This window comes from uncultured Shewanella sp., from assembly GCF_947501665.1.
Classification (GTDB): Bacteria; Pseudomonadota; Gammaproteobacteria; order Enterobacterales; family Shewanellaceae; genus Shewanella.
The window spans coordinates 115344-160441 of record NZ_CANMWS010000011.1 but is presented as its reverse complement, the minus strand read 5'-3'; the positions used below and the strand labels follow the sequence as shown (position 1 = coordinate 160441).

47 protein-coding genes and 2 pseudogenes are annotated in these 45098 nt (G+C 38.6%); 31 read left to right on the top strand and 18 right to left on the bottom strand.

The window, feature by feature from the left end; translation table 11 throughout:
• The 4 genes from Q0976_RS10545 to Q0976_RS10530 form a co-directional block, all read left to right on the top strand.
• The coding region (locus tag Q0976_RS10545; protein WP_299493733.1) for a hypothetical protein at positions 1-527 on the top strand (527 nt) is incomplete at its 5' end.
• Between the two features lie 459 nt (positions 528-986).
• Entirely contained in the window at positions 987-1142 is a 156-nt protein-coding gene (locus Q0976_RS10540; RefSeq protein WP_299493731.1) for a hypothetical protein, read from the top strand.
• A 173-nt stretch (positions 1143-1315) separates the two neighbouring features.
• The gene (locus tag Q0976_RS10535) at positions 1316-1891 is read left to right on the top strand and encodes a GrpB family protein (RefSeq protein WP_299493729.1); all 576 of its coding nucleotides are present in this window, start codon (positions 1316-1318) and stop codon (positions 1889-1891) included.
• 82 nt (positions 1892-1973) lie between these two features.
• Complete coding sequence (locus Q0976_RS10530; RefSeq protein WP_299493727.1) at positions 1974-2873, top strand: LysR family transcriptional regulator; 900 nt, start codon at positions 1974-1976, stop codon at positions 2871-2873.
• Between the two features lie 24 nt (positions 2874-2897).
• Here Q0976_RS10530 and Q0976_RS10525 read toward each other — a convergent pair whose 3' ends face one another.
• Entirely contained in the window at positions 2898-4517 is a 1620-nt protein-coding gene (locus tag Q0976_RS10525; protein ID WP_299493725.1) for an amidohydrolase, read from the bottom strand.
• A 325-nt stretch (positions 4518-4842) separates the two neighbouring features.
• Between Q0976_RS10525 and Q0976_RS10520 the strand changes: the two genes are divergently transcribed.
• The 3 genes from Q0976_RS10520 to Q0976_RS10510 all read left to right on the top strand — a co-directional run bounded on the left by Q0976_RS10520 (position 4843) and on the right by Q0976_RS10510 (position 7175).
• Positions 4843-5340, top strand: a complete 498-nt coding sequence (locus tag Q0976_RS10520) for a GNAT family N-acetyltransferase (RefSeq protein ID WP_299493723.1) — start codon at positions 4843-4845, stop codon at positions 5338-5340.
• Between the two features lie 384 nt (positions 5341-5724).
• Positions 5725-5886: a hypothetical protein gene (locus tag Q0976_RS10515; protein ID WP_299493721.1), complete on the top strand. Its 162-nt coding sequence runs from the start codon at positions 5725-5727 to the stop codon at positions 5884-5886.
• Positions 5880-7175, top strand: coding sequence for a hypothetical protein (locus Q0976_RS10510; protein WP_299493719.1), 1296 nt, complete (start codon positions 5880-5882; stop codon positions 7173-7175). The genes Q0976_RS10515 and Q0976_RS10510 overlap by 7 nt, the downstream gene beginning before the upstream one ends.
• 134 nt (positions 7176-7309) lie before the next feature.
• Here the strand turns inward: Q0976_RS10510 and Q0976_RS10505 are convergent, their stop codons facing one another.
• Positions 7310-7885, bottom strand: coding sequence for a DUF1415 domain-containing protein (locus tag Q0976_RS10505; RefSeq protein ID WP_299493717.1), 576 nt, complete (start codon positions 7883-7885; stop codon positions 7310-7312).
• A 365-nt stretch (positions 7886-8250) separates the two neighbouring features.
• On the opposite strand from Q0976_RS10505, the gene Q0976_RS10500 reads away from it, so the two are divergent.
• The 23 genes and pseudogenes from Q0976_RS10500 to Q0976_RS10390 all read left to right on the top strand — a co-directional run bounded on the left by Q0976_RS10500 (position 8251) and on the right by Q0976_RS10390 (position 28287).
• Positions 8251-8946 (top strand): AraC family transcriptional regulator, encoded by a 696-nt coding sequence (locus tag Q0976_RS10500; RefSeq protein ID WP_299493715.1) that lies wholly within the window; start codon positions 8251-8253, stop codon positions 8944-8946.
• A gap of 14 nt (positions 8947-8960) precedes the next feature.
• Complete coding sequence (gene sctF / locus Q0976_RS10495) at positions 8961-9176, top strand: type III secretion system needle filament subunit SctF (protein WP_299493713.1); 216 nt, start codon at positions 8961-8963, stop codon at positions 9174-9176.
• Complete coding sequence (locus Q0976_RS10490; RefSeq protein WP_299493711.1) at positions 9173-9493, top strand: EscG/YscG/SsaH family type III secretion system needle protein co-chaperone; 321 nt, start codon at positions 9173-9175, stop codon at positions 9491-9493. Before sctF ends, Q0976_RS10490 begins: the two co-directional genes overlap by 4 nt.
• Positions 9471-9803 (top strand): type III secretion system inner rod subunit SctI, encoded by a 333-nt coding sequence (gene sctI / locus Q0976_RS10485; protein WP_299493709.1) that lies wholly within the window; start codon positions 9471-9473, stop codon positions 9801-9803. Before Q0976_RS10490 ends, sctI begins: the two co-directional genes overlap by 23 nt.
• Entirely contained in the window at positions 9800-10519 is a 720-nt protein-coding gene (sctJ, locus tag Q0976_RS10480) for a type III secretion system inner membrane ring lipoprotein SctJ (protein ID WP_299493707.1), read from the top strand. The genes sctI and sctJ overlap by 4 nt, the downstream gene beginning before the upstream one ends.
• An 11-nt stretch (positions 10520-10530) precedes the next feature.
• A complete protein-coding gene (locus Q0976_RS10475) occupies positions 10531-11115 on the top strand; it encodes a type III secretion system domain-containing protein (RefSeq protein ID WP_299493705.1) in 585 nt (194 codons plus the stop codon).
• Entirely contained in the window at positions 11112-11918 is an 807-nt protein-coding gene (locus Q0976_RS10470) for a hypothetical protein (RefSeq protein ID WP_299493703.1), read from the top strand. The genes Q0976_RS10475 and Q0976_RS10470 overlap by 4 nt, the downstream gene beginning before the upstream one ends.
• 32 nt (positions 11919-11950) lie before the next feature.
• Complete coding sequence (locus Q0976_RS10465; protein ID WP_299493701.1) at positions 11951-12982, top strand: HrpJ domain-containing protein; 1032 nt, start codon at positions 11951-11953, stop codon at positions 12980-12982.
• A 67-nt stretch (positions 12983-13049) separates the two neighbouring features.
• Positions 13050-13600 (top strand): annotated as a pseudogene (locus tag Q0976_RS10460) (transposase); the annotation flags it as partial.
• Between the two features lie 232 nt (positions 13601-13832).
• Positions 13833-14120, top strand: a pseudogene (locus Q0976_RS10455) (transposase); the annotation flags it as partial.
• Positions 14121-14673: 553 nt separating this feature from the next.
• Positions 14674-15105: a chaperone SicP gene (sicP, locus tag Q0976_RS10450; RefSeq protein WP_299493700.1), complete on the top strand. Its 432-nt coding sequence runs from the start codon at positions 14674-14676 to the stop codon at positions 15103-15105.
• 9 nt (positions 15106-15114) lie between these two features.
• Complete coding sequence (locus Q0976_RS10445) at positions 15115-19101, top strand: hypothetical protein (RefSeq protein WP_299493698.1); 3987 nt, start codon at positions 15115-15117, stop codon at positions 19099-19101.
• 161 nt (positions 19102-19262) lie between these two features.
• Positions 19263-19625 (top strand): type III secretion apparatus, encoded by a 363-nt coding sequence (locus tag Q0976_RS10440; protein ID WP_299493696.1) that lies wholly within the window; start codon positions 19263-19265, stop codon positions 19623-19625.
• Entirely contained in the window at positions 19622-21676 is a 2055-nt protein-coding gene (locus Q0976_RS10435) for an EscV/YscV/HrcV family type III secretion system export apparatus protein (protein WP_299493694.1), read from the top strand. Before Q0976_RS10440 ends, Q0976_RS10435 begins: the two co-directional genes overlap by 4 nt.
• Positions 21663-22982, top strand: coding sequence for an EscN/YscN/HrcN family type III secretion system ATPase (locus Q0976_RS10430; RefSeq protein ID WP_299493692.1), 1320 nt, complete (start codon positions 21663-21665; stop codon positions 22980-22982). The genes Q0976_RS10435 and Q0976_RS10430 overlap by 14 nt, the downstream gene beginning before the upstream one ends.
• 16 nt (positions 22983-22998) lie before the next feature.
• A complete protein-coding gene (locus tag Q0976_RS10425; RefSeq protein WP_299493690.1) occupies positions 22999-23403 on the top strand; it encodes a hypothetical protein in 405 nt (134 codons plus the stop codon).
• Complete coding sequence (locus tag Q0976_RS10420) at positions 23393-23827, top strand: hypothetical protein (protein WP_299493688.1); 435 nt, start codon at positions 23393-23395, stop codon at positions 23825-23827. Before Q0976_RS10425 ends, Q0976_RS10420 begins: the two co-directional genes overlap by 11 nt.
• Positions 23814-24665 carry a hypothetical protein gene (locus Q0976_RS10415; RefSeq protein ID WP_299493686.1) on the top strand — a complete coding sequence of 284 codons (852 nt, stop codon included), beginning with the start codon at positions 23814-23816 and terminating at the stop codon, positions 24663-24665. The genes Q0976_RS10420 and Q0976_RS10415 overlap by 14 nt, the downstream gene beginning before the upstream one ends.
• A gap of 97 nt (positions 24666-24762) precedes the next feature.
• Positions 24763-25413, top strand: coding sequence for a type III secretion system export apparatus subunit SctR (gene sctR / locus Q0976_RS10410; RefSeq protein WP_299493684.1), 651 nt, complete (start codon positions 24763-24765; stop codon positions 25411-25413).
• Between the two features lie 80 nt (positions 25414-25493).
• The gene (sctS, locus tag Q0976_RS10405; protein WP_298774073.1) at positions 25494-25766 is read left to right on the top strand and encodes a type III secretion system export apparatus subunit SctS; all 273 of its coding nucleotides are present in this window, start codon (positions 25494-25496) and stop codon (positions 25764-25766) included.
• A gap of 65 nt (positions 25767-25831) precedes the next feature.
• Positions 25832-26620, top strand: coding sequence for a type III secretion system export apparatus subunit SctT (sctT, locus tag Q0976_RS10400; RefSeq protein WP_299493682.1), 789 nt, complete (start codon positions 25832-25834; stop codon positions 26618-26620).
• 9 nt (positions 26621-26629) lie between these two features.
• On the top strand, positions 26630-27679 hold the full coding sequence (locus Q0976_RS10395; RefSeq protein WP_299493681.1) for an EscU/YscU/HrcU family type III secretion system export apparatus switch protein: 1050 nt from the start codon (positions 26630-26632) through the stop codon (positions 27677-27679).
• 302 nt (positions 27680-27981) lie between these two features.
• A complete protein-coding gene (locus Q0976_RS10390) occupies positions 27982-28287 on the top strand; it encodes a hypothetical protein (protein ID WP_299493679.1) in 306 nt (101 codons plus the stop codon).
• 124 nt (positions 28288-28411) lie between these two features.
• Here Q0976_RS10390 and Q0976_RS10385 read toward each other — a convergent pair whose 3' ends face one another.
• The 14 genes from Q0976_RS10385 to Q0976_RS10320 form a co-directional block, all read right to left on the bottom strand.
• Positions 28412-30103 carry an inositol phosphate phosphatase SopB gene (locus tag Q0976_RS10385; RefSeq protein WP_299493677.1) on the bottom strand — a complete coding sequence of 564 codons (1692 nt, stop codon included), beginning with the start codon at positions 30101-30103 and terminating at the stop codon, positions 28412-28414.
• 3 nt (positions 30104-30106) lie between these two features.
• The gene (locus Q0976_RS10380; protein WP_299493675.1) at positions 30107-30538 is read right to left on the bottom strand and encodes a hypothetical protein; all 432 of its coding nucleotides are present in this window, start codon (positions 30536-30538) and stop codon (positions 30107-30109) included.
• 124 nt (positions 30539-30662) lie between these two features.
• On the bottom strand, positions 30663-31046 hold the full coding sequence (locus tag Q0976_RS10375) for a secretion protein (protein WP_299493673.1): 384 nt from the start codon (positions 31044-31046) through the stop codon (positions 30663-30665).
• 61 nt (positions 31047-31107) lie between these two features.
• Positions 31108-31722: a hypothetical protein gene (locus tag Q0976_RS10370; protein WP_299493671.1), complete on the bottom strand. Its 615-nt coding sequence runs from the start codon at positions 31720-31722 to the stop codon at positions 31108-31110.
• A 47-nt stretch (positions 31723-31769) separates the two neighbouring features.
• Positions 31770-33335, bottom strand: a complete 1566-nt coding sequence (gene sctE / locus Q0976_RS10365; RefSeq protein ID WP_299493669.1) for a type III secretion system translocon subunit SctE — start codon at positions 33333-33335, stop codon at positions 31770-31772.
• Positions 33332-33793 (bottom strand): SycD/LcrH family type III secretion system chaperone, encoded by a 462-nt coding sequence (locus Q0976_RS10360; RefSeq protein WP_299493667.1) that lies wholly within the window; start codon positions 33791-33793, stop codon positions 33332-33334. Before Q0976_RS10360 ends, sctE begins: the two co-directional genes overlap by 4 nt.
• A 37-nt stretch (positions 33794-33830) precedes the next feature.
• Entirely contained in the window at positions 33831-34409 is a 579-nt protein-coding gene (locus tag Q0976_RS10355) for a secretion protein EspA (RefSeq protein WP_299493665.1), read from the bottom strand.
• Between the two features lie 31 nt (positions 34410-34440).
• Positions 34441-35034 (bottom strand): secretion protein EspA, encoded by a 594-nt coding sequence (locus tag Q0976_RS10350; RefSeq protein WP_299493663.1) that lies wholly within the window; start codon positions 35032-35034, stop codon positions 34441-34443.
• Positions 35035-35070: 36 nt separating this feature from the next.
• Positions 35071-35757 (bottom strand): secretion protein EspA, encoded by a 687-nt coding sequence (locus Q0976_RS10345; RefSeq protein ID WP_299493661.1) that lies wholly within the window; start codon positions 35755-35757, stop codon positions 35071-35073.
• Positions 35758-35818: 61 nt separating this feature from the next.
• On the bottom strand, positions 35819-36223 hold the full coding sequence (locus tag Q0976_RS10340) for a hypothetical protein (RefSeq protein WP_299493659.1): 405 nt from the start codon (positions 36221-36223) through the stop codon (positions 35819-35821).
• Between the two features lie 82 nt (positions 36224-36305).
• Positions 36306-36518, bottom strand: coding sequence for a hypothetical protein (locus Q0976_RS10335; RefSeq protein ID WP_299493657.1), 213 nt, complete (start codon positions 36516-36518; stop codon positions 36306-36308).
• A gap of 13 nt (positions 36519-36531) precedes the next feature.
• Positions 36532-37779 carry a type III secretion system inner membrane ring subunit SctD gene (gene sctD, locus Q0976_RS10330; RefSeq protein ID WP_299493655.1) on the bottom strand — a complete coding sequence of 416 codons (1248 nt, stop codon included), beginning with the start codon at positions 37777-37779 and terminating at the stop codon, positions 36532-36534.
• 4 nt (positions 37780-37783) lie between these two features.
• The gene (locus tag Q0976_RS10325) at positions 37784-39256 is read right to left on the bottom strand and encodes an EscC/YscC/HrcC family type III secretion system outer membrane ring protein (RefSeq protein WP_299493653.1); all 1473 of its coding nucleotides are present in this window, start codon (positions 39254-39256) and stop codon (positions 37784-37786) included.
• 28 nt (positions 39257-39284) lie between these two features.
• Positions 39285-39635: a hypothetical protein gene (locus Q0976_RS10320; protein WP_299493651.1), complete on the bottom strand. Its 351-nt coding sequence runs from the start codon at positions 39633-39635 to the stop codon at positions 39285-39287.
• 435 nt (positions 39636-40070) lie between these two features.
• Here Q0976_RS10320 and Q0976_RS10315 point away from each other — a divergent pair, with 435 nt between their 5' ends.
• On the top strand, positions 40071-42860 hold the full coding sequence (locus Q0976_RS10315) for a two component system sensor kinase (RefSeq protein ID WP_299493649.1): 2790 nt from the start codon (positions 40071-40073) through the stop codon (positions 42858-42860).
• Between the two features lie 65 nt (positions 42861-42925).
• Here Q0976_RS10315 and Q0976_RS10310 read toward each other — a convergent pair whose 3' ends face one another.
• Positions 42926-43585: a two component system response regulator gene (locus tag Q0976_RS10310; RefSeq protein WP_299493647.1), complete on the bottom strand. Its 660-nt coding sequence runs from the start codon at positions 43583-43585 to the stop codon at positions 42926-42928.
• A 574-nt stretch (positions 43586-44159) separates the two neighbouring features.
• On the bottom strand, positions 44160-45095 hold the full coding sequence (locus Q0976_RS10305; RefSeq protein ID WP_299493645.1) for a lipase secretion chaperone: 936 nt from the start codon (positions 45093-45095) through the stop codon (positions 44160-44162).
• Positions 45096-45098 lie beyond the last annotated feature (3 nt).

Below are 45098 nucleotides of genomic sequence, written 5' to 3'. Positions count from 1 at the left end.
CGAATATGGAAGATAACTGTACGGGTCACTTTTGGGAAGGACGTTTTAAAAGCCAAGCTTTACTTGATGAAGAGGCATTACTTGCTTGTATGGCCTATGTTGAATTGAATCCCATTCGTGCAAAGATGGCGAGTAAACCAGAGCAATCAGATCACACTAGCCTGAAATTACGTATTGAAGCCGCATTAACGGGTAAGCAGCCTAAACAGCTTCTCCCTTTTGTCGGTAATGAACGTCAACATCAACCCAAAGGTGTTGCTTTTGCATTGAAAGATTATCTTGAGTTAGTTGATGAAACAGGCAGAGTTATCCGTAATGACAAGCGGGGAGCGATATCTGCGAATGCAGAGCTGATATTGAATAGAATTAATATATCCGCTGAAAATTGGTTAAAAATTGTCGCAGAGTTTGGCGCGTTGTTTCATGGCCCTGTCGGTACCTTGCAAGAACTCAGTCGCTATTGTGAGCATTTAGATAAACGACGACGGCATTTCTCAAAGTGTTGTCAATATATGCCTATAGGCTAGCACGCAGCTTATTTCAATATGCTAAGCGTTAAGGCCAAGAAACTCAGCCTCATATTATAAAAGGTCAACTGAGTAGGTACTTTACACTTCAAAACTCACTCATTTCGCTAATATTGCTTATTTTTCCAGCTCAACCGCAGACATGTAGGTTAAAAATAGTCAGGTCATGATTTAATAAATGCTGAACGTTGAATTTGGGTGAAAGTCTTATTATGTTACTGATTAATAATGGCTGGCTCTAACCTCGTAGTAACCTCGTTTAATATCAATAGTATGTCTTTATGTTTTGTTATTTGTTGAGTATAACCATGAGTGAGATTTTTATGCTTTAATAGGTTTAATTCTTGGTTTTGGGTTAGGGGCTGTATATGCCTTTGGGGAGGCATTTAAAGTGCATGGTCGTTTTGATGAAACCTCAATTCAGTTTCATACACCATGGTCTGGTTCAAAGGATGAGAAGTGGGTCAATTTAAAAAAGTTAAATTTCATGCTGCACCCAATTGGTATACATTAACGTTTGAAAGTGGAGCTAAAATTAGGCTTTCTACTTTATTAGGTGGGCATGGTTTAGTTATTGATCACATTAAATCATTAGGTCATGATGTAAAACGATAAACACTGCTTTTAGAAAGCTGAATACTCCCTTGACTAACACCGCTTGTTGAATGCAGCTTGAAAAAACCTTGAAAAATAACGTTATGAGATGTGCTGCATATTCATGTAGGTGATTCTCGTTACGTAAGGTATTTGCTATCATTGAGAGAAAAGGTAGCTTAGGGCGGTTTGAAATGAATGTGAAAGTTGTTGAGTATTCTCTAAATTGGAAAATGTGGTTTCACACCATTGAAAATAGACTCACTGATGCAATCAAGGGAATCGATTACAATATAGAGCATATTGGTAGCACCTCAGTTGAAGGTCTCGATGCCAAAGCAATCATTGACATTGATATTATTTTAACGGATTTTTGTGATTTTGAGTTTGCTAAAAGCGCGTTAAAAAGTATGGGCTATGTCTATAGAGGAAACCTAGGCCTAGAAGGTCGAGAGATGTTCTCACTGACAAACCCTGAGTACCCGCATCATTTGTATGTTTGCGATCCGAATTGTTTGGCTGTAAAAAATCATATTGCCTTTAGGGATCATCTTAGGTTGAATAAGCAAACCGCAAGTGAATATGCTGCACTTAAAAAAGCATTAGCAAAAAAATTTCCAACAGATATCGATTTGTATTGTGAAGCAAAAAGTGAATTTATCGCGAATGTTTTAGCACAATGTCACTTCGACGTCAGTGAGCTTAATGCCATAAAAAATGCAAATACAATGGATAATGATAAAGCTAATAATCCATATATGACAAAGTAAACAGGAACTGCCATTATTAATGATTTTGTTAAGCTGAGAATGTATAGTACTGATAGAAAATACTTTTTATTGAGTTGAGCTTATGAATTCATTGCACCTAAAAGCATTGTTACTTGCGACTGAAGGATCGATATCTTCTGCTGCCCGCCAATTAGGTAAGAAACAGCCTCAAGTGAGCCAGTGGATCTCAGATTTAGAGATTGAACTTGGGGTTGAATTCTTTGAGCGGACAGGGAATCAAACCCGCTTAAGTCAAGCTGGGAGACAATTACTGCCTCACCTCACTCATACATTGAGTCAATTTGACCAATTTGTAAAAAGTGCTGAAATGCTTGCGAAACAAGAGCCCACAGTGCTGAGAATTGGCATAGAGAATTATATTCCAGATTTAGCCTTTACTCAGCCATTGGCTGTGACATTGGATTTAGCGCAAATAAGCGTTGAAGTTTACCGAGCTAATCTTTCACAGTTGCATCAAGATTTAAGCCTTGGCTCAGTGGATATTATTATTACTCATGAATCTGATATTATACATCATACTGATTTTCAATATTGTCGTTTAGGTTATTATCAAGAAGTCTTAGTATGCAGTCCAGTTCATCCTCTGGCTCAATTACCTATTGTTAGTTCTGCTGTTCTTGGAGAATATCGAGAATTGGTGTGGGGGGAAGCACAACAAAATGTACCGCCTTTACAGGATAATATGACTGGGTTTAGCGCTAGCTATAGTTTGTTTTCTGATATTCAACCTTTAATCGCTATGCTTAAACATGGTAAAGGTTTTGCTTTTTTACCTGCTGAATTAGTCGCTGCAGAGATTAATAATGAAAAGCTACTGGTTTTACAGTGTGATTTTGAAACTGAGGCTATCGATCGCCGTATTGAACTGTGCTGGAGAAATGGATTAGCCCTTTCGCAATACGGCAGCCAAGTTATCGATGCTTTTAAGGTTAACCATCAATTGATTAATAAAACGCTATGATTGATGGTTAACCTGAGTATTGTGTTAAAAAAATGAATCATCAATGTCGTAGACAATATTTCCTTGTAATATGGTCATAAGGATGGGAGTGTTGGCTATGTCATCGATAGCAAGACGGGTAATATCGTTTTCTAATATGACGAGGTCTGCTGATTTACCAACTGTCAGTGAGCCTGTGATATCACTTATTCCCAAACTTTTAGCGGCATTAATAGTGTATGCATCAATGGCTGAATGGATGTCAGGTAGCCCCCTTGAGCCCATTTTTAAACTATTGGCGATACCGACAAGTGGGTTAATAGGATTAACATCCCAATCACTGCTTAGTGTCATATTCGCCCCAGTATTAAAGATAGCTTGAGGATCCATCAGTGCATGTGCCCGCTTTCTTCCGAGATAAGGGATAGCCCATTGATGATCATTTTGAGCAATGTAATGGGATCCTACTTGAAAATCTGCGGTGACATTGAGGTGATTAAAACGAGGAATGTCGAGATGATTGACTAACTCAAGATGTGTTAAAGTATAAGGCTTTTTAGATCCTTGTTGTCGAATATGTTCAATCGCGTTGAGTGATTCACGTACTGCTTTATCACCTATAGCGTGAATGTGAGCACTGTATCCTATTTTATCTAATTCAGTTAACCAAGTGCGCATTTTGTGTGGGGGAATATAATTGATGCCATTGGGGTTCTCTGGAATATAGGTTTGTTTGTAGGGCTCGATTATTTTTGCCGTCCCGTTGCTGATCAAACCATCGCTATAGAGTTTTACTTGGTTGGTTAACAATAACCCCGATGTATCATTTGATTGTATTTGCTTTAAAAAATTAAGTTGTGTTGCCATTGGAACGGTTGGATAAATCCATGGCCGCAATGATACACGTGCAGTTAACTTATTGTCTTTTTCTACTTGCTGCCAAACGTCAAACCAGCCACGTTTCCAGTAAAGTCGCCCATCTCCTATAGTGGTGATACCATTCATTGAGGCCTCTTTTAAGCCATTAATGAGGCCGTCGTAACTTTGATTAAATGGATTATCTAAGTGATTCCATGCCATTTCCATAACAATATCACCTGCATTATCAAGCAATATGCCGTTAAGTTTACCGGTTAGTGGGTCTTTAAGAATTTTCCCACCTTGAGGATCTGGAGAGGCGTTAGTGATATTGGCTATTTCTAATGCCGCAGAGTTAACCCACATTGAGTGTGATGTCTGTTCCATGATAACAATAGGTTGGTCAGGAAAAATACGGTCAATGACTTCAAGGGGAGTATAGTGGTTATTTGGCGTTAAAATCGCATCTAAAGCAAAGCCATAACTTATGATCCAACCTGTTGAAGGAGATTGATTGCGACACCTTTTTAGAGTGGGAATATGTGCTTCGAGTGGAAAGTTTATATTTAACTCACAGTTTCCTCCAGCTTCAGACGCTGCTTCAAAGACATGGTTATGATTATCAATAAACCCCGGCATAATATATGACTGCTCGAGATCGATAATTTCGCTGTTGTATGAGTAGTAAGGTGCGGCGTCTTTGCCAATATAGACTATTTTACCATTATTAATCACAATAGCATTAGCCTGAGGGTGGCCATAAATCATAGCATTACTTAAAATTAAATTATTAGATTTGATAGCCATTGCATCTGTGCTTATTGTAAATGTGCAAATGATGATTGCTAGAGAGAAAATGAAGTGCATATAGGTCCTTTGATGTTTAATATCAAAATGTTAAGTTTGATTATTATGCTAATAAGCTTACGATAGAATAAAGCGGAAATAAAAATAGTGAGTATAAGAATACTGGGATACCTATAAGACGAAGCGGTGATTGTGGCCAGTTGGCGGCATTACATCTTTGAGGAAAAAGCGATAATCAATCTATTCCAATAGCCATTTTTTAGTTAACTCATTTCAAAATTAATAATATGAAATGAAGGAATAATAACCGTAAAAGGAAGATAAGATGTTAGAGACTGAACGCTTGGTGTTGAGGGAGTTTACGCTTGAAGATGCGGCTTTTATGTATGCCTTGATGAGGTCTCCACTTTATTTAAAAAATATTGGTGATAGGAATATACGATCGATTAAAGATGCCGAGGCATTTTTAGTGAATAAGATCATGAAAAGTTACCAAGATAATGGTTATGGTTTATATGCGGTGGTATTGAAACAGGCAAACCAAGTCGTGGGAATGTCCGGTTTGGTTCGCCGTGAGGGGTTAGCCCACGTGGATATTGGCTTTGGTTTTTTGCCTGCTTTTATGGGTAAAGGCTATGCCTATGAAGCCTCTAAAGCAGTAATGCATTATGCCCAGAATGTACTTGAGCTTGATCCTATTTTAGCCATTACTGTCAAAGATAATGTCCGTTCAATTAGTTTATTAAGTAAGCTGGGATTGGGTTATGGCCGTTTGATTGATTGGGAGGGAGAAGAGATTTTACTTTTGAGTACTGCGCCATAAATAGTATGCTCTTACTCGTGAGTATTGAGTTTATCATTGAATCATCTTATAGACGTTATATTAGTTTGATTGATCAAAAAATTGATAGGGAATTTTTAGAAAATAAGCAAGCAACGGGCGAGATTGCTTTGTCGATTGGGATTGATAAGGCATTTTATGCTTAATCTGGTCTTGGTAGCCTTCTTGCTAAGAGTATATTGAGTAGTAGAAATCGATATCATTGAGTGTTTTTGTGTTTCGTTTAGGGAGTAAATAATCATTGAAGAGTGAGTAAAAAAACAACTGGCTTGACCACTTAGTTCAATCATCAAGCATTAATTGACAGCATTATTGGAGGAATTCAGTGAAAATAAATATTAACTTTAACTAATATTATAGTGTGTTATGACAATAAATGCGATGGAAACGGGTAACTTTTATAAGGTATTAGGCACTCCAGGGGTTGAGAATAAAGGGTTACAGTCTCAACTTGATGTGTTGTTGAATAGTCAATTTGAAAATTCATTAAAAGTTAAAAAAATGTTGGTGAACTCTTTAACGTGTTAACTACATTGGCTAAAAATAATGATCCAAACAGTGTTGACTTGCTCATGCAAATTGCATGTAAGCCAGATATTGATGTGGGGGTTTCTGATTATACCGCTTGTGAAGCAAGAAATAGATTAGCGGATATTTTTAAAAACTCGGAGCCGGATAGTCATCGAGCAGGATTAATAGAGCAAGCTGCAATTGCTATGTATGATCAAAGCTATAAGCAGGAAAAATTACCTCATGATGTTTTGACTTTTGCATTACATGCCAGTTTGAGGGGGAATGATAGTGATAATGTAGAGAGGATTATTGACTTATTAATCCCTTTAGATCCACTTTCTGTTAATGAGGAAATTAAGGTCGAGCCACTTTCTGTTGTTGAGCAAATTACTGCGGGGAACCCAATTGATTCGATAGATTTAAATGAGGATGAAGATGACCTTATTGAGGAGTTTAATGCTCCTAAAATGGGTTCTAAACCTATTGTTTCTCGACAAGAACCCTCTCTAGTTTCACCTATGGTTGGTCAGTTACATCCTAGAGGGGGGATTTCATCTGGAGTTGATGAATCTTTAGTCGATATTTCAAAGTTGACTCAAGTGAACTTGGGATCGGAAAAGCATTTAGATACAACACAAAGTGATAGCCGTTCAGTATTATCTATGGGCGTAGAGCCTTTGAGTGGTGGGATTGGAGGAGGAGAATTAGCCAGCGTATCAGAACTTGCACAGGTTTCGGGGCTTGAGCAGGTATCAGAGCGATCTTTAGTATATGTTCCAAGCTTGAAGGCTGAAGAAAGTCACCAACAAGCCAGATTAGTGTATGTTGATGTTGTAACCTCATTGCTTAAAACTAATCAACAGTCAGAAGATTGGTTTGCTAAGGTGATGGCCAGATGGGATAGAAAAAATCCAGTTATTAATTTTGAGTCTGTTCAAAATCAGCCTAAAAAAGTGATGAAAAGTATTACGTTACCCGGTTTTGGCTCTGAGTCCTTACAAGCAAAATTAGCCCCGCAATCTGTTGTTAATCCAAGTCTTCCATTATCAGTGAAAAACAGTGGTGTTGAACTTGGTAATCATTTAAATAATGTCGTAGACGGGACGTCATTAAAGAAGATAGAGACTAACAATATTCAAGGAGACCAAGCAGTCGAGGATCCAAATGAAACAAAGGATACAAAGGATACAAATATGACGATCCCTAATGGTAGCCTGTTACCAGGCACTGTTTTACGCCAGATTCTTCCGGAATTTATTGTGTCGACTTATGATTGGCTCACTGGAAATCAAAAAGTCTCTTAATATGATATTTGACAGCTTTTATTTATTGAGAAGAGCTCGCTCATCATTCATATATTAGCTGTCAGTTGTTGAGTATCGGCTGATTTCCTTCATTTCTTGTCGTGTATTTTGTCTGTATAGTGTTTCTTAGGCATTTACTTGCTGCTTGCTTGATGGCACTGAGCCAATAGTCTTTCAAAAAAATCACTGCCTTTTTTACGGGCGAAAGCGATATTTCGTTCAGGGATAGATTCTGGATCGTTATATTCTGATAAGGCTCTTTCCATACTCGCTTCTCGAATAATGTGAAGCGTTGGGTAGGGGGAGCGGTTGGTGTAATTGGCTGCATCGCTTTGAGCTTCATCTTCAAAACAGTAATCGGGATGAAAGCTAGCTAGTTGGTATTGCCCTTCATAGCCCTTACCAAATAATGCGTCATTAGCGCGATCGACTAAATCTAAATAATCGTAAAATCCTTCAAATCCACGAGGAAAAATTAATAAACTGGTTTCTATTGTGTTTTGCTTATCTAAAAGTTGGCACTCATCGATGAGATTTTTGATGATCATTTTTATTTTTGTTTGCTCAATCACGGCATAACGTATGCTGTCATTTTCCACTTCTTTACGGGCAAAAGGGCAGATATTGTATTTCATGATGACATCTTTCACCCATTTTTGCGTGTGATGAATAAAGCGTTGGTGTTCGGGAGAAAGAGGATTTGTTTGCATGGAGGAGTTGATTTCTATCATTGAATAATTAAGATGAGATTATACTCAAGTCTTTATCAATTGAATACGCTCTATTAGGGGAATGCGCTGAGTTTTTAATGCTCAGAGTGGTTGATGCTTGCCCCTTTGGTTATTTTGATTACTCAAAGGAGGTAAAAGTGGGTGAGAGTATATTGTGCACCTTTTTGTTTTAAACTTCAGTATTCTATTGTCATTAAATTGGTTATTTTTCGGTTACCCTTCTCTGTGAACCTGTACATTCATCGCTCTATTCAACTCAACACCTTATCTCAGGTCAACACCTGATGACATTACTTTGAGAAAAGGATGAGAATAGTCCACAGTCTGAGTGAGTGGAGCTTCGCATGAGTGTAGTACAAATCATATTGTTTAAAGAAGCAGGTAAACTTCATCATAATGGTGTTGTGACATCAATTGCGGCTAACCAACTTGTCGTGACAAGTGAACAAGCAACTGCAGTCGGTGGGTATAAAAAACTGAATATGTTTTGTTACCCAGGTGAAATTCATGAAGTGTATTATGAAGTCATGGATTTACTAACTGAAGATCCCAATAATACGCCTTTTTTCATGGCATCATCTAAATCTTTACCTGTTTTTGGCGATCTTATTAATGTGATTGAACAATTACACGATGTGAGTCGTAAGCTTCTCATTAAGTTTATATTTACTTATTGCTTAGGTTTAGATAATAGCTATTTTTCTAAGTTATTGAATCATTATTCAACACATAATGATAGTTTGTTGAATTATATTGAAGAAAACTATACTCAGCCTTGGTCTGTTGCTCAGTTTGCTGATGATTTAGGCATAGAAGTGCGTAAATTAAACTTGTTGTTTTATAAAAACTACGGTATCTCGGCGAAGAAGTGGTTATTAGAGCGTCGACTCGTTTATGCACGCCAACAACTTGTTTCAACAAAGAAAAAAGTTGCTGACATTGCCTATGAAGCAGGCTTTAGTAGTCACTCTCACTTCTCCGGTTCATTTAAAAAACGTTTTCAGTGTAGTCCTACCCAACTTAATGCTGATATTACTTAATAGAGGAATTTATTATGGATTTAAGTGCCATTGTTAGTCAATTATCTCAGCAGTCTGCGAGTGCTGCAGCGGATTTAGAATCGGTTATGGCCACAACGGATGCAAATGATCCTGATGCCATGTTGCAAATGCAGTTTTCAATGCAGCAATATTCAAATTTAGTGGGATATGAAAGTGCCATTATTAAAACCATTAAAGATATGATCCAAGGAATTATTGCCAAAATATGAATAGTGAGGATAAAAGGCTACTAGTCGAAGCGGCCATTGCGGCATCCAATCATGGTCTGCGAAAGGAAGCACATTCACTGTTGGCGCTTTTTCCTGAACTGATTGAAGATGAAGAAGATCGCAGTATTTGTGCCAGTTTGATTTATTTTGCTTTGAATGAGCAAAGTGAAGCCTTAGAAGCCTTAAGACATTGCCACAGTGACAGGGCTCAGGCATTAGCATTTTTGTATTCTCAAAGTGAATTTGAGAGTCAAGATACGCATAAATTTACTCAGCTGTTAGAAGGAGATAATCATGGATATAGAAGCGGTATCTAGGGCCACACAATTAGCGACAAAACAACTCTATGAACCTGTAGAACAAGCTGTTGATGTAAGACTTCAAGATCAATTCTCACAGCTATTGAATGTAGGAAACAATGATTTAGAAGGCGCAATGAAGGCGACTGAAATTAACGCACCAAAAAAAGATTTTGATGTTGTGACTAATACATTAGAGATGATTACGCCAGAAGCATTACATGAAGGACAAAAACTCATTGCCAAAGCCATGATTGAGGTTGATTTGGTTGCGAAAGTGGCAGGCTCTCTTTCACAAGGTATCAATAAATTGGTGACTATGGGATGAAGTACATTAAGCTTTCTTTTTTATTAGTTTTATTGTTTATTTCCGGCTGTAAAATGGATCTATATCGAGGCCTGCCTCAAGATGAAGCTAATCAAATGTTAGCGCTATTAATGTTAAATGATATGGATGGTGAGGCTGAGTTAGATCAAAAAACGGGCACCATTACTCTGCTTATTAATAAAGAAGAGTTTATTAACGCAGTGGAGTTACTCAGGCAAAATGGGTACCCTAAGGCGCATTATACTGGAATTGAAGAATTGTTTCCTTCAGGGCAATTAGTGACCTCTCCTGCTCAAGAAAAAGCAAAAATGAATTATTTTAAAGAGCAGCAGTTAGAGCGAACCTTATCAAGCATGAAAGGCGTGATTAATGCTCGAGTTTCCATTGCTGATACAGTGGTTGAAAATAATAATATGGAGCCCATTATAAAATCTGCTTCGGCTTATATTAAATATTCTCCTGAAGCCAATTTAAATAATATTGAGAGTCAAATAAAAAGTTTAATTAAAAACTCTATTCCTCAATTGGAATATGCCAATATCAGTTTGTTAATGCAGGCTGCTGATTATCAATATAAGCCTAAAAAAGTGGTTGAAGAAGAACCAAGCACATCACCTCAAGAGTGGCTTTTTGAATATAAGTATTTCATTTTAGGGTTATTAGGCTTCTTGTTATTATTGGTGTTTGGTCGTATATGGCAAGTTAGTCGAGCATAAATGGAGGCATTATGGCGCCTGAAGATAAATTATTGAATGAATTTATGTGGCAGCCCTGTGCCAATATGCATGTTTCATGGTGGCAGGCATTACAACTTGGCAAGTGGCAAGATATTTATTATCGCAGTCGATTACTCAATAAGAGAGTGAATAAACTGGCGGTGTCTTTATTGCCAGCGTTTGATCGTTCTATGACGTTAAGTTTAACGACTCAAGATAAGTTGCTTCTTAATTTAGGGGACAAGTTGTTGGTATTATTGACTGGTGTCGGATTGATTTTATTAAACAGCCCTGATTACATTACTATGAGGCAATATCGTGAAGCTTTGTTAAGTGTGTTTACATATGAGCAAATTCAGCAAATGTTATCTTTATGGCCTGAAGGGGGAGATATCGGGCATTGTAGTGCTGAAACGTTAATTAAAACAGCACAACATATAGCGATCAAACAATTTAATAATCAATGGAAAGATTCTCAAGTTTGGCAAGCATTAAGACCAACTTTACCTTTTATTGATGAAGAGGACTTAGTGTCCATTGATACTTCTATTCATGATGCACAGCGTTGGTTATTCCGATTGGAGCGTTTTATATGAATGAATTTGCAGTAAAAATTAAAACTTGTGATCTCATTTATGATGAACAAAGTGTGGTGACTCAATCCGATATTAATCGCGTCATTATTGCCAATAATTTTGAGCAAAGTGCAAAAGATAGAGTGGCAAAGCTCATTGTTAGAGCGAAATCTCAAATAGAAGATGCCCATTTAACAGCAGCTAATATTATTGAAGAGGCAAGGTTAGAGGCTGAAGGTTTAATGGTGCAATGGGAAGTTGAAGCTAAACAAAATGTCGTTAATGAAGCTTTGAACTGGCATTGTGAGCAACATGAATTAGAGTCTGAGATTGTTGGGCAATTAAAGGGGCGGATCCGCCAGCAGATGAGCGCGGTAATTGGGCAATGGGGTACAGAGCAACCTCCTTCAGAATTGCTTATTCATCGGTTATCGGCTTTGGTTGCTAAAGAAGTGGATAAATCAGTATTAACATTAACGGTTTCATCCAGTGAATTTCAGATGATTGAAGATGCTTTTTTTGAGCAGCTCACAATTGAAATAGATGATGAGATGCAGCCATGGGAAGCTCAATTGAGTTCAAGTTGTTTATCTATACGCCTTAATTTAAAAGAGCATTTAAATTTATTGTTAGCTACTTTTCAGCCTGTGATGAAATCTAAGGTGTGTGATCAAGAAACTGAAAATAAACAAGAAATAGACCATGATGAAGAAATGGACTACGAGGAAGAGCTGGACTATGAGGAAGAAATGGACTTAGAGCAAGAAATAGAAGATGAGACGTGTAATGGTGATGCAGTGTTTTTAATGCAGGAACCGGCTTAACATTGATGTTTTTAGAGTAAAAGGTGCCCGTTATGATTAGAGTTGATGTTGCGACCCAAGCTGATCTGCAGCCCACTCAGGAAAGTACGTCGAACCGCAGTGTCCAGTTTATGCCAGCTTCTAGCTCAAGTGCGATGGCTGCGGCAGAATTGGCGCAAACGCGTTCTGAAGCGATTGAAGAAACCATGGAAGGTATGAGTTTAAAATTAGGTGCGGAAGTTAAAAAATTATTGGGTGGTAAAGAGAGTAAGAGCCCGCTTTTAGATGGTTTAGAAAGGTTATTACAACAACTGAGCGATAAGCAATCGACTTCAGTGAATAAACTCGTGGATACATTCGCTAAAATTGGTGATGCCGATAAAATAATTAGTCAACTTAGAACATCTGGTATGTCAAGTGGCGACATTATGCTGCTGTTAATGGCCTTGCAAGTATCTGGGCGTTTGGGCAGTGCACAAATACAAAAATTACGTAAAGCATTGGAAGAAATGTTGTCAGCTGAAGGCGCTGAGCTTGCCATTTTAGCAGCGATAGAAGGTCTAGGACTTGATGAAGCTGGCCTTGCAGGTATGCGAAAGCTGTATCAACATGCATCTAGAGGTGAAGGGGGGCTGGCGAAATGGTTTGATTTATTACAGCAATGCCCTGATCGCCGCAAACGCATTAAGGTGTTATTACGAGCATTATCTGAACCATTAAATGAGAGAAGTAGCCATAGAAACATGGTTAAAGTGGTTGCTGCCGTTGATGACTTGAGGCGACTGGCGGTTTTTATGAGTCTTGAAGATCATTGCAATATGTTAGGCAGAGCGACGCGGATAAGTGGTGACGCGGTAATGAAAGTTTCTTTGCTACTCATTGAACAATCTTGGGTTTATCCTGAATGGATAGAAGAACAAATACGGGAGCTTCCCCTTTTACCTGCAAAACGATTAGGTTTTTTACGTCGTTGGCGAGAGTTGGTTGTGATGATGCCCATGGCTTGTTTTAGAGATGATGATCAAAAAGAATTAATAGAAGAGTCTATGATGACACTACTTGATGACTGGGGGGATTTAGAATAGCGAGTTTTTCGGTAGTGTTCGTAATTTTGTGTCATTTCCGTACAATAGTTAAAAATAGGAATGACACATAACCCAATCTTTTGATTTTGAATAAGCTTAAAAGCGTTACAAGAAGGGAACATTTAACGGGTAAAGGTGGGATCCTCAGGCCGTAAACCAAACAATTGACCGAAGCGGTGCTTAATGCTGAAATCAAACAGCATCTTGAACATAAGACCCAGCCCAATCGGCCTAATGGCACCAGTTGTAAAACCGTGAAACCTGCCTCCGGTTGCTTTCAACTTGATGCCCCTAGAGACCGTCATTCAACCTTTGAACCTCAACTTATTAAGAAACATCAAACTATCTTAACCAATGAGATGGATAGGCAAATATTATCCATGTTTAGCATGGGAATGAGCTATCGTGACATTCATCAGCATATTGAAGAGCTGTATGGTGTTAATACCCCACTGGGCACCATTTACAGTGTCTTCGATAAACAGTTTTCTGAGATTAAAGCTTGATAACAAAGGCTGTTAGAGAGTCATTATTCCATTGTTTGGCTTGATGCTATTTATAAAGGAGGAAGGCCGTTATATCGGTAAAGCTGTTTACACTCTGCTCGCCCTGAATATGTAATACCAATCTAAGTAAGCATTCAACGGGAATGTAAAATGCGGTAGGCAAGGTCGTTAATTGCTCCTGCTTTAACTGACATTCCCACCATCTGATGTTTACGGATGAACAAATGCCGTGTTCATATGGATGTGAATGAACGGCCATGGCGGTCGTGGCAGTTTGACGCTAATCGTTATTCTATATCGAAAACAGACAACGCAGCATAACGTATTTTTAAACCCACACAGAGTGGCTATCGGTACTGATAGACTTAAATAATGGGGGGCGGGAAGATATTTTCATTGCTTGTGTTGATGGTTTGACAGATTTCCCTAAGGCCTAGCGAGTATTTTTCTTCAAACAGCGGTACCGTTGTGTTATTTATCAAATTCGCAATTCGATGAAATACGTGGCATCAAAGAATCAAAAAACCTGTTTACCGAGTAGTTACTAAGGCAGCAATAGAGGTATCACTGGATGAACTTGACGCTAAATGGGCAGTGCTTATCCATTGGTCATTAACACTCGAGGTCGAAAGAGAGGTAATTAGATGGATCTATGTTACTACTTAACAGTTTGATCTTTTCATTTATGCTTTCACTTGTGTGTTATTTGTTTTTGTTTTTTTGTTTTTTTTGTTTTTTTGTTTTTTTTGTGGGGTGTTTTTGATTTTTTGTCGTGTTGAAATGTAATTTTTTTGTGTCGTATTCTGTGTTTTTATTGTTGTGTTTATTTGATTACTAATGTGAAGTGTGCTTTTAATTTTTAAAATAGACTATGTTTTTATCGTAAAATTGATATGAAAATCGATAGTAATTTATTTTTGTATAAATTAAGCCACTTTTTAAGCTACTTTTTACCCCTCTTTTTTATCTGTGTGCCTTAAGTTTTAAAATCTATCAATTTTTTAAAAAATGAAATGAATATTCAATTACCGTGCTAGAGATAAGTCTTATATACTATCAGCTAAGTGTTTAAGTTATTTCTACTGGTAATATTCATTATTAATAAAAATAAGAAATATTAAGTCACCCATAGACTATGAATTAATATTTTTTATTTTCCAATTGAAAATATTAAAGGATATTACTATGAGTGAAAGTCATTTGTTAATCGAGAAATTAGGTGATTACTTGGGGCTACCATTAAAATTTGAAGAAAATCAGCCTTGTTTATTAATGTTTGATGAAAAATTAATGGTTGCTATTAATCATAAAGAAGCGCAATGGCAGTTTCATTGTATGTTAGCCGAATTGTCTGTTGATACACCCGTTGAATATTATCAATCTTACTTAGCAATGAATATTGCTTTATCAAATGAGCAATTAGGTTCTATTTGTTATGACGCTGACTCACGGGCACTTGTTTATATTGCCTCTTTGTCTATGCCAACTTCTTTTGACTCTTTAGTGACTTTTCTAGAGGAGGTGGTCGATCAATACGAACAATTACATCAGCAAGTAAATAATCAAAGCCTTCATAAAGAGATGAAGCAAGATAATCTTCAATTTAAATTAGCATAGGAAAAAGATATGTGTGGTAATGGTGTTAGCCAGATTAGTGGCAGTAATGTACATTCAATCAAAGAAAGTCATGACTCAAGTTGTATCAATGGTGGCTCCTTTAAAGGCCGTTCAGTCAGTTTGGTCCAAGATATTCGTCAATTTAGCAGTAATGGTTCTGTTATTAAAGGCTTTACGCCTGAAGAAGTTAATGCTTATCGAACAGCTTTAATGTCGCTGAGTGCTTCTAATGAAAGTGAAGTGGAGTTAAAACAGCCAAAGTCATTGAAAGCGCGACAAGTGGCAGTGACGTCGAATGTGATGGCTGGTGTGGTTGAGTCAACAAGAGATACTGCAGCGTTTATGAAAAAATGGGTAGAGTTGGATCCCATTAAAAATAAAGCGGCTATTGCACTGAGAGATGCGAATGATCATTTTCAAGGTGCGATAGAAGATTTAGTTAGCACTGAATTACCAAAAGCGATGACTAAACCGACGACGGTTAATTCGCTACTACATTATGGCTCGTACGGTTTAAATATAATACCTGGAGTTAATGTTGGTCATGAACCACAAAGTGTTCTCGATGTGCAGAAAAAAGTCGAGCAGTATAATCAAAAACAAATAGCGTTAAGCAAGTTAACAGAGTCTCTGGTTACTGGGTTTAATAGTGGTACTCAGAATGTACTTGATAGTCAGCATCAAGTTAATGCAAATGCTTTGAAAAAAGCAGTGGAAGAACTAGAAGCGGCAAGAGATGCAGTAACGGACGAAATAACGAAGCACTTTTCATCGGGTAAGGTACCAGATTCAATTACTGCTTTGCTAGGTGAATGTCAAACTCAAAAGGAAGTGATTAAATCGTTAGATGCTGCTGTTGAAGAATACCAAAACGATCTTCAAAATGATGTAATAAGTACTGTTAGAGAGCAACTTAGTGCATTTCAAAAAAAGTTGCCTGATGATGTCAAAGCGTCTGTGACGTCTTTGTCTGCATTGGTTTTTTATTGTGATATCTTTGATTCTATGGCTAATATTGGCCGAAAACAAGATGTTAAAGATCGCTTAGTGACCGTTATGGCGTCACAAGATTACCAACCTGATTTACCTGTATTAGGTAAAATGCTATCGCACTTTTTAAAAGCGGAATTAGTTGATCAATCCGAAGAGTTAGTTGGCAGTTTGGCAAAGCTTCCAATGGCATTAATTAATCAGGCTGCGAAAGAGAGAGTGAGCGCGTTCATTGAAGAAGTACTGATTGCAACGAAGGAGAAAGTAAAGCAACAAAATTTAGATCGTGATTTACTATTAACCGGTCAAGAGCAGCGTGTGATTGATAGCCGTGATGTACTCAAGGAGACCTTATCTCAAATTGAAAAAGCCGAAAATGGTGTCACAGAAGAAAACTTACGTCTAAGGACGCTAGAGTTCTTACAAGATGCGGACGGTCTTGGTGATTTTCGCGTCGATGAAGTTACTGAAAATACAGTACTTCAAGCTGAACTGGCTAAATTTAAAGAGCACTTAGAAGTCAGTGTGGACGATACTAATCCTGCCGATGCATTGTCTAGTGCTAATGATTTACTTGATAATTTTGAACGTACAAAACCAGATAATTTTAAGCAAAGCTATGGTGAAATGTTTCAAAATATACTCGCTCATAGGGAAGGCTTATATGGTCTAGTAAAGAAAGAGCCTGAGCAATACCATATGATGCTACAAGCTAAAGTTGAAGCGTTGTCGAGTCAGAAAAAGGCACTTAATGCTTTGCTCATGGCATTAAGCTCACAAAATAAACCACAATTGACGGCATTATTTAACAAGCAATTACAAGAGGTCACCAGTGAGCTTGCACAAACACAATTGTTTGCATCAGTGGTGACAGAAATCAAATTGACTGCCAATGTTAGAGCTGTTGGTAATCAAAATCTTGATCGTTTAGAGCCGCTGGAGGCGCAATTAAAAGAAATTGGTCAAGAGATTAAAAGTGCTAAGGCTAAAATTAATTTACAGATGTATCTTGAGCAGTTGCCACTTTTGAGAGCGAATAATAAAGCCTTATTAGTGATTTCGCCCAGTTTAGTCGCACTTGAAAAAGAGCGGGCGGAGCTATTTAAGCAGCATATACGTGCTTATCCTAACGGGATTGAAAATAGTCTTAAAAAAGTGACAGAGCAGAGTGCACAAGATTATGCTGTATTTGAAAAGGAAAACCCTCCTGTCGTTAAGCCTGAACGTGGCGTAGAAAATTATGAGGTATTAAAAAGCGCATATGATCAATATGAGCTGAAAAGAGCGCAATGTATCAATGGAAGTCTTCAAGCTTTAACGACTCTATCTCCTAAGTTAGGACAAGCGGAGTTGAAGACACTGGTAAAGCTGTCTTACAACATTGAAAGCTTAAAAGTGCAAGTGAAAGCGATGGATGCTGTTTATGCGGCAAACTTGCTAAAACTGAAAGAAAGCTATATTCAGGTGATGCAAAATGGTGGTTTTCCTGATGGCGGCGGTTATTTAAGTCTCGACGCTTGGAAAAGCTGGACGACTCAAAATGTTTTGGGTGATTGGGGGCAAGATTATCGGCCAAGTTTTGAGCAGTTAGTGCTTGAGCGTCAATTGGCTAAAAATGGCATGACCAGTATCAATCAAGCTTTATACCAACTTGGGGTGACAATGACCTCAAGTGGCAAAGCGTCTTTACCGGGAGAACCCGCACCCACTTCTGCTATTACTCAAAGTTTACAAGATTTATACCATTGGGCTCAAAAACATCCCAGTGAGGCGGCGGCGTTAGGGGGCAGTTTATCCCATGCTTATTCGATTATTGCGTCAGGTGGTGGTAGTTTTGGCCAGCAACTAGAAGATATGGCCAATAATGTTTGGTCTAAAGCCTCTATTGAAAATCAAGTGAAAGACTTACTGGTTGGTGAAAGAGAAATCTTACCATCCGTTGAACAATTAGCCATGACACCTGAAATGATTGCGTTACTTTACCTTGCCAGTGCAGCACCTTATGTGGCCAATGCTGCGCAAGGTCTTGTAGAAGGGAATTTATTCTCTGGCGTGATTGGTAAGATCCCTGGTGTGAGTGGTCTCAGTAAAATGGCTTTAGGTGGCATGGCGGGGATTTTGCAAACCAAAGCAGAGGTTGAATTAGCCAAAAAAGTATCAAATAATCGTGAAAGAGAAGTGATGATCAGCGGTATTATGACAGCGGTTAAGACTCAAGGTACGATGACTCAGCGTATGGATGCGATGAAGAGTTATGTGGCTTCTCGTGAAATCATGGTACAAGTGGGCACTCGTGTTAAGGATATTCAAGAGGTTGGCACCACGGGCATGCTTGATAGGCTAAAGACCGATGTTAAAAATTGGTGGTCTTTCTCGACAGCACAAGCCAAAGTGTTAGCTGTGAGCACTGCAATTGTTACTGGTGGAATTGCGGCATCAGTGGTAGCTGGCGCAGTGTTATTAACGTTGGGGACTGGTGGCTTGCCGTTTGCTATTGCCGGTGCTGTCGGTTTAGTGGCTGCGATAAGCGGACCCTTTGCCAGTGGTATTTTGATGAAGTATGCCGCAACGGTCGATTTTCTTGGTGGGTATGGATTTGATTTAAAAGCGACTGCCACAAGAGTTAAACAAGCGATGACATTGCAGCGTATTGGCGAGGCGACAAAAAAACTACAATTAACTAAGAATGAAGAGACAGTATTAGGCTTTAATATTGCGCGATTCAAAGAAGATAATGTGGCCATTGTCGCTAAAGAGACAGAGTCTAAGCAAGTTGAGAAATTTCAAGCCTTGTTACAAGCCAAAATCGATGAGCGTATTGCTCAAGAGAAAGAGAAAAAGTCTATTGCAGATAGAACCTTGGTTAGTCGGGCCCATAAGCAAGGTGTGTTAAATGGAATGAATGTTAACATGAAGGAGCAAGATATTTTAGCCGAGATTCAAGCAATGGATATTGCACTTGAGCCAAAATACAAGAATATGGAGCAACGTTTAGCAACACTTTAGATTAAAGGTTTGATAGAGAAAAAGTGACTAAGGATGGTCACTTTTTTTATTTGTGTCTTTTTATTTCATGTGAATTTAATTTTCTTGGGTCAGGTCTTTACCTGATAGTTCATTTTTTACGTTTCAGACATGATCTCTCTGTCAATATTGGGGAGAAAGTCATGGATTTGAAAATAAAGCGCAATCTAGAGCAGTTTTTTCAATTAATGGGTGAAAAACCGGCAGAGTTAGATGAGAAAATAGAATGCCACTTTCCGCCTTTTGGTATTTTGTTGGAGCTTGAAGAAGGGCGGCTATTAATGACCTCTTGGCTTTTAGAACACAAAACAACCGATGTTCTTCCGTTACTTTCTCGTTGTCATCCTGAAGTCTTTTTAGGCTTACCTCAACGCCTTTATATTGTCAAAAATAGCCTAATGATTAGTAGTTTAATGCCAAGTAATAGTGAAGGTATGAACTGGTATCGAATATGCAAAGCACAGCGAAAATTTTTATCGAATGTGCTCAAAGGTGGTTTGCTATGAAGACCTTAACTCGTTGGTTACAACTGGCTGCGGGACGTCAGGATATTATACTAGGGGCCATGTTGATGGTCGCCGTCTTTATGATGATCTTGCCATTGCCCACTTTACTGGTTGATGTGTTGATTGCCTTTAATTTAGCCTTGTCAATTATGCTATTGATGATTGCTATTTATATTAAAGATCCGCTTGAATTTTCCGTTTTTCCTTCTCTTTTATTAATTACGACCTTATTTAGACTGGCGCTAACCATTAGCACCAGCCGACTTATTTTATTACAGGCCGATGCGGGCCATATTGTCTACGCCTTTGGTAATTTTGTGGTGGGCGGTAATCTCGCAGTCGGGATCATCATTTTCGCTATTATTACCATCGTTCAGTTTATTGTTATTACAAAAGGCTCAGAGCGGGTAGCAGAAGTGGGGGCACGTTTCTCCCTTGATGGTATGCCAGGTAAACAAATGAGTATTGATGGTGATATGCGTGCAGGGGTCATCGATGCTAAGGAGGCAAAACGTCAACGGGGATTGGTACAAAAAGAAAGTCAACTTTATGGTGCCATGGATGGGGCGATGAAATTTGTTAAAGGTGATGCCATTGCTGGGGTAATCGTTATTTTAACAAACATTATCGGCGGGATTGCAATTGGTGTGATGCAACAAGATATGTCGGCTGGTGATGCGCTTAACTTGTATGCTGTTTTATCTGTTGGTGATGGGTTGATTGCCCAAATCCCTGCGTTATTAATCTCTATCACTGCCGGATTAATTGTTACAAGGGTACCAGGTGAGCAGAGGCAAAATCTTGCATCTGATCTTGTGAATCAAATGAGTAAGCAGCCAGCATCTTTAATGTTGGCCAGTGGCGTGATGTTTGTTTTCGCTTTAGTACCCGGTTTTCCTTTTTTAGTGTTTGGTACGATTAGTGGTTTTATTGCATTTGGTGGTTGGTATGCTCAGAAGAAACAGAAGCAAACCAGCGATTCTGGAGAGCCTATCAGTAACCCCGGAGAAATGAATGCTGATGGGGAAATGAATGGGGATAATATGACGCCAAGTGCTGTTCCCTTGATGTTAACTTTAGGCGAAAATGTGGATAGCAATGGGATTAAAGAAGAATTGCAGCGACTTCGCTGGCAGTTATTTGAACGCCTTGGACTGCCTTTGCCTGACATTCAGTTTCAAAGAATTAAAGGCGGTCAGGCTGACGAGTGTCAAGTGTTGCTTTATCAAGAACCGGTATTACAGCTGGCATTAAATCCTGAAGAAGTGTTACTCAATGAGACGATACCTCAATTACCTGCTAGGCAAGAAATACTCTCTTTTAGTGGAGAGACACTTTATTGGTTACAGGGGAATAGCATTGAGCAAGCCGAAGCGGGACAAATGAAGCTCTGTCAAGGTGCGAAAATCCCAAGCTTTTTAGTTGGCAAAGTGGTCGAGCGTTATGCAAACGAATTGATTGGTGTACAAGAAACACGTTATTTGATGGATGCTATGGAAGAGCGATATGGTGAGCTTGTCAAAGAATTACAGCGACTTTTATCGGTCAGTAAAATTGCCGAGTGCTTACAGCGATTAGTCGAAGAAGGCATTTCTATTCGAGACTTACGTACGATTTTTGAAACATTAGTAACATGGGTGCCCAAAGAAAAAGACATTGTCATGTTAACGGAATATGTACGTATATCCCTTCGACGACATATTCGTCGCCGTTTTACAGGGCCCCAAGGCTGGATTTCAGTGGTGATGATAGGTGAAGGGATTGAAAATATGATCCGAGAGGGGATCAGACAATCCACTGCGGGCAGTTATTCAGCCCTAGATGGCAATCAAACTCAGCATATCTTAAATACGATTAAAGCTAAGCTCAATGACAATGTGCAATGTGTGCTATTAACGTCTTTAGATGTACGTCGTTATTTACGAAAAATCGTGGAGCGAGACTTGTACACTTATCATGCTTTATCTTTTCAAGAGTTAGGTGATGATGCGGAAATTAAAGTGATTGCCCATGTTGATTTTGTAGGGGATGAATTTGATGCAATTGCCTGATAAAGAAACGCTATTGAATACGCTTACACAGGATTTATTTACCGATGTGCCTGCCGCACCGGCTGTTCGTTATTTTGGTAAGGTGAAAGAAATTGGACCGACGCTTATTCGAGCTTCTTTGCCTGGTGCACATCAAGGAGAATTATGTGTAATAGGTGGCCGATTAAGTGCTGAAGTGGTGGCATTGATGGGTGATGAGGCCATGCTATCTCCTTTTGATAGTACGGATAAATTACGCACAGGGGAAGATATTGAACTGTTAGGTCACGGTCATCGTGTCGCAGTGGGCAGTTGGCTTTTAGGGCGTATTTTAGATGGGTTGGGTAAGCCTATCGATGGACAAGATGCACCGAGTACTGAGTTTCGAGAAAATCACAGCGAAGCGCCCGATCCGTTAAGTCGGCAATTGATTTCAGAAGTTCTTCCTATGGGGATTAGAGCACTAGACAGTGCACTGACATGCGGTAAAGGCCAACGTTTAGGTATATTTGCGGCAGCAGGGGGAGGGAAAAGTACGCTGCTGGGCATGATAGCCTCTCATTGCGAAGCTGATGTTGTTGTTTTGGCGCTAGTGGGGGAACGGGGACGGGAAGTTCGCGAATTTATGGAATACAACTTACCCGTTGAAACCCGCAAACGGACAGTGATGGTGGTAGCAACGTCAGATAGGCCTCCATTAGAGCGAATGAAAGCCTCACTCACAGCAACCACAATAGCCGAGTATTTTAGAGATCAAGGTAAAAATGTTTTGCTCATGGTGGACTCGTTAACGCGATTTGCTCGAGCTGGGCGGGAAATTGGCTTGGCTGCCGGTGAGCCTGCTGTTGCCAGCGGCTTCCCTCCGAGTGTTTTTGTGAATTTATCGCGTTTATTAGAAAGAGCAGGCCCTGCAAAAGTAGGTAATATTACAGGGATTTATACCGTGCTCGTTGAAGGGGATAATATTAACGAGCCTGTGGCTGATGAAGTTCGCTCAATTTTAGATGGACACGTAGTGTTATCGCGCAAGTTAGCAGGATCTGGTCATTATCCTGCTATTGATATTAATGCCAGTGTTAGTCGTGTTATGGATCAAATTGTGCCGAAATCACAGCGATTACAAGCGGCAAAAATGCGGCAATTTCTCTCTTTGTATGAAGAGGTTCAACTGCTCCTTAGGGTGGGAGAATACCAAGAAGGTAATGATGCTGATACCGATGAAGCGGTCAGGAAAATCAGTGATGTAAGAGCTTTTTTACAGCAAGGTGTTGATGAACATAGTCCTTTTGAAGATACCATTGCCTTGCTAGCTGATGTGGTGAGTTAGGTATTTAGGAGGCTGAATGTCGTCATTGAATATTGATGAAGCAGACAAGATAATGCTGGCTCGATTGGTGGTTATTCGTAAACAAAAAGAAGATAAGCTAAGGCGGAAACTGGTTGAACTTGAAACGCAATGCGCCAGTATAAAGCGAGATATTAGTTCTGTTACTGAGCAAAGAAAAGCGGTGTTATTGGCGATACGTCAGCAAACGTTACCCGAAGAGAGTTTAACGCCGAGTGAATTTGATGATTTTAAATTAGCTTTGGCAAGGCAATACCAAAAAGAGCGTGCTTTAGCTCAGTCTATTCTTGAGCATAAAGAACGACTGGCTGATGTTGAGCAAGCCATAGTGAAATTTAATTTTGATATTCAAAAGCTCTTAAAAGATCAAGAAAAACTAAAGGTGGTACTTGATGAGTCATAATCTGAGTGTTGATAAGGCACATTTCATGAGAGTCATGTCAGTTGAAGAGCGAGGTGATCCTGACTCTGAGCTACGTGACCGCTTTTCCCGTTGTATGTCAATATCAAAAGACTTAGATAAGCAGACTCGTACTGGAATAGATAAAGCCGGTTTAGCGATGTTAAGTCAAGACGGTGGTGTGTATCGCAAAGGCAGTGCTGAAATCATGCGCCAAGGTGATATGTTATGTTATCGTTTGTTAAATGGGCCTATGATGGGGCTGATTATTCAGGCCAGTTACCGCCAGAATCAGGCTGTGATTAAGCTGTTTCCAGCAAATGAACGGCAGGAAAGTGCGCTTAATAAGGTAGCTGAAAAATTAACTGAGCAATTACAAACGCGTCCAACGCCAGTGACATTGGAGGTGAAACGTGTCGGCGAATGAATTATTAAGTTTAAGTCAGATTATTGGAACCGGTTTGCAAAATGAGCGATGTAAAATTGAACTCGCGCGGCGATCCGGTGATGGTTTTTTTTGGCAAATGAAGGGACAAGCTTCTGGCGTTGGCGTCTGGTGTAGTTATAATGATTGGCAGCAGCTTGTTGAACACTATTCAGCGCTACCTGATCCTAGTGTACTTCCTGATGAATTGCTCGCATGTGTTTCAGCCATTTTGTTTGAACCTGTTGGAGATTGGCTGGGAGAGTTATTGGAAGAGTCGCCAGTATCGATGGTATTAGCTGATGATATTTATCCATTCATGTCGTTTGATGATTATGGCTGTGCTTTTCTTCAGGTGCCGGTTAATTTGTATCAAGATATGATAACCCAGTGGTCACCTTTTCGTGGGCAAGAGCCCTTGGTTGAACTGAGTTTAGTGGCAGGGTATATCGAACAGTCCAGTGAAGATTATCATCGTGTTCAAGTCAGTGAAGGACAATGGCTTAAAGGTGATGTTAAGCCAGAACAAGGGCAATCTATACTTTGGTGGGACAGGCCCATTGCCGTGGTATCGCTTGATGATATTGATGTAAATGGCATTATTATTGAGCAGATGAGTCACAAACTGAATTTTGTACATCCTCCGCTAGTGGCTAAGCTGGCAAGCATTGAGTTATCACTTGCACAAATTGGCAGTATGATGGAGGGGGATCGTTTATCGGGTGACATGAATATGTACAGTCAGGCACAACTGACCCATGGTGATGAGATTGCGGCCACGGGTACTTTAATGAGAGGACGAGGTGGGCTCTTAATTCAAATAGAAGAATATTTTCACTAAGCTCATCACGCTTTATTTAATGATGTCAGGTTTTCACCTGATAGTGATAAAAACATAATGCGGTCATCATGGCATCTTAGACTAAAGGAGATGCCAAATGGCGATACTCGATCAACCTTTTCAGCTGATAATCTTGTTGTTTGGCTTGTCTTTATTGCCATTGTTTGCAGTAATGGGCACTTCTTTTTTAAAGCTTGCTATTGTTTTTGCTATGCTACGTAATGCGTTAGGGATCCAGCAAATTCCACCTAATATGGCGATTTATGGCTTAGCGTTAGTCCTCACATTATTTACGATGGCGCCAATCGGCATGGCCGTGAATGATAGTTTAGAAGTATCGCCGATAACCCTTGATGATCCTCAATTGATGAGTAAGGTGGATACGCAAGTATTGGTCCCTTATCGTGAATTTTTAGATCGTAATACCAGTACCAAACAGTCTTATTTCTTTATTAATGTGGGTCAGAAAATTTGGCCGCAGAAGTATCATGACATTCTCTCAAAAGAGTCATTACTGGTGATGATCCCAGCTTTTGCATTAAGCCAATTAATTGAAGCCTTCAAGATTGGTTTATTACTTTATTTACCTTTTATTGCCATTGATTTGGTCGTGTCAAATATCTTATTGGCAATGGGGATGATGATGGTATCACCCATGACGATTTCATTACCTTTCAAACTCCTTATTTTCATTTTAATGGGGGGGTGGGAAAAGCTGGTGGGTCAATTAATGATCTCGTTTTCATGAAACAAATATTGTTGAACGTGCAAGAAAGCTGATTGTTGATATTAAGATCATGAATAACAGTATGGTAAGAAAGGATTGGTATGAGTGAAGCATTAATTATTAAACTGACCTCTGAGTTACTGTGGATTGTGCTCTTGTTATCGTTACCTGTCGTTGTTGTGGCATCTGTGGTCGGGGTGATGGTGAGTCTAGTACAAGCTTTGACTCAAATTCAAGATCAAACCTTGCAGTTCTTAATTAAGTTGGTGGCTGTTTGTATTACATTAGTGGCGTCTTATCATTGGATGGGCAGTGCTTTGCTCAGTTATGCCACGATGACGTTTGATCAGATAAGTCATATGAGAGGCGGCTAATACTGAATTTTGTTGAGTCTTATTTTGATGACATGTGCTCGAATTAGCCTTATGAGAGGTCGTTAATGGATAATCCAATGCAATACCTGCCTGTTATTGCGCTGTGTATGATGCGTCCTTTAGGCATGATGTTACTCTTGCCCATCTTTAAGGGTGGAGCAATGAGCAGTACTTTAATTCGAAATGCGTTGGTTTTTTTGTTTGCGATGCCAGTGATCCCCGTTTTAAGTGATATGCAAGAGACTTTGCTGCAAGGGGATATGTGGTTTTTAGTTAAGCTTTTTACGAAAGAAATTATTGTTGGTTTTTTATTAGGTTTTTGTGCCGCGATTCCTTTTTGGGCAATAGATATGGCGGGCTTTGTCATTGATAACATGCGTGGTGCTTCAATGGCGACGGTATTGAACCCATTAATGAATGTGCAATCATCTATTTACGGCATTTTGTTTACACAAGTGCTTACCGTGTTATTTTTAGTCTCTGGCGGTTTTAATGAGTTGCTGACGTCTCTTTATCAGTCCTACAACCAATTACCCGTTGGATCGGAATTGTTTTTTTCAAATGACTTACTGGACTTTATTAATAAACAATGGCGATTAATGTCAACCTTGTGCTTAAGTTTTGCGATGCCGGCGATTGTGATCATGATTTTGGTCGATTTAGCGTTAGGGCTTGTCAATCGTTCGGCTCAACAATTAAACGTGTTCTTTTTGGCAATGCCCATAAAAAGTGGTTTAGTCTTGTTATTACTGCTTTATAGTATTGAATTTGCACTATCCCATTATTTACAGCAAATACATGCGTTTGAAAAAGAGATTGGTCAGTTATTTATTTTATTTGGCACAGATAAGTAGCAGGGTGCAATGTCAGAAAAAACAGAGAAACCCACCCCCAAGAAAATAAAAGATGCCCGTAAAGAAGGGCAGGTAATTAAAAGCCAGGAAGTCCTGACAGGGATCCAAATGGCCGTTATTTTGGGTTACTTTTTTTATAATGGCCGAGAAATGCTGCAAGCCATTATTCATATGATAGATGTTATGATAAGCAGTGTTAACTTGCCTTTAGAGCAAGCATCTGGTTTGGTCATTAACGAATTTGTCGATCTTTTTATTCGTTATGTGGGTGGATTGGGATTACTGCTAGCGGCGACAACCGTGATATCGACTTTGGTTCAAATTGGTCCCTTAATGGCCTCAAAAGCAGTAATGCCCAGCTTTAAAAAACTGAATGTGCTTCAAAATGCGAAACAGTTAGTATCGTTTAAAAGCTTATTTGAGTTTGCTAAAAACTTGACCAAAGTGATTGTGCTCAGCTGTGTGTTCTACTATTTATTACATCAATACGTTAATTCTTTTCAATATTTACCTTTATGTGGTGAGACCTGTGGCTTGATGGTGACATTTCAAATGGGCACTTGGCTATGGATGAGCTTCATTGCTTGCTATCTCGTGTTTGCGTTAGCAGATTATGGGTTTCAGCGTTTTACTGTGATGAAACAATTGAGAATGTCCAAAGAAGATACTAAGCAAGAGCATAAAAATGCCGAAGGGAATGCTGAGATGAAGCATAAACGTAAGGAGGTCGGACGTGAAATTAACAGTGGTGCGGCTGGCAATGTTAAGGCGGCGACCGCAGTGGTGCGAAACCCCACGCATTTTGCGGTTTGTATTTATTATAAAGAAGGGGAAACGCCCCTACCTAAGGTGACAGAAAAAGCCAAAGATCATATGGCATTACATATTATCAAAATGGCTGAAAAAGCAGGTGTACCCATAGTTGAGAATGTGCCTTTAGCGAGAGCCTTGTATAAAGAGGTGAAGCCTGGTGATGTGATCCCTGAGAGTTTGTTTGAACCTGTCGCTGATTTACTGCGTTTTGTGATGGATGTAGAATACGATGAGGAACTCAATTAATGTAAACTTAGAAGGCGATTTTTTAAGTTATGCTTTATCATTTGTGAGTATTTTGTATCTAATCTATTTCTCCTAGTTTATTTAATTGACTCTAAAGTTGACGCTTTAGAGGTCATATTCTTACTTTTATTTTTAATAGTTTGATTTTTAAAGTTTTATATTATCCAGTCTGTTTTTTTTTTTTAAGCTTCCTTGGTGTTATTGGGTATAGTGAATTGTCTCGTATTCATTCATTTTGAGTGGATGCTTTTCAGCCTTATAGCTTCATTTTTAATATGTAAGAGTCAGAGAAGGAGAGTGTTATGTCAGATGAAATTGCTTTTCGTATTCAGTTAGGCCTTATTTTACCTAAGTTGCAAGCCGCGATACAAGATGACTTATTGACGATTAGTCAAGAGTTGATGACCGTTATTCAAGCGGGCTCTCTTGATGATCAAACGGTGGAGCTTGATGATATTAAAGCTATTTTAATGAAAGATTTGGAGATTTTTGTTGATAGAGACATCATGCCGCCTCTTGATGCGATTTTAAACCCGCCTGTTGAAGAGACACCAATCGAAGAAGGTGAGGTACAGGCAAGCGATGAAGAGACAGAGGCTGAAGAATAATCAGATGCTTGAGATTGATAGGTTAGCTTTATTGGGGACTGTTGAAAATTAATGGCCTGGCTAAGAGATAAAAAGCAGCGCAATAAAAACAGCCATCACTTGATGGCTGCTTTGAGGATATGGATTATTCTGTTTTAGGCGCAGCATCACCAGTGAAGGCTCTGAGCCCATCACTGCCTAACACTTGACGTAAATCACCTGAAAAGAAAAGATTTCCATTGACACCCGTATTATTAAGTGAAGTTTCTCGCGTTGCTGCATTAAGAACAACATCTTTAAAAATTGTCCTATCTTCTTTTTCACTAAAATCTAATAATTGATATTCACTATCAGGATTATCTTTGTTTTTAAACTCCATAGCTTGAACCATCATATCAACAACCGTAGCTCGATCTTTGTTACTTTTACAACCTTCACTCACTGACATGCCTAGCGCATCTGCTGTTTTCATCATCAATGCTGATAACATCAGTCCTTCCATGCCATCTGGGGCACTTCCTTCACCATCATTTATTTTGTTGTAAATAGCATTTGTCAGATTTTCAGTGATCTGTAATAACTGTTTCGCGTTTTCTAATTGTACTTCTAGCTCTGTTGAAGGATTATGCTTATATTCTTCCTGCAGCTCTAAGTGAATTGCTTTAAATTCTTCTAGCTGGTTAGTTATTCCATCTTTTGCTTCTAGCCATTCGATCATTGCACCAATGTTAAGCGTATCATTGCGAAGTGAATTTAGGTATATGGCTGGGGCAACGGTAACTGTGGCAACAGTTGCAACAGCCAAGGCGATAGGAGTAGCAATCGCTGTCGCCAATATAGCTCCAATGCTCTTTAAAGAAAAACCATTATGTTTAATGAAGTTACCAAGCATTACTGGTGCCTGTTTGAGTTCATCTCCAAATGTCATTTTATTTTGGTTAATGGGAATAGTACAGGTACTGATAGGCGCTTTTCCCTCCTCTTGACGTATTTTATTGGCTTGATCTATTGTGGCTTTATGTTGTGCCAAGGCTTTTTTATTTTCATCTGGATTCATTAAGCGTAAATCAAAATGACGTCCACCTACCGTTTTACCTGTACTTTTTTGTAGGATATCAATTTGCTCGTTGACAGTGCTGCCTTGGCCTGGCTGCCAGAAGCCTGCACGGCCAAATTGGAACGCTTCTTTTTGGGGAGAATTAAGCCCATACGTCGCAATAGGCTTAACGGAGCGGATCATAGTATTGCTTAATGCCGTTTTAGGGTTGGCGGTATCAATTTGCGATCCTGGTAACTTACTGCTGTGCTTTCCGCTTAAGCTGGTGAGAGCAGTACCCCACATAGAAGTTTGACTTTCAATACGGCCTCCATTCACAGGTGTTTGGCTTGTCTGGAATGGCTTAACGGTAAATTTAAACGCTAAGTCGTCACCTTTTATTTTGATGTCATCTTGTGTTTGGAGTGTATTGATAAGGGCATTACGTACATTGACTTGATTGTTGGCACGGCTATTGTCAATATCTGACTCTGGGGAGCGATGATTATTGGCTTTGATGCTGCTTGCAAAAGCATGAATTTTTTGCGCCGTGCTGCTGAGATGGGTATGAGATACTCCATCTGCTTTAAAATCGGGTAATGAGAGCACAACTTTAGTCATTTGCTTAGACGTTAGTGCTGACTTTATATCCGTTAGCTCAGTTCTGATTTGTGTAATGTAGCTTTTAACGATGGCTAAATCTTCTTGGTAATGTGCTTCTTGATCAGTTAATTTTCCATCTTGTGCATAGGGGTTAGTGGCTAATGCTTGTGCTTGTTCATTTGTTATTCCGGCAGGCATAGTTTATCTCCCTATCACTTCTAAGTCATGGAGCATCTCGATTAATTCCTTGGTGTATTCTTCATAGATATTTAATAATTCAGGTAATTCCATAGCCTGAAGATTGAATTGGCATTGAGCCATGATGTGCGTTTGCCCCTGAGGATCGCTATTGAGTGCATAGCGGATAATGGATTGGACATTGCACTGATTACGTTCCATGAAAAATGCTAACAGTGTACTATTGATGTCGGTCTCTAAAATGACTTTGGATAAGAATAACCCCTCTTTCTCGGTTAAGGGCATAAGCACAAGAGGTGTTGATTCTTCGCCCGGTAAGGTGAGGGCAAGATCGTATATATCACTGCGTTGATAGGGCAGTGATTGATGTTTAAAAAAAGCTTCAGCTAATATATGGAAAGCTTGGTTGAATTGTAGGTTAATGACATTACTCATAATACTTCCTGCGGTTATTCATTGTTAAGGTGGTTCATCACTTTTTATCATAAAAATTATTATTAACTTTGAGTTGCTAGTTTATAATTATTGATAGTTATGCATTATTTTTGTTTTGTGTTGTTCAGTAAACTAACCAATTATCTCCATCAATGACTCTTTCTTTACCGCCTTGTAAAATAAATTGTTTTCTGAAGGTTTGCCGAGTGAGTCTTTCTTCGGGTAAGCCACCATCTTCTAGTATGAGTCCTCTAATTTCTTTGATTTCTTTTATGTCACGACGTAGTACACGTATTTTATTAATGAATTGAGATACGGCGCTGCTAATGCCAACTGGATCGCCCTTACTTTTAAACTCACAAAAAATGAGTACATCTTTTTCAACGCGATAGACGAGCGACCACATAGGGTGCTCCCAGCGTTGTCCCCAATGCAATGCACTGCCTTTAAAGTAATCATCAGTTGTTTTAATCCCCTGACGAGCGAGGTAACGTGTTACAGGATCCATGATGTTTTTCCTCAAGAGAGCCAATGATTGTTATTGACTCATTAAATGAAGTGAAGTGGACTTAACGAATATTCACTGAGTTGTCCATCTTGGCTTTAACTTCCACCAAATCTTTGGTGAGTGACTGTAATTGCTGACGAACTTGTTGAATAAGATCTCTGAGTTCACTGATATTTTTAGCGTATTGCTGCGCACCCGACATAATTAGGTCGCCATCAGCCCTTTTCTTATCGGCATTTTTGGTGTCTTCAGCAAGATCCAGCTTTAAACCGCCTTCTGTGACTTGTCCACCCGCTTGTAAAAGAGTCGAAGTAGATTTAGATATATGTTGTGTTATTGAGTTGCTGCTTGCTCCACCAATGCCTCCAATAGTGGAACCTATTACGGCTAGACCACCTGAGCCTATTGTGGCCCAAGCACCTTTGACTGCTGCATCAAATGCATCTTCAATCCCTGCTTTCTTCTCTTTAATCCCAGCCATTTGGATTTCCCAGCCTAAATCACTTTGAGACTGACTGTACTCTTGCATCATATTGCGAAGCTCTTCTAATAAATCTTGCATTTGCACCATGATTTCATTGATCATTGCAATGGCATTCATGCCGCTGCTATAGCTGCCATAGCTGATAGCACTGGTGTGGTCGGGAGACTGATTTGTATCGATAGGAGTTGTCATATTATTGACCTCTAAATATGTGTTAAACAATGTGTTATAAAAATAAATTAAACTGTGGTACTGGCAATTTGTGCTTGTAAGCTACCGGACTCCATAATGCTTTGAGAGCCACTGCTTAGGGTATCCCCTTGTTTACTTACAGCTTCTTCTAACATTTTGGTTTGCTGTTTCTTCATATCATCAAACCATTGATAGCACCATTGAAGAAAATCTTGTTCAAGAATGAGCTCATCAATTTTTTTCTGTAGTTCTGCACGCTCAAGGTCAATCGCGCCAGTGGTTACTTTTGATATGCCCGTTGCCGTACCTTGAAGGGTGGCGAATACGGCTGATGTTGCAGCTGTGATAGCGAGTTTGGTCATACCAGCAGCGGCTTCTCTCACTGCTAGCTTAGTAATTTCTTGGGTGGTCATGACGATGCCTTGTTCGACAGCTTTGTTGATGGCGACTTTAGCGGCTTCTTCTACGGCTTCTCTGACTACCCGTTTAATGGCTTCTTGGATCAAGTGTTGAGCCATCTCGTCAGAGATTTTTTCAGTGACCTTTATTCCCACCTCTTTAGCCATGGCTTTGGCTACTTCACTGGCAACCGCTTTGGGCATTTCGGTGGCGATTTGTTGCGCCACTTGTTGGGAGACTTGTTGAGCGACATTTTCTGCAATGGCTTTCGATGCTTGTGTTGCTGCTTCTTTTGCTGCTGCTTGTGTAGCAGCAGTAGCGCCGTGTGCTACTGAAGCCGTTGCTGCTTCTTGGGCGATTAGCGGCGCAGCTTGAGTCATTGCGGTTTGGGTGGCAGTAGTCGCTGATCGCGCCGCATAAATAGCACGCCCTGCCTGGAATAAGTCCACAGCGGCAGCAGTAATTTCCATGGCCAGTTGCACTTTACCGGCAATATCGGCCACTTGTTTTAGTTTAGCGATGTCTTTGTCATCAAGACCGAGCTCGTCAGCCATAAGAATAAGGGTTTCTGCCGTGGCTTTCACCATTCCAGCTAGGCCCGCCATAATGTAAGCTCCGCCAGCTGCGCCTGCGACAACATCGCCAGTGGCGATGGCGCCTGCTACTTTAACCGCGCCATAAATGACCTCAGCGGTGGCAATGGCCCAATCAAACACCACTTGAACAATGCCCCCTTTTTTGGCTTTATCAGCGGCTTCAATATTTTTAGCCAGTTGCTCTTGGAAGTCTTTAACTTGCTCATTTCTTAGGTAAGTTTGTGTTTCTGTTTGGATTTGCATGCTTTTGGCTGCAGCATCAGCTGAACTAGCAAATGTGGCTAATCCAAGGTTTGTGGCCATGAGCATCATGCTATCCATGGAGGTCTTTTCTAATAAAGACAGGCTCATGGATATTTTAGACGGCTGTGTATCAGGATCGGTGTTATCGCCTTGATCGATTAATGCATTAAACTGCCTAAAAATATTTTGTAATGCTTGCTCAGCTTGCTTCATGCTGACATTGGCATTTTTTTGTGTTTGATGTTGATACACAGCATTAGAGCTGTTTTGCCAAGTCGGCAGTCCAGCTTTTGATGGCGCTTGTGTTTGATCAACCCCGTTAATGAAGGCTGGATTAACTATGTTGCTGGTATCGTTTTGAACTGTGGTTGTCATTGTGTCGCCTCTTTTATCGTTTTAAGCTGACTTTCAACATCTTTTTTGATATCGGCATATTGAGTATGGGTATGGCACCAGATCATGGCGGATTCGAGGGCATTTTGGGCACTCTTTAGGTTACCAAGCTGGACATAACTTAGGGCAGCTTGATAAGCACTAAAAGGCTTGTCGACTTCAATGGTTCCTGCGCGTCCAAAGCAAAATATCGCTTCTTCATGTGCACCAGTTTGTTGATAACAGATCCCAAGGTTAAAGTTATAATCATAACTCCAATGATCGAGGCGCATGAGTAAATACAATACCCGTTTGGCTGCTTCAAAGTCATTACAGCTCATAAGTTGTATTGCATACTGATACAAAGTGGCCAAGTCTTGTGGGTCGGTGTCGGCTAACATGGTCAGTGAGCCACCACGTTTTAAAAACTGTTGTAAGGTATCAAACTCTTCTTGTTTCATAAGGGAGCCTTATTATTCAATTGTGTTAAACCAGTTTTTAACGGATATTTTGTGCAATTGACTTGTTCATATCGGCAAGTAACGTCTGCATACTATTAATTAAACTTACGGTAACGTTGTAAGTTTGCATGAGTTTTTGCAGTTGCAACTGCGATTGGGAAACATAGTCAGAGGCTTGGTTTGATACCGTTTCAAGTGAGGCTTTTACCGCTTGTAGTTCACCTTGATCGAGCTTTTTGCTTGTTGCGCCACTTGAATCAGTGACACCAAGGTAGTCGTCAATGGTTTTACCTTCAATGGTAATGTTGTTGTCTTTCATGTACTGATAGGTTTCAGCATCAATGCTTGCGGTGCCTTTATCGCCGTCTTTAGCGGCGGTTGCGATAGCACTATCAACTCGGTTAGCATAACTTTGCGCTTCGCGGGTAATATCTGATTGAGCTTGCATGTCGGCGTACATGGAGTCAGCCATTTCTGAGAGCAAGTTCATGAACATGTAAAGTACGGCGATACCGCCCGATAACACATTATCACCCTGACGAGAAATATAATGTTGCTGTTCATCGGTTCTATTTTGATCGCGTATTGTATGGGTGCTGCCTATGGTGGTTGACATAATGAGTCCTTTTTAAAAAAATAAAGAATGGCTAACGAATATTTTGCGCGATAGATTTGTTCATATCGGCTAATAGGGTTTGCATACTATTGATTAAACTCACGGTAACATTGTAAGTTTGCATTAACTTTTGCAGTTGCAATTGTGACTGTGAGACATAGTCTGAAGCTTGATTAGATACGGTTTCTAAGGAGGCTTTAATAGCTTGTAGTTCACCTTGATCTTGTTTTAGTTCACTTAGCTTTATTTCTGTCATTAAACCGTTAGATTGGGGGTAACCTAAATAGTCATTAATTGGTTGGCCATCAACAGTAATGTTATTGTTATACATATATTGATATGTATCATAATCAATCGCTGATGAACCTTTATCACCTTTTTTAGCCGCTTCTGCAATGGCACTATCAACACGGTTTGCATAACTTTGTGCTTCACGAGTGATATCAGATTGAGCTTGCATGTCGGCATACATAGAATCAGCCATCTCTGATAAAAGATTCATAAACATATAAAGCACTGCAATGCCGCCGGATAAGACATTATCGCCTTGACGGGAAATGTAATTTTGTTGATAAGCGGTTCTGTTTTGATCTTGTATTGAGTGAGTGTTATTGACTGCTGACATAGAAGTTCCTCATGAATCAGTGGTTAATGTATTCAATTAGCGAATATTTTGTGCTATAGACTTATTCATATCAGCCATTAAGGTTTGCATACTATTAATTAAACTCACTGTCACGTTGTAGGTTTGCATGAGTTTTTGTAGTTGCAGTTGTGATTGAGAAACGTAGTCTGATGCTTGATTTGATACACTCTCTAATGCTGCTTTAACTGCTTGAAGTTCGCCTTGGTCGAGTGCTTTTTGCCCTTCGGGATAAGTAATGGTTTCTGTTTTTTCAACAAAAAGAATCTCCCACTTGATATCTTTGGTGAGACGTCCGTCCTGCACCATTGAGCGTTGAGGGACAATAGTGGTGACTTCTTCATCTGGCTGAGTGGCGTAGTCCTTAATGCTTTGCCCATTGACGGTAATGTTATTGTCTAACATATACTGATAGACATCGTCAGAGAGGACTTCAGAACCATCGGTTTTTTTAGCGACATTGGCTATTTGGCTATCAACCTTATTCGCCATGCTTTGCGCTTCACGAGTAATGTCAGATTTTTCTTGCATTTGCTGATACTGCATATCAGCCATTTCAGAAAGTAAATTTAAGAACATGTATAAAACAGCAATCCCTTTAGAAAACATAGGATCGCCACGGCTTGCTATTTGAAATTTAGCCGCTTCAGAGCGGTCTTTATCAATAATGCTAATATGTCCACTTGTATTAGGGGGAATCGCCATTATTTATTCCAATTGTCAAATGTGTATTTTTAAATTTATTGTTCTGCTTAAGCATTAACGTTTAGCAAAATGATTTAATTTTCGGTCTTTTAGGTTTAGTAATAATGGCATTATCCGTCTCTTGGATATTTGTATTCTTTTCTAACTTTTTTCTATTGTTATTTAATGGTTTTGTGTTCTTTTCAATTTCCTGAAATTGATTTTTAATTGTTTTAAAATTTTTCTCAATTTCTTTTGCTTTTCCGAGTATTTGTTGCTGTTGCTGTGAAAAACCATTTGGAAAAGCGTTCGATAAATTGGTTATTTTACGAATTGATCCCACATCACCATTCGTCGCTCGTTGATTTAGACTTTGAATTTCTTTTTGCAATAATTCAAATTCATCGAAGTGTTTGGTTAATGCTTTTTTGCGCTGCTCGAGATCCCTCATCATCGCTTTTAAATCGTCGCTTGTTGGTGTGTTCATACTTTCCTCCTATATGATGATTAAATAATATTCTTTTTATACGCTATTTATATCGAAAAATGTGATTACTGCCTCAATCTGGTCAAACCAGTCTGTTGTTTTGTTTTTTTCTATAGCGAATACTTAAAGTGTTAATGACTTTTTCTGCGGCGTTAACAGCCTCATACCAGGTTTCGTGATGTATGTTTTTCTGTTGTGAGATTTTAAGTGTTAACTGACTTAATTGTTTGTTATAAAATAAGCTTGCATCTTCATTTAGTTTTATTGCTTCTTCTAGAGGAGTAATGCTTGGCATATTGGATCCTTGATTAAAAAATGAAAGGAACATGAATAACTTCACCTTTATTGGTGAGGTCAATGCCATATTCATCAATAAAATTGATAATATAGCCATTATCGAGTCGAGTTTTATTCCATAACCTGTCTCCATTGGCTAACTCTATATAGGGAGAAGAAGTATTTCCGCCAATACTGACAATTTCTGAAGGTAATAATTTGTTTAATTCATCGTGTATCGGAATATTAAGAAACTGTATTTGGTAGACACTAGAGCGTTCTTTTTTTATCTGTTCAATTGCTTGGTTGATGGCTGTTTCAATGTGACTATTAACTTGCCCTGTGACTCTAATGGTTTCATTTGCCCTAGTGACCATGATGCCTTCGAGTAGATGTTTACCTCTGAGTTTATCAATGAGATCTTTTACTTGATTACTGGCTTGATTAGTGACTTTCCATTCTTTGAGGCCATTAATGCTTCTTAGCATTTTTGCGGTATTATCCCATTGCTCTCCAGATTGAATTGCGCCTGAAATATTAATTTTTCCCGGCAAGATTGTGTCAGCTGTGACTTGCAAATTGGTATAATGGTTCTCAGCTAATATCATGCGGACATTGTTAAGCAGTTGCTTTACATAAACAGCATCTTGGATCAGTCGAACGTTTTTTGCTTTGAGTGATTCTGTCAATAAATTAAAGTTTACAATATCATTGTAATACCCTGAAAGGGTGACTTGTGTATCAGATGACCAAGCAGTCGTTATGTGAGGTAAGGCTTTTTGTGATATTTGTGATTGAGTCCATTGCTGGATCGTTTTTTTGGGTTCTTTTTCAGGTGCTGCAAGTGTTACGATATAACCAATTAATAACGTGATAATAATGGCTACGCTAAATAAGCCCCAATGTACTGTTTTGGTTTTTTTGGTACTTTTTTTATTTTTGACTGCTTTTTTTGTGGTAGCGACTTGTGCCGAAGGGAGCTCACTAATGGTCATTGGTTCATCAATGGGAGCAACAGCGAAAGCTACACCAGCAACTTCAATGGCTTTATGGTAAGGTAATGCTTTATCAAATGTGTCTTCTTCTGAATCAATTAATCCATGCACATCGGACTGCAGATAAATATCAGCTTCATTGACATTGAGACAAATTTCCTCTGTCCCTTCTAAGTTTGCCAATATGTCACCATCACTGCCGATGGTTAATTGGCCTGAAGGTAATTGTAATTCGCGCCCTTTTAATGGCCCATTAAGCCAGAGTAATTTATACTGTAAGGCCATGTAGTTAATCCCTAAGGCTAATTGGCTGAGCTTTGATTAAGAAAATGCGGATCACTCTTTGTATATTTCTTTCTTCACTCCTAAACAGTCCTCCTATGAGAGGTAAATCACCAAGAAAGGGGACTTTATTATTGACGAGTTCATCTTTATCTTGCACGAAACCACCAATTAACAAACTTTGACCAGATTTAAGTTTGGCTTGAGTGGCTATTTCTGAGCTTGCGACTTGTGGTAGCGGTTCAGTGTTACTGATTGCTGATGTTTGTTGTCCATCTTCAATATTGAGAGATAACATGACTTTTTCCTGGTTATCTTCTTCAAGTAAGCGTGGGGTGACCCTTAATAAAGATCCTGTTGTGACCGATTCTAAACTGGCTACGTCCCTTCCTTCGACTTTGGTATAAAAGGTAATGTTTCTATCCAGTACCGCTTGTACATTATCCAGAGTGACGACTGAGGGGCGTGAGAGTATTTTTGCTTTAGAGGTTTTCTCTAATGCATTTATTTCCATCATGAAATCGCCTGTATCACTGATAATCGTCGATACACTTGTACCTGCACTCGCTGCTGTATTATTGAATGACACACTGCCTGCTGAAGCCGACCAATCAATGCCTAATTGTCTAAAATCAGAAGCATTGATATCAATAATCGACACTGAAATTTCTATCATTGGAGTGGGGGTATCTAATTGTAAAATGAGCTTCTCGTATGCTGCAATTTCAGCTGCTGTGCCTTTAACGATGACGGCATTTTTTCTCTGATCGGCAGAAAAAGCCGTTCTCTTGCTGTGGATTGCTTCTGTAGAATTTGTGCCCAGAGGATTACTGTTCATGGTGTTTGTCATTTCTTTTAAAATTGAAACCACGCCAGGTACCGTCACGTTTTGGTTGCGATACTCATAAACAGTGTCGTTTGCTGATGCATATTTTAGTGGAAATAGGCCTATTTCTGGACGTGTTTGATATTGCTGGGTGACGTTAGCATCAAGTTGTCTGGTGAGTTTGGATACTCGGCTTAAGCATTCTGGAACTCCCCATACTTCGATAGCATGTATACCGGGAGCAGAGTTAATACTACAGACATCATCATCAAGAATTTGCGCATTTGACAAATATTGTTTGATTCTTTCAGGTGTTAACGTATTAAGCGGGATTAATGCGTTGCTGAGTTCATGAACTTTATTGGCATACAATACACCATTGACGTAGTACCAACTTATTCCATAACGACTAAGATCATTGAGAATTTCTTCTGGCGTTTGATTGCGAATTTTACCGCTAAATTGATCCGTGACTTTGTCACTCACCACTACAGGAACATTATAATTTCGAGCAAAATCACGAATGACTGAAGCTAAAGGTGTTCCTCGGCTGAAGAGCATAAAAGGTTCACCTTGCCAATTGATATCTGTTATTGGGGCGGCGTGAACTAAGCTGACATAAAATAGCAGTATAGTCGTAATAATTTTGTTCATATTGTTTCCTCTAAGTGATTAGATAGCGTTAATCAATTAATCCATTTTCGAGAAAACGGCCAAGTGCAAGGTGTTTAATACACTTTTGTTCAAGATCTTCATTTTCATGACTAATATCGTAATAATGCCAAAGCATCCAATTATCATTACGGTATTCTAATGAGGTATCGTGGCTCTCTTTACTTGCGACGAGCAATAAAGTGGCTTGTGTGGCCCATAGTGAGAGGTGATTGGTATTGGGTGTTAATATAATACCGATAGTCGCAGCAGTTTTCTTATCGATGAGTATGGCTTCTTTATCCGCCAAAAATGCTTTCTTTTGAGAATGTTCATTTTTTTCTACTCGTAAAATACCAGTATTAATAAGCCGACTAATCATTATTCATCTCATGATAAGGTTTTTATAGGCTTAGTATGTGATGAAATAGTGTTAAGACCTATCAGGTGAACACCTTAGCTCGATAAAAGTGATAAATTTTAAGTTTTATTGTGCGGTATGTATATTATACAATAGTCATGATTGATATCTGGGCTATTTTAGAAAAAATGATAGATAATACAAAAAATGAAAAGTGTATTTCAAATGGTTTTATTGCTTTATTAAGCTAAAGGACTTTATTTTAATCGTTTTTTTTTAAATTGTTTTTAGTATGTTTCAATTAATTGTTTATGTTTCCATATAATTGAAACCGCTTTTATTCCGTATATGGTCATGGTAGATGCAAGTAGGTGCTAATTGGTTGTTGGTATAAGTTATATCGTATTGATTTATCTAGTTTTAGGTTTTTTTGTATTGTATTGGGGTGGAATTTTAATGGTTAGAACAATGTGGAAGACCTCTTTAACAGTGAAGTTAACTGTCGCTTTTACCACCATTTTGGTTTCACTTTGGTTAATGATAGAAACGGTTTCTTATAATAATACTTATTCAAGTTTGTTAAATAAAAAGCTTGCGTCTTTTGGTGAGGCTAACCATTTACAAGCCCAAGTGATTACAGGTTTGTTCGATGATGCAATAGAAGATGTGCATAGGTTAACGAAGTTACATCGAAGCTTTTCTAAAATAGGTATTTTTGATACAAAAGGCATTGTATCTCGTTATTTTCCTTTTTCTAATGAGTCTAAAAATTATCAAGATGTCATGAATATGTGGTTTGTTCAAACATTTGGTAGTGCAGGTCAACATCATTATATTGATACTTTTATCATACAACCAGACAAAGGCATTACTGTATATGCTCAAACTGACACAACAAATAAGATGTTTAATACGCGAGTAAAAGCATTAAAAACGTTATCAAAGCAAGCTTCGGTCGAAGGGATCCGTTGGGGAGAGCCTATATGGGATAAAGAGACTAAATCGTATAATTTAAGTTTTAGCTATTCAGAGCAGCCCAATGACCCCAATGCGTTACAAATTGGTTTTACGATTAATTTTGAACCTGTCATCGCACTTAATTCATTTGGATCTATGAGCCCTGAAGCATTAAGTTTCTTTTTGATACCTAATGGTAAAGTTTTTTCGTTATCGCCAGAAGCAATGACTGCTGGAAAGTTAAAACATTTTACTGAGCAATATAATCGTCAAAATTACTTATTAGAAGGTCATTTAAAAGAAACTGACTATGAAGGTTTTCATGTTATAAAAGAAAGGATTAAAGGACCAAATTGGCTTCAGGTAACATTGATCTCTAATGATTATGTTAAAAATGTGGCTTTAGCACCTATATTAAGTGAACTTCCTTGGGCACTTATCTCTTTATTTGTGATGTTAGTCATTCTCCTGATGGCTCTGAGGTATCATGTTGCTAAGCCTTTAGGCCATTTTGTTGATATTATTACTAACGATATTCAAGACACTTTGGATAGGCGGCTTCCAGCATCAAGTACCAAAGAGCTAGATCAAATAGCGACGGCATATAATCGTTTACTGGATACAATCAAAGAAAACTATAATAATCTTGAGAAAGAGATTGAACGTAGAACACTTGAGTTGGGTATTGCTAAGTTAAAAGCAGAAAAAGCTACAGAACGTAAGACAGAGCATTTGACCAGTATTAGCCATGAAATACGCACCCCTTTGAATGGCATAAATGGTTCATTGGAGTTATTGGGCCATACAGCATTGTCAGTGAAACAAAAGGATTTAGTTGAAACAGCCTATAATTGTGGAAACTCATTACTATCAATCATTAATAATTTACTTGATTTTTCTCGTATTGAAGCTGATCAAATTCAACTTAATAAGCAAATAACATCCATATTAACAATTATTGATGATGCTATGTGTACTGTGTCGGCTCGGGCTACTCATAAGCAAATTAAGTTACAATGCTTTCTAAGTAAAAATGTGCCAGAAGAAGCTCGTTTTGATCCTGTTAGAGTGAGGCAAATTTTAGTTAACTTGTTGGGAAATGCTGTAAAGTTTACTGATATCGGCACTATCAGGTTGGATGTTGAGGTTGATAATGGCTCAGTTTTATTCCATGTTGCTGATTCTGGAATGGGGATCAGAAAACAAGATTTATCACGCATATTTGAGCCTTTCGCACAAACATACCATCAAGAAATGGGGACCGGATTAGGTTTACCTATCTCAACCCGTTTAGCTTCATTTATGGGGGGGCAATTATCAGTTGTAAGTGAATTTCAAAAAGGCTCGACTTTTACTTTCATGTTACCTTTAGAAGATCCAAGTCAGCCGATTTGTTTGCTTTATAAACGGGTGCATGCTCCTCAATTTTTGCATGCTCAAATCAGTCAGTGGGGAGCTGAACCTATTGAGGAAACATTACCAGAGCTGGCTAATTCAGAGCTTAATTATTTGCCCGGACGTTTATTAAGAGTGTTACGAGAGTTGCAGCAAGGGGGCTCTCTATCAGAAGAAAAAGAAAGTCCGGCCCATTTTTTACCCTGGAAGTTGAAAATTTTATTGGTTGATGATGTTGAAACGAATAGAATTATCATAGGTAAGATGCTCATTGAGTTAAATCAAGATGTCACTTCAGTGAGTTCTGGTACTGAAGCACTAGAAAAAGGAAAACGGCAAATTTTTGATTTAGTGTTAATGGATATTCGTATGCCAGGACTTAATGGATATCAAACGACTGAAAAATGGAGAGTGGATGGGGAAATCCTTGATACTGATTGCCCTATTTTAGCATTGACCGCAAATGCTGAACCCACGGAGTATAAACATGCTATTGCCGCAGGAATGAATGATTACCTTACTAAGCCTGTTACATTAGAAAAATTAGGGGAAATGCTCGATAAAGTAGCAGAATTACAAATTGATCGAGATATTACGCTTGATATTATTGATGAAACAGAGCCTTCTATTTTAAGTGTATTTGATGATGATTTAAAAGATAAATTGATAAAAGAGTTAACTCGAATGGTTGAGCAAGGTCAGGCTGCCATTAATGTTGAAAACTGGAATGATTTGGCTGATATGTTACATCAAATAAAAGGCTGTTCGGGGGTGGCGGGGATGGTTGATATGACTGATGCGACGCAACAATTGGAAGTTGACTTAGCACAAAAAGGGTATTTGCATAATGAAGATTTAACGGCATTAAGTGAGTTTATTGAAGGTTTAAAGTAGTGTGGCTTAAATGACTTGAAGACCAGTCTCTTCAAGTCATTTGAATTTAAGTGGGTGGTATATTGTTAGTGGCTAAGTGAGTTCATACCCATGCGCTGGGACCACTGTATAAGATTAGCGACATTATGAGCATCCAGTTTTTGCATTAGATTCATTCTGTGAGTTTCTACTGTTTTTAAACTGATCACTAAGTTTTCTGCAATATCCCGATTACGAAGACCTTCACAAATTAATTTTAGCACTTGTTTTTCTCTTGGTGTCAATAAAGGAATATCACCGTCTGATACGTCCTTAAGTGCTTCAACTTGCTTTGCGTTTAAACTTGGATCTAAGAATACTTTGCCTCTGGCAACGCATTTTATTGCTGCTAGCAATGTGTTCTTTGGGCTGTTTTTGATAACATAGCCGTTTGCTCCTGCATCTAATGCTTCTCTGGCGCTTTTTTCTTCGACAGAAGCTGTTAACACAATCACCATCATTTCAGGCCAGCGCTGTCTTAATTGTCTGATGACATCGACTCCTGACATGCCTGGCAGTTTAAGATCAATAAAGACAAGATCGGGTTGCAATTTGAGGCATTTATCATAAACAGATAGACCATTTTCAGCGAAACCAACAAATTCGAATTCTGGATACGAAGAAAGAAAGCCTCTTAATCCATCAAAAATGAGTGAATGATCGTCAACAACGAAGAGTTTAGTTATATTTTTATTGGTAAATGTCATAACTGTGTCCTTGCAACGTTACCAGTTGATGTTGTTGCTTAATATATCGGCAGCTGAAGTGTTGTTTACTCTTGCATGTAATAAAGAAGATTAAATTGTATATAAAGGTGCTAACTAAATGCATTTAACTCCCTTTTTTCACTCATGTCAAATTAACAGGGAATATGTTTTTTAATTGATTGATTACTTGTGAATAATGCTTAATTTTTTATCTTATTATGTGAATATAAATAATTATTCACTTAAATGTTATTTTTTATTTGTTTTTATGTTGCTTGTCAATGTTTTTATTTTTTAATTGTGTAGCGTTTGGTTACCAGATGGAAAGCAAAAGAGAAATTTTGTTTTCTTTATATCAAATATTTACTCATTAATTATTCACAATGAGGTGATAGTATATTGTTCTGATGTTTATTTGAGATTTTTGTTTTTTATTGGCGATGTGATTGTTTAATTACGAGGTTATATTTTTATTTAATGACAAATAAATGGGTTATTTAAATGGTGTCAATGTTTTATTAATGTTAATTTGGTTGGTGATAATCTATTAAAGTCTATTATCGAATAGTGTATATCATTGCTCTTGATTTGTGTTTTTTAATAACTCCGGATTGGCTAAGAATACCTTTAGGCGCTTTACTTCATTTTGAGTAAAATGCTCATTGAGGTATTTTTCGATTTCCTGTTGATTGTTTTTAGTTAAGTGTATGTAACTATTTACTTTATCATTCCATTTTAAATTTATTTCTTGTGTTTCTCTAGCCCTTGAAACAATATCTGCATTCATGTTCAAGTCGATTATTTCTGTTGTGATTAATTTGGTCGCAATTTCTTTTGCATCAAGAGTCGGTTGCAAAGCGCGACGATTTTTTTGGCTAAGTTGACTAATATGATGTTGTAATAAAGTGTTTTTTTCAATTTGGTTCAGACTGATATCTTGTCTTATTGCAAGGCGTTCTAATGTTTGTTCGGTATATTGATTATCATGTGAAAAAAAAGCATCAACTTCTAATTTATTGAAAAACCTTGCTTGTAACTTATTAATTTCTCGTATGAAAGAGTAAGTTTCATCTAAGTCTAGTTCTTCTCCCAACCTGGGAGGGGCTTGTTTGATTGTTGCAATAGTTTGCTTATAAAGTTTATATCGTTCAAAAAGATCCAATAAGTCTTGGGTAGCTTCAGCGGATAGGGTTAATGTCTCTGCCAAGCGAAACAATAGATCAATGGATTGAAGTGTTGAATTAGGGGGGAATTGTAAAGTAAAAATAATGTCATCAAACTGATCGCGTAAGTGGCGGTTAATATTGAGTGAGCGCGTATGTTGTATGGCTTCTATTTTTAATATTTTTTCGTCGAGGGGGAGACTGAGATGATTGTCTGATGTTTGATTTTGTTGTGTCGATGTTGTTTTTTTATCTGTTGAGATATTCAAATAAAATAATAGATAATTAATGCCACAAACAATAAGGATAAAAAAGAGTGGGAGAAGTATAAATGTATTTTTTGACAATAA

What these genes read in the sequence shown, in the direction of transcription:
- Q0976_RS10530 (WP_299493727.1), top strand. Translation starts at nt 1,974, where the DNA reads ATGAATTCATTGCACCTAAAAGCATTGTTACTTGCGACTGAAGGATCG.
- Q0976_RS10395 (WP_299493681.1), top strand. Translation starts at nt 26,630, where the DNA reads ATGTCAGAAAAAACAGAGAAACCCACCCCCAAGAAAATAAAAGATGCC.
- Q0976_RS10470 (WP_299493703.1), top strand. Translation starts at nt 11,112, where the DNA reads ATGAATGAATTTGCAGTAAAAATTAAAACTTGTGATCTCATTTATGAT.
- Q0976_RS10525 (WP_299493725.1), bottom strand. Translation starts at nt 4,517, where the DNA reads ATGGCTATCAAATCTAATAATTTAATTTTAAGTAATGCTATGATTTAT.
- Q0976_RS10490 (WP_299493711.1), top strand. Translation starts at nt 9,173, where the DNA reads ATGAATAGTGAGGATAAAAGGCTACTAGTCGAAGCGGCCATTGCGGCA.
- Q0976_RS10355 (WP_299493665.1), bottom strand. Translation starts at nt 34,409, where the DNA reads ATGTCAACCACCATAGGCAGCACCCATACAATACGCGATCAAAATAGA.
- sctI (WP_299493709.1), top strand. Translation starts at nt 9,471, where the DNA reads ATGGATATAGAAGCGGTATCTAGGGCCACACAATTAGCGACAAAACAA.
- Q0976_RS10390 (WP_299493679.1), top strand. Translation starts at nt 27,982, where the DNA reads ATGTCAGATGAAATTGCTTTTCGTATTCAGTTAGGCCTTATTTTACCT.
- Q0976_RS10360 (WP_299493667.1), bottom strand. Translation starts at nt 33,793, where the DNA reads ATGAAACAAGAAGAGTTTGATACCTTACAACAGTTTTTAAAACGTGGT.
- Q0976_RS10315 (WP_299493649.1), top strand. Translation starts at nt 40,071, where the DNA reads ATGGTTAGAACAATGTGGAAGACCTCTTTAACAGTGAAGTTAACTGTC.
- sicP (WP_299493700.1), top strand. Translation starts at nt 14,674, where the DNA reads ATGAGTGAAAGTCATTTGTTAATCGAGAAATTAGGTGATTACTTGGGG.
- Q0976_RS10310 (WP_299493647.1), bottom strand. Translation starts at nt 43,585, where the DNA reads ATGACATTTACCAATAAAAATATAACTAAACTCTTCGTTGTTGACGAT.
- Q0976_RS10535 (WP_299493729.1), top strand. Translation starts at nt 1,316, where the DNA reads ATGAATGTGAAAGTTGTTGAGTATTCTCTAAATTGGAAAATGTGGTTT.
- sctJ (WP_299493707.1), top strand. Translation starts at nt 9,800, where the DNA reads ATGAAGTACATTAAGCTTTCTTTTTTATTAGTTTTATTGTTTATTTCC.
- Q0976_RS10475 (WP_299493705.1), top strand. Translation starts at nt 10,531, where the DNA reads ATGGCGCCTGAAGATAAATTATTGAATGAATTTATGTGGCAGCCCTGT.
- sctS (WP_298774073.1), top strand. Translation starts at nt 25,494, where the DNA reads ATGAGTGAAGCATTAATTATTAAACTGACCTCTGAGTTACTGTGGATT.
- Q0976_RS10370 (WP_299493671.1), bottom strand. Translation starts at nt 31,722, where the DNA reads ATGACAACTCCTATCGATACAAATCAGTCTCCCGACCACACCAGTGCT.
- Q0976_RS10520 (WP_299493723.1), top strand. Translation starts at nt 4,843, where the DNA reads ATGTTAGAGACTGAACGCTTGGTGTTGAGGGAGTTTACGCTTGAAGAT.
- Q0976_RS10515 (WP_299493721.1), top strand. Translation starts at nt 5,725, where the DNA reads ATGACAATAAATGCGATGGAAACGGGTAACTTTTATAAGGTATTAGGC.
- Q0976_RS10320 (WP_299493651.1), bottom strand. Translation starts at nt 39,635, where the DNA reads ATGATTAGTCGGCTTATTAATACTGGTATTTTACGAGTAGAAAAAAAT.
- Q0976_RS10325 (WP_299493653.1), bottom strand. Translation starts at nt 39,256, where the DNA reads ATGAACAAAATTATTACGACTATACTGCTATTTTATGTCAGCTTAGTT.
- Q0976_RS10445 (WP_299493698.1), top strand. Translation starts at nt 15,115, where the DNA reads ATGTGTGGTAATGGTGTTAGCCAGATTAGTGGCAGTAATGTACATTCA.
- Q0976_RS10420 (WP_299493688.1), top strand. Translation starts at nt 23,393, where the DNA reads ATGAGTCATAATCTGAGTGTTGATAAGGCACATTTCATGAGAGTCATG.
- sctF (WP_299493713.1), top strand. Translation starts at nt 8,961, where the DNA reads ATGGATTTAAGTGCCATTGTTAGTCAATTATCTCAGCAGTCTGCGAGT.
- Q0976_RS10350 (WP_299493663.1), bottom strand. Translation starts at nt 35,034, where the DNA reads ATGTCAGCAGTCAATAACACTCACTCAATACAAGATCAAAACAGAACC.
- Q0976_RS10440 (WP_299493696.1), top strand. Translation starts at nt 19,263, where the DNA reads ATGGATTTGAAAATAAAGCGCAATCTAGAGCAGTTTTTTCAATTAATG.
- Q0976_RS10430 (WP_299493692.1), top strand. Translation starts at nt 21,663, where the DNA reads ATGCAATTGCCTGATAAAGAAACGCTATTGAATACGCTTACACAGGAT.
- Q0976_RS10500 (WP_299493715.1), top strand. Translation starts at nt 8,251, where the DNA reads ATGAGTGTAGTACAAATCATATTGTTTAAAGAAGCAGGTAAACTTCAT.
- sctR (WP_299493684.1), top strand. Translation starts at nt 24,763, where the DNA reads ATGGCGATACTCGATCAACCTTTTCAGCTGATAATCTTGTTGTTTGGC.
- Q0976_RS10425 (WP_299493690.1), top strand. Translation starts at nt 22,999, where the DNA reads ATGTCGTCATTGAATATTGATGAAGCAGACAAGATAATGCTGGCTCGA.
- sctT (WP_299493682.1), top strand. Translation starts at nt 25,832, where the DNA reads ATGGATAATCCAATGCAATACCTGCCTGTTATTGCGCTGTGTATGATG.
- Q0976_RS10465 (WP_299493701.1), top strand. Translation starts at nt 11,951, where the DNA reads ATGATTAGAGTTGATGTTGCGACCCAAGCTGATCTGCAGCCCACTCAG.
- Q0976_RS10385 (WP_299493677.1), bottom strand. Translation starts at nt 30,103, where the DNA reads ATGCCTGCCGGAATAACAAATGAACAAGCACAAGCATTAGCCACTAAC.
- Q0976_RS10380 (WP_299493675.1), bottom strand. Translation starts at nt 30,538, where the DNA reads ATGAGTAATGTCATTAACCTACAATTCAACCAAGCTTTCCATATATTA.
- Q0976_RS10335 (WP_299493657.1), bottom strand. Translation starts at nt 36,518, where the DNA reads ATGCCAAGCATTACTCCTCTAGAAGAAGCAATAAAACTAAATGAAGAT.
- Q0976_RS10375 (WP_299493673.1), bottom strand. Translation starts at nt 31,046, where the DNA reads ATGGATCCTGTAACACGTTACCTCGCTCGTCAGGGGATTAAAACAACT.
- Q0976_RS10345 (WP_299493661.1), bottom strand. Translation starts at nt 35,757, where the DNA reads ATGGCGATTCCCCCTAATACAAGTGGACATATTAGCATTATTGATAAA.
- sctD (WP_299493655.1), bottom strand. Translation starts at nt 37,779, where the DNA reads ATGGCCTTACAGTATAAATTACTCTGGCTTAATGGGCCATTAAAAGGG.
- Q0976_RS10340 (WP_299493659.1), bottom strand. Translation starts at nt 36,223, where the DNA reads ATGAACACACCAACAAGCGACGATTTAAAAGCGATGATGAGGGATCTC.
- Q0976_RS10505 (WP_299493717.1), bottom strand. Translation starts at nt 7,885, where the DNA reads ATGCAAACAAATCCTCTTTCTCCCGAACACCAACGCTTTATTCATCAC.
- sctE (WP_299493669.1), bottom strand. Translation starts at nt 33,335, where the DNA reads ATGACAACCACAGTTCAAAACGATACCAGCAACATAGTTAATCCAGCC.
- Q0976_RS10435 (WP_299493694.1), top strand. Translation starts at nt 19,622, where the DNA reads ATGAAGACCTTAACTCGTTGGTTACAACTGGCTGCGGGACGTCAGGAT.